Genomic DNA, 57,671 nt, shown 5'->3' on the forward strand with positions numbered 1-57,671 from the left:
GGCAAGCGTTGCGAGCAACTTTGTTGCCGGCCGCCGTGGGGGCCGCGTTTCTTGCACCGCTTCACGCCGCGCGGCCGGCGACATGGCCTAGCCTGCGCGCGTCCACCGGAGATTATCATGCGCCTGCCCCGCCTGCTGTTGTCGTTCGTCGCCCTGCTGCCGCTGACAGCGTTTGCGCAACAGCCGGTGCGCGCGGTGCCGCAGCTGGATATCTCGCGCTATGCCGGCCAGTGGCATGAGATTGCGCACCTGCCGGTGTCGTTCCAGAAAAAGTGCCGCAGCGACATTACCGCCAGCTACACCTTGCGCGACGACGGCTTGATCGGCGTGCGCAATGGCTGCCGCACCGCCGATGGCAGCCTGACCCAGGCCGACGGCGTGGCGCGCCCGGTCGCCGGCCAGCCCGGGCAGTTGCAGGTGCGCTTTGCTCCCGAGTGGCTGGGTTGGTTGCCGCTGGTGTGGGCCGACTATTGGGTGATCGCGCTCGACCCGGATTACCAATGGGCGGTGGTCGGCGAGCCGGATCGCAAGTACCTGTGGATCCTGTCGCGCTCGCCACAGATGCAGCGCGCGCAACTGGAACGGCTCAAGGCGCAGGCGACCGAGATGGGCTACGACCTGTCGACGTTGATTGTGGCCGCGCCGTTATTGTGAGGCTGCGTATCACCTGGCGTAATGATCCGGCACCCGCGCTTCGCGCACTCGGGAGCGGCGACCGTACTGCGTAGTATTCTTGGCGCCGCCTCATTCCGCCAAGGACCCGAGTCCATGCGTCGTGCCTATCGCCTTCTTCTTGTGTCGCTGGCCTGCGGGCTGCTGCTGAGCGCCTGCGGCGGCGCAGTCCGCCGCGTGTCCGAGCCGGCCGCCAGCATCCAGCAACTGACCGTGCGTGCCGACGGCTCCTGGTCGGTGGACCTGCGCCTGCAGAACTACAGCAGCATCCCGATGCAGTTCGAACGCGTGGCACTGGAAATCTCTGCCGGCGATCAACTGGCCGGCAAGCTCGACCAGGCCGTGGGCATGTCGATCGGCCCGGAAACCGCAGACGTGGTTACCGTCTCCGTGCAACCCACCTCGCTGGGCCGCATCACCGCGGCCGACGTGCTGGCCGGCGGCCGCTCGTTCCCCTACACGCTGAAGGGCACGGTCTGGGCGACCCCACAGGACAAGAAACAACGCGAGTTCAGTGTGGAATCGCGCAATACGCTCAGCCCGGCTCCCGGCCTCAACGGCGTGCTGCGCTAAGAGTCGCTAAGGCGCACGCGCACGCCTCCCGTACCCGCTTCCAAGGATCCCGCATGAGCAGCTATACCGCCCCGCTGACCGATTTCCGCTTTGCCCTGCACGACGTGCTCGGCGCGCACGCCCTGTTCGCCCGGCTCGGCTACACCGAGGCCAGCACCGACATCATCGACGCCGTACTCGAAGAGGCCGGCCGCTTCACCTCGCAGGTGCTGGCGCCGCTCAACAGCGTGGGCGACGAGATCGGTTGCGCGTTCGACAAGAGCACGCACGCGGTGACCACCCCGCCCGGCTTCCGCGCCGCCTACGATCAATTCGTGGAAGGCGGCTGGAACGGGCTCACCGCCGAACCGCAATTCGGCGGCCAGGGCATGCCGCACACGCTGGGCGTGCCGCTGAGCGAAATGATCAACGCCGCCAACCTGGCCTGGGGCAACTTTCCGCTGCTCTCGCATGGCGCGATGGAAGCCCTGCGCCAGCACGGCGAGACCTGGCAGCAGGACGTCTTCCTCAAACCCCTGATCGACGGCCGCTGGACCGGCACCATGTGCCTGACCGAACCGCATTGCGGCACCGACCTGGGCCTGCTCAAGACCCGCGCCGAACCCAATCCCGATGGCAGCTACGCCATCACCGGCACCAAGATCTTCATCACCGCCGGCGAGCACGACCTCACCGACAACATCGTGCATCTGGTACTGGCCAAGCTGCCGGACGCACCGGCCGGCGCCAAGGGCATCTCGCTGTTCGTCACCCCCAAGTTCAAGGTGGGCCGCGACGGCAACGTGGGCGAGCGCAATGCGCTGCATTGCGGCTCCATCGAGCACAAGATGGGCATCAAGGGCTCGGTCACCTGCGTGATGAACTTCGAGGGCGCGCAAGGCTACCTGGTCGGCCAGCCCCACAAGGGACTGCAGGCGATGTTTACGATGATGAATACCGCACGCCTGAGCGTGGGCCTGCAAGGCATCGGGTTGTCCGAGCGCGCCTACCAGAACGCCCTGCGCTACAGCCGCGAGCGGTTGCAATCGCGGGCGCTCAGCGGCGCCAAATTCCCGGACAAGCCGGCCGACCCGATCATCGTGCACCCGGACGTGCGCCGCATGTTGCTGACCATCAAGTCGCTGACCGAAGGCAGCCGCCTGCTCGCGTTGCATGCGGCCAGCCTGGTCGACGTTGCCCATCGCGGCGAGAGCGAACGCGAACGCGCCGACGCCGAGACCCTGGTGAGCTTCCTCACCCCGATCTCCAAGGCCTGCCAGACCGAATGGTCGATCGAGAACACCTACCACGCGCTGCAGTGCTTCGGCGGCCACGGCTACATCCGCGAATACGGCATGGAGCAGCTGGCCCGCGATGCGCGCATCACCACCATCTACGAAGGCACCACCGGCATCCAGGCGCTGGACCTGATCGGCCGCAAGACCGCCGCCAGCCAGGCCGCCGGGCTTAAGCTCTTCCTGGCCGATGTGGAAACCTTCGCCAACGCCCAGGACGGCAACGCTGCGCTGGCCGAGTTCATCAAGCCGCTGCGCGACAAGTGCAGCGAATGGGCGATGCTGACCCGCGATGTGCTCGACCGCGCCGCGCGCAACCCGGACGAACTGGGCGCGGCCAGCCACGACTACCTGTTTTATTCGGGCTACGTGGTGCTGGCGTACTGGTGGGCGCGCAGCGTGGCCGCTGCCGATGCCTCCGCGCACAGCGAGGACTTCAAGCGCGCCAAGCGGGAGACGGCGCGGTTCTACTTTGCCCGCATCCTGCCGCGCACCCTGACCCATGCCGCCGCCATCCGCAGCGGCGCCGCACCGCTGATGACCCTGGAAGCGGAGCTGTTCGGCGAAGGCTGAGCGCCTCGCGGCCAGGTGCGCTCCTACGGCTCACGCCGCGGAATCCTGCCGCTGTCGTAGGAGCGGACCTGGCCGCGACAGAGCGGTATCGCTCGACAAAGCCTCGCGCCCAGGGGCGCTCCTACGGCTCACCAACGCCATCACTGCGTTCGACGAGCGATTCCGCAGCGCGGCGGCACGCAATGGCGGGCAACGGGACTTGCCGAGCCAGTGCTTTGAAAACACGCGCCAACGCCGTTCGCTGCGATACACAAACTGTCAACGATCGGGTATAAGCTGTTTTCCCGATGGAGACAGACACGCACGTTCGTGATGTGATCGTCCCCGGAGGCAGCGCTGCCCCGGACGCGGGCAGCGCTGTCGCTGCAGTCCACCAACTCCCCACGCTTCGCCTGCTGTCGCTCGATGCGCACGGCCGCGTGCTGGACTGGATCAACTGGCAAGACGCTGCCTGCCTGTACGCCCGCGATGCGGTGTCGTGGACGCTTGGCGAGCCATGCATGCAGATCCACGGCGGCATCTCGCGGCTGACCGGCGAGCGCAGCACGCTGGAACTGCACCCCATCATCGCCGCGCGCGGGCATGCCCGGTCGCGCGCGCTGGACCCGACCCCGACCCTCAGCAACACCGCGTTGTTCGCGCGCGATTCGCAGCTGTGCATGTATTGCGGCCAGCATTTCAGTCGCCCGCACCTGACCCGCGACCACGTCATGCCGGTGTCCAAAGGCGGTCGCGACAGTTGGGAAAACGTGGTGACCGCCTGCTTCCAGTGCAATTCGCGCAAGGCCAACCGCACGCCGCAACAGGCGCATATGCCGCTGCTGGCAGTGCCCTATCGGCCGAGCTGGATCGAGCACCTGATCCTGTCCAACCGCAACATCCTGTCCGATCAGATGGCCTTTTTGCGCGCGCAACTGCCCAAACGCTCCAAGCTGTCGCTGTAAACCGGCTGGCAACGCGTTGCGCCTGCTGGCTGGTGAGTGGCCGCACCACCCTTCGGCCGAGTGCCAAGACAACCACGGGCGCTTGGGCCCGGATGCGCGTGCGGTTGCCCCACTCGCGCCGCGGCGCTGGCGGCTTCGCTGGCGCACGGGGTCCGACGTGACATCGAACCCGGCCACGGCGATCCAACGCATGAGGCACCCGGACACGGCCGAGCGTCCCATCCCACGCAGGCGAAGGGCCAAGTGGTCTAGAGGACTTAGCGCAATCGGTCCATCGAACGGTGCGGCAGATTGCCGCAGGTGTCGGTAAGCATCGCGCGCGCCAGGCGTGACGGTGCGTGTGCCCATCACTTCCCGCTGACAGCTGAACCGGTTTGCTTGCCGGGCCTTCGCATGGGGAGGACAATACGGCTTCAGAAGATTGACACGATGATGATCGACACCACCCGCTATCCGCGCCTGTCCCGCATCCAGACTCCCGACGATCTGCGCCGCTTCGACGAAGCCGAGCTGACCGCGATCGCCGAAGAACTGCGCTCCTATCTGATCGAATCGGTGGGCAAGAGCGGCGGGCACTTCGCGGCCGGCCTGGGCGTGATCGAGCTCACCGTCGCCCTGCACTACCTGTATCAGACGCCGGTGGATCAACTGGTGTGGGACGTCGGGCATCAGACCTACCCGCACAAGATCCTCACCGGCCGGCGCGACCAGATCCACACGGTCAAGCAGAAGGACGGCGTGGCGCCGTTTCCCAAGCGTGAAGAGAGCATCTACGACACCTTCGGCGTGGGCCATTCGTCGACCTCGATCTCGGCCGCGCTCGGCATGGCCATCGCTGCGCAGCGCAACGGCGACGACCGCAAGGTGGTGGCGGTGATCGGCGACGGCGCAATGACCGCCGGCATGGTCTACGAAGCGCTGAACCACGCTGGCGGCATGGACCCGGAACCGAATCTGCTGGTGATCCTCAACGACAACCGCATGTCGATCTCCGAAGCAGTGGGCGGGTTGACCAAGATGCTGGGGCGCGCCAGCGGCAGCCGCACGCTCAATGCGATCCGCGAAGGCGGCAAGAAGATCCTCGGCGACAAGAAGAACAACCCTACCGCGCGTTTCGTGCGGCGTTGGGAAGAACACTGGAAAGGCATGTTCGTGCCGTCCACGCTGTTCGAGGAGATGGGCTTCCATTACACCGGCCCGATCGATGGCCACGACCTGCCCAGCCTGGTCGGCGCACTGAAGACCCTGCAGACGCTCAAGGGCCCGCAACTGCTGCACGTCATCACCACCAAGGGCAAGGGCTACGAGCTGGCCGAAGGCGATCAGATCGGCTATCACGCCGTTGGCCCGTTCGATCCGAGCAAGGGCCTGGTGGCAAAGGCCGGCGCCAAGAAGCCGACCTATACCGACGTCTTCAGCGACTGGGTCTGCGACATGGCCGCCGCCGAACCCAAGCTGTTGGTGATCACACCGGCGATGCGCGAGGGCTCGGGCCTGGTGCGCTTCAGCAAGGAATATCCGCAGCGCTACTTCGATGTGGCCATTGCCGAGCAGCACGCGGTAACGCTGGCCGCTGGCATGGCGACCCAGGGCGCCAAGCCGGTCGTCGCGATCTATTCCACCTTCCTGCAGCGCGGCTACGACCAACTGGTGCACGACGTGGCGGTGCAGCAACTGGATGTGCTGTTTGCGATCGATCGCGGCGGCGTGGTCGGCCCGGATGGCGCCACCCATGCCGGCAATCTGGATCTGAGCTTCCTGCGCTGCGTGCCGCACATGGTGGTGATGGCGCCGGCCGATGAGGCCGAATGCCGTCAGATGCTGAGCACCGGCGTGCAGTACAAGGGCCCGGCAGCGGTGCGCTACCCGCGCGGCACCGGCCCGGGTGTTGCGCTCGATGCCTCGCTGGCCACCCTACCGATCGGCAAGGCGCAGCTGCGCCACAGCGGCACCCGCATTGCCCTGCTCGGCTTCGGCGCGACGGTGGATGCGGCAGAGGCGGTCGGCCGCGAACTGGGGCTGACGGTCGTGAACATGCGCTTCGTCAAGCCGCTGGACAAGGCGATGCTGCTGGAGCTCGCAAAAACCCACGACGGCTTCGTCACCATCGAAGACAACGTGGTTGCAGGCGGCGCAGGTGCTGGCGTGTCGGAACTGCTCAACGCCGAAGCCATTACCATGCCGATGCTGCACCTGGGCCTGCCGGACAGCTTCCAGCATCACGCCAGCCGCGAAGACCTGCTGGCCGAGGCCGGCATCGACCAGGCCGGCATTCGCGCCGCCGTGCTCAAGCGCTGGCCGCAACTGATGACCAGCAAGACGCCTGCGTTGAACGCTGCGGCAGGCTGAGCGCGCCGACAGATTCGTTGTGGCGCGTGCCGCATTACACTGGCGGCAACGCGCCAGTACGCGCGAAACCCTCCACCAGCTGCGCGATGCGCGCCTGCGATTGGATCAGTTGTAGCGCCGCCTGCAGGCGACGCACGCCGTGTGGCACCTCGCCGGCGCCGAGCGCCTGACGCAGCAACGCCGGCAAGCCATCCAGATCGCGCAACCACCAGGCAGCACCTGCCACCTGCAGGCGCGCGGCGTGATCGAACTGGTCGTAATCCAGCGGATAGACGATGGCCGGCAATCCCGCGGCGAGGCAGGCGTAGAGAATGCCGGCACCGCCGTGATGGATCACCAAGGCGTAGCGGTGCAGGTGCTGGGCGTAATCCACATAGGGCAGCCGCTGATAGTTGCCTTGCCCCGGCTGCGGCGAAGCGCCGGTGTCGCCATCGCTGAAATGGAAGACCACCTCCGGGAACTGCGGCGCCAGCGCACGCAACACGCCATCCATGCGCTGCTTGACCCATTGCAGATGCGTGCCCAGCGTCACCAGCACATGCCGTCGACCGTCGACGAAGGTGGGCGCCGGCACCGACGAAGGCGGCGTGCACAACTGCGGCCCGACAAAGCGCACTGCCGTCGGCCAGCGTTGCGCCAGCTCGAACGACGGGACTCCCAGGGCCAGGATGCACTGCGGCGAATACAGCGCCTCGCTGCGATCGCGGCGATAGATTGCCGGTAACCCGCACGCGCGCATCTGGCGCCGATAGCAAAGGTGCAGGGTCCGTTTGAAGCCACGTGTGAGCCGGCGCGCCGCTGCATGCCAGACACGCTGCAAGGGTGTGGTCGCAGGCAGCAACCCGCCAAAGTATGCGGGCGGTCCATCCATGGTTTCGATCACGCATGGCGACGGCATGCTGGTCCACCAGGCAATACCCATCGTCTGTGCGGCCAGTCCTGCGCTGGGCAGGGTGAAGTCGACGATCACCAGATCCGGCCGCCGCGCGCGCCAGCGCTGCTGCAGCGCTTCGCCGAGCTGCGCCATGAGCCCGAGTGCGCTGTGCAACTGCCGACGCAGGCGCACGGGGTTGTGGCCCACTGCATGCGGCGGGTTGGCGATGGAAAGCAGCAAGCGATCGGCATGCGCATCCAGCACGCTGGCAGTGGCGAGCCCACATGCCTCGATGCGCGCCCGCGCAGCAGGCGTGCTGATGACGCAGACATCGTGCTGCGCGGTGAGCTGTTGCGCGATCGCCAGGATGGGATGCAGATGGCCGCTGTAGGGCGGTGCGATCAGATCAATGCGCATGCGCGGTACCCTGTCGCATTCGTTCGATCTGCGCGACAAAGCGCTGGCACTCGGCAAGCACCTCGGCGTTGCGCAGGTACGCCATGTGTCCGCACGCAGGCCTGGCATCGACCTGCCCATCGAACAGTGTTCGAGAGATCCAGTCGCTGCGGCCCTGTACCACGCGCAGCTGGCCGAAAACTGCGGGCGCATCACACACCGGGCCGTACGCAAAAACCGCCAGGCGTGCACGCAGCGCATCCGGCAACTGCAATGCGGTCAACAGCTGCAGTCCGCAGCTGCCGGCAAGAAGCAGCGTCATCGGCGCCTGATCCAGCAGCGCATGGACACGCTTGCGATCGGCTTCGGCAAGGCGGGCATGTCGGGCCGCAAGATACTGCCGTGCATTGGACAGGCTGGCACGCCACAACGGCGTGCGCCGGTGCGGCGCGCCGTTGCGGCGATACGGGTAATTGCAATCCAGCAGCTGCCGGCCTGCGCCATGCAGCTGTTGCAGAAATGCGCCCTGCTCCGCACTCAAGGCGCAGCTTGCCGGATCGCTTTGCCCGGTGAGGAAGGCGATCTGCAGCGGCATCGACTCACTCCGCACGAAAGCACCCATTCGGTAGCACGCGGTAACGCCGCGTGCGCCAGCGGATCGTGCGCACCAGCGCTGCGTGCAGCAGATGCAGCGGCTGCAGGCATTCGGCGCATAGCGACACCAGCAGGCGGTGGCGAACGGCGCCGGTGACGCGCCATTGCACAGCGCACAGCAGCAGCGCGCGCACCAGCAAGACGATCAGCACGCAGAGTGCAGCCGGCCAGGTGTGCTGCATGCAAGCGCAGACCAGCATGGCCACCAGCAGCAACGGCGGCAGCCCCTGCAACACGCCGATGGCACTGCGTACGTGCAGGCGTTGACGGCCTAGCAGGATCGATGCGAACAGCATCCAGCGATGCATCTGGCGCATATAGCCACGCAGGTCGGGCATGGCGGTACGCATCGCCACCGGCGCAGTGGATTGCCAGAGCCGCCCGCCGCGGTCGCGCACCAGGGTGGCGAAGGCCAGATCGTCGGTCAGCTGCTCCAGCAATGCAGTAAAGCCACCCCAGCTGCGCAGCTGTTCGGTACGCGCGGCATAGCACATGCCATTGATGGTCAGCGGCGCTGCGAATGGCAGCCAGCCCAAGTACGTGAGCGCGGCATTGTTGTTGACGAACTGCGCCAACAGGCGCCCGGCCAGCGTGGCGCTGTCGCGGTAATACGGCAGTGCGGTGACCACATCGGCATGCGTGAGGTCCGACAACAGTTGCGACAGCGCATGGCCGCCGAGGTGCGCATCGTCGTCGAGAACCAGGCTGACAGCCGCATCGATGTGCGGCAGCGCGTAATCGAGTTTCCAGGCCTTGGGGTTGATGCCTGGTGGCGCCGCGGGCACGAGAATGCGCGCGATCCGCAGCTGCGGATATTGCGCAACGACAGCAGCGGCAGCGGCGTTTCCCGGGCCATCGTCGGCATCCAGCAACCAGACGAACTGCGCCTGCGGCAATGCCTGCGCGTTGGCAACAAGCACCTCCTGCAAATGCGCATCGCCACCAAGAATAGGCTGCAGGATCGCCACCTCGGCCGGCGTGGCAACGGCACGGCGCGCCGGCCTCGCGCGTTCGCCACGCATGACCCACAGCACGGCCGCCGTCTTGACCAGCAGCACGGCCAGATACAGCGCGGCCAGGATGGGAACGATCAGGTCCACTGCGCTGCCTGCCAGCGCACGAAGGCGTCCACACCCTCGTCCAGGCCGACACTGGGCCGGCCAAGATCGGCAAGCGTGCGGCGCGGATCGAAGGTCTTGGAATATGCGAACACGCCAACGCCGAAGCGCGTGATCGGCGGCTCGCCCCGCAGCCGCAGCCCGCGATACACCGCTTCCACCACGCTGGCCATGCGCAACGCGGTGCCGATGCGCACCTCGCGCCGTGGCAACGGCAGCTGCAGGCGCGCCAGCACCTCCAACAACAACTGCTGCAGGTCCACCGGGTGTGCGTTGGTGAGATTGTAAGCAGCCTGCAACTGCGGCGCGGTGGCCGCGCGGTACAGGTAATCGCACAGCGTATCGATATAGATCAGGTCGCCGATCACCGGCTGGGTCTGGCCGACGAAACGCGGCAATGCACCCTTGCGCGCGGCGGCGATCACGCGCGGAAACAGCACCGTGTCGCCGGGCCCGAATACCGCACGCGGGCGCAACACGCTCTTTTCCCCGGGATAGTCATCCAGCAACGTCTCGCCAAGATATTTGGTTTGTGCGTATGTATTGACGAACGCCGGGCCGATCGGGCTGTCTTCATCCAGGCCGTATTGATGCGCTTCGCGATAGAACACCGAACTGGAGGAGACATATAGCAGGCGCGGGCAGCCGTTGCGCTTGCAGAAGTCGATGAGGTTGGCGGTGGCCTGGACATTGTGCCGCTGAAACTGCGCACGCGTGCCCCACGGCGAGGCCAACGCAGCTGCATGAATCACCACATCCGGTTGCCAGTCCAGCGAGAAGGCCTGGCTCAGATCGATGCGATGGTAGTTGGGCAGGTCGCTGGCGCGGCGGCCGATACCGTGAATCTCGACGCCCGGCTGCCCCTGAAAGCGCCGCAAGAATGCACCACCGACAAAACCGGACGCGCCGGTCACGAGAATGCGCAGGCTCATCGCCACTCCGGTTGATATCGGTCAAGACTCGGCTGGCAATGCGAAGGCAGGATGACCAGTTCCGGATGGGCGTGCGACAAGGCGTGCAAGCGATGCACGGTGTGCTGGAATGCGTGCCAGTCGTGCATCAGCAGACGCGTGGGCCAGGCCGGCCATTGCAGCGTGGCCCAGGTGGCCGAGGACCATACCGCGTCCGCACACAGCAACACCTCGCGGTCGTGCTGGTCGCGTACCCACAGTCCCATCTGGCCGGGCACGTGCCCGGGTAGCGATACCGCGAGCACGCTGCCGTCCTCGAACAGATCGTAGGCCGGGCCGAGCTCCTGCCAGGCTCCAGTCAACGCGCGCTGCGGTGCCTGGTCGGCAAACTGCAGCCGCTGGTCGAAGTCGTCCGGCAGCAGCTGCGGCAGCAAGGCGCGGCGCAACCCACCCATGCGCGAACAGCTGCGCAGCTGCTGGTAATCCGCGCGCAGGCAGAGAAAGCGCGCATTGGGCAGATCGCGCAGGCCGCCGACATGGTCGGCGTGGAAGTGCGAAATCAGGCACCAGGCGATGTCATCCAGCGATACGCCACGTTTGTTCAACTGCGCGCCCAGGGTTTGGTCGGCGGGCAAGCTGACTGGCGTGGTCCAGCGGTACAGGCGCTCCGGCCAGGGATCGGTGGCACGAAAAAAATGCGCGGCATAGCCGGTGTCGTACAACAGCGCGCCACGCTGCGGATGCCGGATCAGCACGCTCAGTGCGGGGAATTCCACCGCATGCCAGTGACCATCTGCACGCACCATGCGTTCGCAATGGCGGCAGTGGCCCACGCGCAGCAGCTCGAGCGACACGCGCGCCGGCATCAGTAGCGCAACACCATGCCGCCGATGGCAAGCCCTGCCCCGGTGCCGAGCAGCGCGACCAGATCGCCACGCTGCAGGCCCAGGTCGACGCGTGCATGATGCAGCGCATGCGGCAACGACGCGGCGACCTGGTTACCCGTGTGTTGCAGGATGCGCACCACCTGTTCGGGGCGCAGTCCCAAGGTCTGCACCACATGATCCAGGCCGCCGCCGGAAGCCTGGTGCGGTACCAGGCAACGCAAGGCTGCGGTGGCGGTGCCGGCCTCGTGCAGCAGCTGTTCCCAGAACGCCGGCAGATGCCGCGCGGCGAAACGGTAGGCGCCGCGTCCGTCCATGCAGAACACGCGCGAGGCATCGGGCGCGCTGTCTTCGCCATGCGGGTAACGCGTGCCACCGCCGCGAATGCGGCACAGCTCGGCGCCACTGCCATAACTCGCTAGGCGGCTGGAAAGCAACGCCGAGCCCTGCTCCGCTTCGCTGCGTCCAACGACCACTGCGGCTGCGCCATCGCCGAACAAGCCGGCCGTGGCCGGCGTCGCCGCATCCAGCCCGGCCGATGCGACTTCGCTGGAGACGATCAGCACGCGCTCGTAGCGACCCAGCGCCAGTGCGTTGGCCGCCATGTCCAGGGCCACCAGAAAACTGAGGCAGGTTGCATTGACGTCGAATGCGGGGATGCCCGAATCGCCGAGGCCGAGCGCGCGCTGGATCAGCACCGCCTGGCAGGGAATCGGCTGCTCCATGACGCTGCAGGCGGAGATCAGGCAATCGATCCGACTGGCATCGAGCCCGGCGCTGGCCAAGGCCTGCTGTGCAGCGGCTGCCCCCATCGACGATGCGGTCTCGCCCTTGCCCACGTAATGGCGCGTCTCCACGCCCAGACGCGCGAACGTGGTTCCGGCCGGCAACTGCCAGCGCTCGTCCAACTGGCGCGATGTCACTTCCGTCGCCGGAACATGGCGCCCGGTGCCCAGGATGCGCAGCGGCAATGCGTTCAACGCGGAGCTCTCGAAACATGAAGGCGCGCAGCATACCGTGGCCGCATCGGCAGGCCCACCGCCGTGCATGCCGATACACCTTTAAGCGCATGCACCGCGAGGCACGCCGCGCAACAGCCGCCTGCCGCATCCATTGCATCTCTGCCAGCTGCTGTGCTCGTGCTCGGCATGACGCGCCAGGCGCACGCGGCGACATCGCCTCAAGGCGCTTCCACCTCATAGCCCAGCGCTTGCAGGCGTGCCAGATAGCCATCCGGCGCGGTCAACCGGCTGATCGGCAACACCGCGAACGTGCTGCGATTGCGTTGCAGCGCAGCGGTGGCGATACCCAGCCAATGCTCGCGCATGCGCCGTTCCAGATCGTCGATGCCGCGTTTCCTTGCAGCACCGGAGCTGGCCATTGCGTCAATGCAGGCGGCCTGCGGATCTTCGCGCGGCAGCCTGCGCAAGGCCTCGACATCGCCCACCGACCAGGCATTGGCGCGCTCCACCATCGTCGGCAGGTCGCGCTCCACCGCCACCAGAATGCTGCGGAAACATGCGGTATCGTCCATTCCGCCGGCGCGGAACTCCTTGAGCGCCTGGCGCGGGTCCTTGATCTTGTAGTCCAGCGCGGTCGGTGTGGGTTTGATGCCGGCACGCTTGGCAGCGCGTTCCACCACTGGCCAAACCACCGGCGAACGGGCCAGGCCGGAGCGCTTGATCGCCGCCTGATACAACTCGCCGGCAGCCAGCATCGGGCGTTTGCGCTCAACGCCGCGGTCGCTGCCGAGATAGCGCGCCTTGGACACGCTCCAGCGCGCATACAGGTCGGCCGGCAAGATGTCGCGCAGCTCGCGCCCGTCTTCGTTCTTCATCGCTTTCATGGCCGACGGGAGCAAGGTCAGCTTGCCGAAGAATCCCATGTCCGCATCCACCTGCACGGTTGGCGCTGCCAGCACCTGCTGGGACTGGCCGATGATGGTTTCCACTTCGGTCGACTGCCACTGCAGCCGCTTTGGCAAGGGCGATAAGGTACCCAGGATCCACAACACATGATCGCCCTTGCTGACCTTCCACAAGCCCGGCCCGGGCTGCACGCCGCGCACGACCATGGCCTCCAGATCCACCACTGCTGGTGCCGGCGTCGCCATCTTGGGCGGCACGGCTTCCCCGGCGGTCGCCAGCAGCGACACCAGCATCAAACCCATTCCCCATCCCGCGACCTTGCGTTGCATGGTGTCTCGCCCCCTGTTTGAGGCGGACAGTACGCCAAGCCGGCAGCAGCCGCGTTAGGGAAGCGTTCGGACGCGCAAACGCGGTCGATGATTAGCGTGGCAGCAGCGTCGCCAGGCGTGCAGCCAGCGGCGAGGCCTTGTCGAGCAACGCAAAGCCTTCCCAGACGAATCCCGGCGATACCGTGCAGCCCACCAGGGTGAAATCGCCGAGCGAGCGCGCCGCTTGCCAGCAGCCTGCCGGCACCACATGCATCGGCTCACCGCGTTCGGCGGCATCCACGATCACACGCTGCACTTGTTCGGTACAGGTGTCATAGATCAGCAGTTCCAAGGCATCGCCCAGCTGCCAATGCCAGGTTTCTTCCGCATCCACGCGGTGCCACGCACTGCATTCGCCGGCACTCAGCAAAAAACGGATGGCGGTCATTGCCGGGCGGGTCTGGCCGTTGTCGGTCACCTGACGCGCAGAGGCATGGATGCGGCGGTAGTGCCCGCCTTCTGGATGCGGGGCGAGGTCCAGCGAGCGGATCAGGGCGGCGGCGGTCGGATGCATGCAGGCATGCTAGGCCAGACACGCCTGCGCTGCATCAGGGCAGCTGCTTTCCCGCGCGCAAGCAGGTGCGGAAGAACACCAACAAATCCCAGCTATAGCGCTTGAGCAAACGGCGTGGCTCGTTGAGAAGCCGATACATCCACTCCATGTGCAGGCCTCGCACCCACTCGGGCGCACGCTTTGCGGTACCGGACAAGAAATCGAGCAATGCGCCCACCCCGAACACCAGCGGCACGCTCAGCGCATGGCTGTGGTCCAGGATCCAGCGCTCCTGCAGCGGATTGCCGAACGCCACCAGCAGCACATCGGCACCGGAGCGATTGATGCGCTCGGCCAGGCCCTCGCCCGCCGCCGCAAATTCGCCATAACCATCGCACATGCCGACCACCTGCTGCCCCAAGGTCCCGGTCAGCGTCGCCGCAGCGGTCTTGCCCACACCCGGACGGCCGCCCAGCAGAAAGAATTTCAGCGGTTGCGCACTCTCACGGCACAGATACGGAATCAGGTCGGTGCCATTGAGGTTGCCCGCAAAGCGGCGGCCGTGGATCAGCCGCGCAGCCAGATCCATGCCGATCCCGTCGTTGACGATGCGCACGCTGGGCTCGCGCATGCGCGTCCGCAGCGCCTGGCATTGCACGATGAAATTGGTATTGGCAAAGAACACCCGTCGCGGCTGACGGGCGGCCAGCGCGTGGAATAGATCCAACGCAAAGGCTTCCTGCGTGGTGGACAGGACCGGAAAGCCGCCCAACGGAATCACCACACCCGGCGGCGTGGTTCCGCTGGCAATCCCCGTTGTTTCCACATCCACGCGCTGGCCCTGCATCATCGAATCACCAAAGGTCGTAAGGGAAGGCAGCCAACAGCCCGGCCTGCAGCTTTTCCAGATCGAAATCGCCGTTGCCGCCCAGTTGCAGACACTCCTCCACGCTGTTGCCGGAATGCCATTGCATACGCCCGGTGCCGTTGTAGTAGTCGTCGTACTTGAAGCGATCTTCGCCATTGCCCCAATCCAGATACACCGCCGGGATGCCATAGGCTTCGGCAAGGATCAAGCCGTGCAGCGAGCTGCTGATCACCAACTCGGCGCCAAGCAACGCGCTCATGAAGGTTGCGGGCTTGACGTTGGGAAAGACCAAGTGATCCTTGTACGCGCTGTACTTTTCAACCGGCTCGTTGAAGTGCGGAACGATGGCGAACGGGCGCTTGTTGATCGTACCGAGCGCATCGGCCGGGAAGAACATGGGCGTCAGCAGCCCGGGATCGCCATACACTTCCGGCACTGCGATGCCGCGATCGAGCAGAAACTTGCGCGTCTTCGGCCCACGCACTGCACGGACATCGAGCGTACTGAAGGTGTTGCGCTCGGCAGGAATCTTGCCGTTGATGCCACTACCCCAGACGGTATCGCCGTCTTTGGCGAAGTGCAGTACCGAACCGATCGCGATCAGCTTCTTGCTCAGATCCTGCTTCTCGATCAGCGTCTTGTCCTGCAGGGACAGCACGCAGGAGACGATCACCTTGGACAGGTGATCTCCCATATTCACGCCAGCGTTCTTGGGCTGCCACCAGAACAGCGCACGACGTTCTGCATGTTCTATCCATTTCTGCAGCAAGGCGTTGGCCATAACGTGTGAGTCTCCTAAAGAAAAAATGTGCGCGCATCAATGCGAGAGCGCAGCCTCCGACGAGGCATGCACCGCTGCGCTTTGCTGTGGATACAAACGGGTTTCCGGATACGCACTGGGATCCAGCACGCGATCGGTGGTGTCGGACCAATTCAGGCACTGGCGATAGCGCACGCGCGGTGCTTCCAGCGCGCGGCCGATTGCTGCAACGACAGAATCGGCGTTCCCCGGAGTGTAGCCGAAACGCGACTGATACGGCCCCACCACGGCGTTCGGGCACACCGCAGGCAAGCCGAAAAAGTCGTATTGCAGCAACTTCATCGAACTGTCGGCCAGGTAGACCGGCACTTGCTCGGAGGCATACGGCGCAATCCCGAACCGCGCGTGCTTGATATAGCCAATGGTCTCGGCGTGTTTCATCTCGCCATAGACCACCACGTTATCGCCGTAGCCCGGATGCCGGCCCATGCCCGAACCGATCACATGAAACGTCACCTGCGGGAAGGCCTTGCTGGCAACGACGAAGAATTCCGGATCGAACAACATCGAACCGACCGCCACTGCGTGGATGCCCTCCCCGTACGGCGACGGGTCGCCGAGTTGATCCAGGTTGTGATCCACGCCATGGCCAACGTGATAGACGTTGTCGCGGCTGGCGATCTCCTCTGCCATTGCCGGCGATACCAGTGCAATCACATCGAGCTTGGGCGCCACGCGGTCGAACTCGCGTTCGATATACGACGCAACCTTGATCGTGCTTAATCCGTCCGACGCGCGATAGACCAGCTTGGCTGCGGGATTGACGCGCTTGGCCAGTTCGATGAAAGCGACCGCAATGCCGCTTTCGAACAGGATCACATCCGCCTCGCGCATCCAGTCGAGTAACTGGCGCGGCGGATGCGCAGCATACCAACGGAACATCGCATCCTCGACCGACCGCAACCATGGACGACGCGTATTGAACGGATGCACCGTCGTGCGCCACAGGTAGCAGTCGACGCCCTTGTGCGAGACGACCGTGTTCGCGGTTTCGTCGAGCGGCAGCCGCATATCGCCCTTCATGCGCGACAACCGGCTGTAACGCAGCGAGAAGAACCGCGTGGTCCCGCGCAACGCCAGTTGATCGGTGATGAAGTGGATATTGGCGCGCCGCGGCGTGCGGTAATCGTGGGCGGACAAGACCAGATAGCAAGGCCGGCGGATGCCGGAAGCGGCGGCGGGTGTGTCGCTCATGGGCCGTGTCCTATGAATGAGTGAGAGAAAGCATGACCGACTGCAGGCGAAGACAATGTCGACTCATCGACGTGCCTTGGCCTGCGTCAGCAGCTTGCGGATGTTGATGATGGCAATCACATCGCGACGGAATGCAGGCCAGATCGCCAAGGCAAGCAGGCAAACGGCAAGCATCGTCACTGCGCCGACAGCCAGTTGCTCCCACAGCGGGCCGCCAACCGTCATGGAGGCGTAATACGCACAGCCACCTGCCACGCCGTAGGCGACCATGGCGCGCAGCGCATTGGTGAACAGGGCTCCGACCGGCGCGTCTGAAATCTTGCCGATCCACAGCAGCGACAGCGGCCAGGTCAACAACAGACCGAACGAATAGCCGATCGCCACCCCCATTGCGCCCCAGCGCGAGCCGACGAAGATGCAGGCAATCAGCAGGACGCGACTGACCAGCGAATACACCAGCTGCGCGCGCATCAGTCCCCGCGCAAGGAACACCCAATACGTTGCATAAGCGGCCGTCTGGAAGATACCGCCCAGTGTCAGCACCTGGAACAGCGGCACCGCCTCACGCCACTGCTCGCCCAGCACCAGCACAATCAGCGGCATCGCCAGCGCGCAGGCGAACGCAAACAGCGCAAAGATCAGGTGCACCATCACGGTCTGCCCGCGCAACAGAAAGGCACTGAAGCGCTCGCGGTCGTCCTGCAGCTGCGACAACACCGGCAGCGCCACGCTGGTGGCAGGCGCATTGATCTGGTTCAACGGCATCATCAACAACTGGAATGCGCGGTTGTACAAGCCCAGCGCGTCCGGTCCCGTCCGCCAACCGATGATGACCTGGCCCACGTTGCGACTGGCATACCCCAGCAACTGCGCCGCCATCAGGTTCCAGCCGAAACTCATGAAATCGCGCATCGGTGCAGAACGCTGGTAGCCACCCGGCAACCAGCGCGCGCAGCTGGCGGCGATGATGAAATTGACGCCGGCCTGCACCACCTGCTGTACCACCAGCGCCCAGTAGCCCCAGCCCAGCAGCGCAGCAGCAACCGCTGCGCCCAGACCGAGCACCTGCGAGCCCACATCGCTCAGCGCCACCTGCCCGAAGCGCAGCCCGCGGCTCAGATGCGCGCGGTACTGCGTGGTCATGCCGTTGATCAGGAAGGTGACCGCCAGCGCCTGGGAAATCGTCACCAGGGCCGGCTCCTTGTAGAAGTTCGCAATCAGATGCGCCGAGGCGAACACCACCAGCGACAGCAGCAGGCCGATGCCGCTGTTGATCCAGAACAGGTTGTCGCGCTGCTCGCGGCTCACTTGCTTGGCTTGCACAGCCGCGGCCGACAGACCGAAATCGCGCAGGATCTCGGCGGCGCCGACGATGGCGGTCACCATCGCCATCAGACCGTAGTCGTAGGGCGTCAGCAAGCGCGCCAACAGGATGATGCCGCCGAACTGCACCACCATCTTGGCCGACTGCCCCAGCATGGTCACCGCTGCGCCGCCGGCAGCGCGCGACCCCAGGCTGCGCTGTGGCGGTGGCGGCGGTGTGGAAGATGTCATCGTAGGTGTCTCTGCGGTCACAGCGCGGCGTCTCCATCCTTGCCCAACGCTTCCAGATAGGTGCGGTAATGCAACTGCCCAATCCGCGGCCAGTCGCGCTGCGAGAGATCCGGTGCCGGGCCGCGTGGCGCAGCACGCACCTTGTCCAGCATGCCGGTCAGCAGCGCGGCATCGAACTCGCCTTCATACAGGAACACCCAACCGGGGCCGACTTCCTCGGCGATGGCCGCGTTGGATTCGCTCCACGGCGCCAGCACCGGGCGCGCCAGCGACAACGCCAGCAGCAAGGTGCCGGAGTTATGCATCTGCCGATACGGCAACACCACCAGTTCGGCCGCGCTGACTTCGCGCGCCAGCACTGGCTCTTCCACGTAGGCCAGCAATGCGCTGATCCGCGGATCCTGCGCGCAGGCGTCCTCCACCAAGCTGCGCATCTGCGGCGTGGCCGGGTTGCCGACGATACGCAGGTTGAGACGCGCATCGTCGACCTCGCGCATGACCTCGATCAAGGTTTCCACGCCTTTGTACGGGCGGATCAGGCCAAAGTGCAGCAGCCGTCCGGGCACCGTGCTGCCCTGCTCCATGGTCGCGAACCAGTCGCGATAATGGCCGTGCAGAATCGTATCGGTGAACGGCGGACGTGGCGGCGTGGTCGCATTGATGCGAATCCAGCGCCGCGTCAGCCGGTCGATCCAGCGCAGCAGGCTACGTTCGCGCCAGCCGCGGTCCTCATGAGGCGCAAGATTGTGCAAGGTGCGCACCACCGGCGTGCCGGTCAGCTGCAGCTTGAGCAACAACAACGCAGCGCAGGCCTGCTTGGCCAACGTGCCGGCAGCGGTCGGATGGCGCAGCAGGTATTCGGGCCAATGAAGATGCAACACGTCGTAACGCGACAGCAATGCATCGCGCATCGAAAAGAAGCGCGGATGCACTGCGGCAGGCAGCGCGTCGTAGAGCTGAGTCAGGTACGGATTGGTGTTGGCATTGGGCTTTTCAGTGGAAAACAGCACCGTCACCTGCGGCTGCGTTGCCGCATGCGTCATTGACGCAGGAGCAAGCGCGCTCATCGCACAGCCTCCTGCACGCGCGGAATGCCCAACGCATCGTGGTATTCGTCGACGTAGCGCCCGACCACATGCTTCCAGTCATAGCGGCTTACATAGGCCATGGACGCCGCGCGACGGGTGTCGAAATCGCTGTCGGACTGCAACGCAAGCGCCTGCACCTGATCTGCCGCCGCTTCGATTCTGTCGCGGCTGACGATCACGCCCTGCCCCGATTCGCTGGCGAGCCGCACGAATGGCGGGATATCGCTGAGGATCGGAATCAAGCCCGCACTCATTGCCTCCACTGCCGCGATACCAAAGCCTTCATGCCGCGACAGGCACACGAAGAACTGCGCCTGCTGCATCAATGCGCGCAACTGCTCCTGCGAGGGCGACATGCTCAGCTGCACCTTGTCCTGCAGCCCGCGTTCGGCAATTGCCTTGCGCAGATCCGCTTCGTTCAGATCGTACTCGCGGCCGGCAATGATCAGCCGCCAGTGCGGGTCGCGCTTGAGCGCTGCCTGCAACAGCTCCAGGGTTTCGGCCAGCCCCTTGTTGACCGACCACCGGCCGAAATACAGCATGGTCCGGCCGGGCGCGGTCGCTCCCTGCCCTGCATATTTCTCTACATCCACTCCGTTTTCGATCACCCGCAGCCGCGCCGGTGCCACCACCTTGGCGAACAGATCGCCATCGTTTTCGCTGGTGGCAATCACCCGTGCATAGGCCAGCGCCGAGGTGCGCGTGAGCGTCTGGAACCACAGCTGCTTCATGCGCGATGCGTAGGCGGTATGGAAAAAACCGCCGTGCGTGGACACCACCATCGGCTTGCCGTGCAGCGGCTTGGTCAATGCCAGATAGTCGTAAAAAAAATCGATGCCATGCAGATGCACAACGTCGGCCGAACGAATCGCACCGAGCACCGAGGGCGCCAGCGGGTAGCGCGACGAGCCGCGATAGCCAATCCGCCGGATCGGCAGCCCTTGGTGCGTGTCCTGCGCCGCAAGCGGCGCACCGGGATTAGTGAACACACGATCCAGCGTCACGATCTCGACCGTATCGGCGCTCGTGGCCTGATGTTGGCGGGCAACATTGAGAACGACCTCTTCCATGCCCCCGATCGAAGGATGGAATTGGCGGACGACATGCACCACTTTCATTACGCCACTCTCCTTTGCCAGCGGCGCGCACTCAGTTGCTGCGACGGCTGATTCTGAAAACTCGTCATTTGCGTTTCAACCCCAACATCCACGGTGCGATCGGCACCAGCACCGCGCGCATCGGCACGCTTACAGCAATCGCGAACGCGCTCAGCCCCAACGCCCAGGCAGGTGTACCGATTGCGCTACGTGCGATCAGGCCCGTACGCGCCACCACGCTGGTGGCCACCAAGAAAACCAGGGTATGCGTGCACAGAATCAGCAAGGTATTGCTACCGACCCATTGCACCCAGCGCAGACGCCGAATGAAATAGGCGACGCAAAACGTCATCGCCGTCCCGAGCAGACTGGCCAGCAGGAAGACGGCCGCCGACTGCCCGAACTGCAGGTTGTTCACGTCCACCTGCCCGTTCCATCCCGCCAGCCACCACCACAGTGCAGCCAACGGCAACAAGGCAAGCGCCCACACCTGCGCGCGCAATGATCGCAACGCATCGGCAAAGCGCGATAGCCAACCGCCGACTGCAATGAAAAACAGCGCCACTGGCAGCACATCCAGCGCGAGCGGCAAGCGCTGCTGCAGCGAAGGGAACCAGCCCGCCCACGCCAGCGCGATCGGCAGGCTGATCGCCGCCACTGCGGCCGCACTCAATCGCGCACGCAACGCAATGTAGGCTAGCGTCGTGACAAAGAGCGCTGGCAGAAACCACAGCGCCGGAAGCACATACAGGCGTGACCCGTTGGCCCACAGCAATCCCGTCAGCGGGTGCCACCACGGGCGTATCTGCGGATGACCTGCATGCCCATCGATCGCAGCAGTCAACAACCACAGCGCATAGGCCACCATGAAAAAAGCGAGATACGGCACCAGCAGCGTGCGCGCCAGCTTTGCGACGGATGCCCCCGTCAATGCCCGATGCCCGAATCGCTCGCCAACCCAACCCGACAACACAAAAAACAACGGCACATGGGAGCTGTAGGCGAACAGCTTGTACGCTGGCGGCATGCCGCTGGCATGGCCCAGCACCACTAGCGCGATGGCCAACGCTTTGGCGGCGTCGATCTGCCAGTCACGCGTCGGCGCAGGTGCCGTTCTGGCGTCCGCCGAGTGATGCGCACGCGCAGCGTGCGGTGACGAGGATGTGCCTGTCATGCCAAGGCGCCGCTCATGCCGCCACCCGGCGCGCACCCAGCGCCCACGGGGCGAAGCGCATCAGGATCCAACGTAGCGGCACGCTGGCGGCCAATGCGAACAGCGTGACAAAGACCGCCCAACCCAGCCCCGGACGCGCCCCACCGAATCCACCAGCCAAGGCAGCAACACCGGAGAGCACGAAGAACACCAACATATGCGTACAAAGAATCAGCAAGGTATTGCGGCCGATCCACTGCAGCCACGCCCAGCTCTGTACCAGCCGCGCCGCGCAGATCACCATCAACGAACCAAGCAACGCGCTAACCAGGAACAGCGCGTGGTTACGTCCGAATTCGAGCATGTTGACGTCGATTCGCCCATTCGCGACAGCCAGCCAGGCCACCGCCAATCCCAACACGACCGTCGCCAGGGCACTGCCGACCAAGGATGTCGGCAGGCGTGGCGAAACGTGGATCAGCAAGGCGCCCAATGCGTAAAAGCACAGCGACACCGGTAGCACATCCAAACCGAAAAAAATCCGCACGTGCTGTGTCGGGAACCAGTTCATCCAGAACCACGCCACGATCAATGCCAGCCCCGCGATCAGGATCGGGGCCAGCAGGCGGCGCAAGACCATGTAACTCACCACGGTCACCAACATGACGGGCAAGAACCACAGCGGAGGCTGCACATACAGGTCCGGGCCGATACCGGTGAACATCGCCACGATCGGCTCCCACCACGGGTGGCTTCCCCAGCGCGCAGCCTTTTCGCCGATATTGCGGGTCAACAGCCAATAGGCATAGCCAAGCAGATAGAACGTGACGTACGGCAGCAGCAAGCTGCGTACATGCCTGCCGACTGAGCGCCTGTCCAGCCCAGTCGTGGCCGACGCATAACCCGCTGCCAACCAGCCTGATACCAGGAAAAACAGCGGCACATGGAAGCTATAGGCGAACAAGGTCATGCCATGTGGGACGCCCTTGGCATGACAGAACACCACCAACAGGATCGCAATGGCCTTGGTGGCGTCGATGCGCGGGTCGCGGACGCGACCGCCTGTTGCAACCTGCGCGTCGGCGGCCGGCAAAGCCGACCGCGATGCCGGCATTGCCGACACGCTCATCGTGCTGCTCCCGCAGGCAATGGCAACTGCGCGCCATCTGCCGTTGGATCGTCCTTGATCAAGGCGGTTTGCGCGCCGGACGCAGACCAGGTCGGCAGCATGTGCCACATGCAACCGCAGACAAACCACCACAATGCCGATGTCTTGATCGAGAAGTAACCGTTGGAGACAAGCAGGCTCAAGGCGAACGCAAAGATCGCCAGGTTCTTGAACAGCTGCCCTTCCTTGCTCGGCATCAGCAGAAGGAACGAATAGGCCAGCAGGAAGGCCAGCACGCCCACGATCGATTGCGATGCGATGAAGTACGAAATGCCACTATCGAAGTAACGATACGCCTGCGCAAAATCCAGGCCCATCCAGGATTCGAACGACAGGTTATTCATCGAATAAACGGTGAAGAACACGCGCCCCATCGTGGTGTCCTGGTATGCGGTGATGCCCGTGACCCAGACCAGCAGCCATGCGCTCATGATCACCAGCAGGAACACCAGGAAGGCCAGCCGCTGATCCAACCGTTTCAATAGCGGCGTCAGCAGCACCATCAAGACACAGGTACCCGCCGCCAATCGTCCGTCTGAGGCCACGATCATGAAACCGATCAACCCCACCGACAGGATCAGCGCCGCCGGTCGCATCCAACGCCAGAACACCAGCACGATCGCGGTGAAGAAGCAGATGTAATTACCCATCGTCACCGGCTCGATGAACATCGAAGAGGCGCGCGGCAGATTGGAACCCGGCAGGAAGTTACGCTCGCCCGGCCGTGTTGCGCTGACGAACAGATTACTGTCTTCGTTCCAAAAGCCTTCGGCGCTCATGCCGCGCGCGTTGACGAAGAAGCTCTTCGGATTAATCAGATCGCCGTATTTGACTGGCATCGCCAGCTCGAATGCGGCAACCAGTGAGACGATGATGGTCATGCGGATGAACAGCTTGGGCACCGAGCCCGTGTAGGCAGAGCCAAGCACGACGAAGGCGAACACCACCAGCGCGTCGCGGAAGAACTTGGGGTCGATCTGCCAGTTCACCAAAAACCGCACGAACATCAGCGTGACGATCAACCCAAGCCCGCTGACGATCAGGGCAATGCGCTTGCGGCTCAACGAACCCATGCCAAGCAGGAAGCACGCCGCGTAGACCATGAATTCGACCGCGTAGGTGATCACCGGTCGCACGGTGAACACGTTCGCGTTGATGAACGCCAACACCAGGTTATAACCCACGCCGACCAGCAACGTGAGCTCAATCAGCAGGTTATGCCAGCGCACGCGAGTTTCCTCGCTCATTCGAATCAGCATGCAGATGCCCGCTTGAAAGGAGCGGCTGCAATGCAGCCGCCCGCGGCGCCGAACGCGCCAGCTCGCACGCTCCCCACCATCATCAGTACGCGGTCTTCTGTCCGAGCACGCGTACAGCGGTCAGCACGATGATGCGGATATCCAGCCACAACGACCAGCGGCGGATGTAATCGAGGTCGTACTGGATACGCTTCTTCATCGTCCGCAGTTCCGGGGTTTCACCACGGAAGCCGTTCACCTGCGCCCAACCGGTGATGCCAGGCTTGACGTAGTGACGCTGCATGTAATGGTTGATCAGCTTTTCGTAGTGCGTGTTGTGCTGCGCAGCGTGCGGGCGCGGCCCGACGATCGACATGCTGCCACCCAGCACGTTGAAGATCTGCGGCAACTCGTCCAGGCTGCTGCGGCGCAGGAACGCACCGAAACGGGTGATACGTGCGTCGTTCTTGGTCGCCTGCTGGATCGTCGTGCCATGGTCGTCGTGCACACGCATCGAGCGGAACTTGAACATGTAGAACTCGCGGCCACCCAGACCATGACGGCGCTGGCGGAAGAACACCGGGCCCGGCGAGCTCAACTTGACGCCCACGGCAATGGCGGCCATCAGCGGCCACAGGCCAAGCAGCGCGATAACGGCCAGGATCTTGTCCTGCAACGCCTTGGCCACCACGAAGTAATTGTCACGGTCCACCCCGCCCTGGCGCAGATTGATCACCGGCACGTTGCCGATCTGTTCGCCAGACTGATTGAGCAGACCGAAATCGAACAGATCAGGCACCAGCTTGACGTTGATCGGGTAACGGTCCAGGCGCTGCAACAGCTGCTTGATGTGGTCGCGTTCGCCCAGCGGTAGCGAGATCCACACCTGCTCGACCTGGTTTTCCTTCAGATAATCAATCAGCGCGTCCGGCTCGCCCAGGCACGGCAACGACTGACGCTGCTCGGTCACGGCAATGTCGTAAGGGGTGCGGAAATAACCGACCAGGTTCATGCCGACCCACGAGTTACGGCTCAGGTAGTGGTTGATTTTCATCACCGGGTGACGCAGTCCCACCACCACCACGCGTTGCACGTCCACGCCCTGGGTACGCAGATGGTTGAGGAAGCCGCGCAGCACCGTGCGTGCCGCCACCAGCGAGGCCAGGCCACCGACGAACCACAAGCCGATCCAACCGCGCGACACCTGCTCGCCCACCTGCACGATCAGCGCATGCACGGCAAACAGCGCGAACACACCGCCGAACGCGCCGCCCAGCACCATCAGTTCGCTCAACAGCCCACGGCCGCGCCAGCTGCGGTACAACGGGAACAACGCAAAGCAGATCACCGAGTACAGCAGCGTGGTGGCGATCGCCAGCCGATACGGCGCGGCTGGCACCCAGGAACCAAACACGATGCGATAAGCGACCAGACCGGACACCACAACCATGGTCAGGTCGAAGACGCGCAGAACCAGATCGGCCGCAGCCGAATATTTGGACAACAATCGCGGCGAGGAAGTCGTGTAAGTCGCGCTACTCAAGTCTGCCAAAAGCATGGGGATGTCCTCCAAACTCGATACGACGCATGCGGGGGAACATACGAATCGCACGCGAGCTTTCAATCATCTCCGCCAAGCGATCACCGCGGTAGAACCTACCGACCCCAGATCACTCGACAGCCCTTTGTTTCAACAGAGACAAACTTTCAAACGAAGGAGCCCGAAACATACGGGATCCCACCTTTTCCACGCTGAATCAGTTGTCACTTTAATTAACCATCGTTTTGCAACATCACGATGTCAGTTCGGCCGCGTTTCCTGCCCATTGACACGCAGGAAGTAACGCACCAGAGCCACAGCCAAACCTAGGAATACGCCAAAGATCAGGCCCAACGCGAGGTTCAATTTCAGTTTCAGCGAAGTCTTCGACGTAGGCACATCTGCGGTATCGACGATGGTCACGTTGTTGGCGCCGACATTGCCTGCCACACCGATTTCCTTGTAGCGCTGAAGCAGCGCATCGTAGAGCTGACGGTTGGTGTCGACGTCGCGCTTGAGCATGTTGTAACGAATGCTGCGGCTCTGCAGATCCAGCTCGTTGTTCCGCAAGCCGGCGATGCGCTCATTGAGCAACTGCTCCTGATGCACCGACGCATCGTAGGTCGCCTTCAGCGACTGGCGCACGTTGATGACCTCGCCATTGATTTGCCGGCGCGACTCTTCGATTTGCGCCTTCAGACGCTGCATTTCCGGGTAGTCCGGCTTGAAGGTCGACAGCTTCTGCTGGTATTCGGTGGTGAGACGCACCTGCTCGCTCCGCAGGCTCTGGATCAACGGACTGCTGAGCACCTGAGGCAACGACATGCCATCGCCACTGGATGCCTGACGCCAGGCGGCCTCGGCCTTGATACGGGCGTCCTGCGCAGAAGCCAGCAAGGCGTTGAGATCGGTCAGGTTCTGCGCTGGCAACGAGGGCTTGTCGTCGCCCACCGACACAATCTGCTCATCGGTGGAGTATGCGACCAGCGACTTCTCCGAATCTTCGACCTTGCTGCGCAACTGCTCCAGTCGCTCGGCAAGGAACTTGGTCGCGAACGAGGACGCCTTCATGCGGCGTTCCTGCGTACTGATGATGAACATCTTTGCGTACGTGTTGGCGATCTTGGCCGACAGCACGGGGTCCGGCGAATCGTAGTTGACGTAGACCAGGCGCGAATTGAGGATGGGTTCGACCACCAGGCCGGCCAGCAACGTATCGGTGAGGCTGCGCTCGATGATCGCCTGACGCGAATCAACCGATTTGCCTGCCTCGGGATTCTTGGCTGCGGCCTTCTCCAGTGCCTCGTCCACCTGGTCCTTGAACGCCGGCTCCTTGTCGAGCTTGGCTTCGCGGATCACTGCACGTGCCAGTGAACGGCTCTGCAGCAGCTGATACTGGGTCTGGTAGAAATCGCGATCCTGCGGCGACTCCACCGGCATCAGGTTGTCGACGTTCACCACGTTCAGCGAATCGCGTTCGATCTGCAGCGTGCTGGTCGCGCGGTACTTCTCCGGCATCAGCAGCGTGATGGCCAGCGCCAGCAGCAATGCGCCCAGTGCGATTGCGATAATCAACCAACGCTGCGACACCAGGGCGCGCCAGTAGTCGAGCAACCCCACATCGGCGAGTTCGAGATGCCCGTGACGCTGCGACGAAGAGGAACGATTGTCGGAATTCATGCTCATCGGTAAGCGCGCCACACCATCACAAGAGGAGTCAGTTCCAGCATGGTGCGCAACCACACGCGCGCATCCGAGCGGTACACCACCACGATGTCGCCGCCGTAAATCTCAGGATCGGGGTTGGTTCCCTTCTCGATTTCGGTCAGGTCGAACCGCGCGAGCATCTTTTGCCCATTGACCATGCGGAACACGATGACATTGCCGCGGCTGGCGACCGTGCTCACGCCCTTGGCCTGCGCGATGGCTTGCTGCAAGGTCAGGTTGGCCCCGATCACCGGATAAATGCCCGGCTCGTCGACCGCTCCGGTCACGGTGACGCGACGGCCGTTGGATTCCTGCACGAACACCGACACCTGCGGATTTTGCAGGTAGCCATTGCGGTACCGGTCGGCCACCATCTTTTCCAGCTCGCCGACGCCCATGCCGGCCGCATTTACGTCGCCAATGAGCGGCAACGAAATGTGGCCGTTCTGATCGATACGGACCTGCCGTTCCAGATCGTCGATCTGGAACACCTTGACCAGCAGCAGGTCGCCTGGCGAGAGCCGATACTCGGGCTGCACTGCGGACATTGCGAGCGGGTCAGGCAGTGGCAACGAGGTCGCCATGTCCTTACCGGTGCTGCAAGCGCCCAGTGTTATCGAGCAGATCAACGCCAGGCTGAGCGCTTGGCAAAATCGTCCGATCAGTTTCTTCATGCGTGTGGCTGGCTGCCTCGGTTGGGTGGGACAGGAGCTCGCGCAGCATTCAACCGGCCAAACACGCCAGCACGAACGTACGACAGAGGGTTCATCCCGGGACATCGGGATCACGACAGGTAAAGCGTGTTGCACTGCACTATGGCACAGAAAAATCGCACCGCAAGAGACCGCACGCCATTTTTTTGACAGCGTTGGCCTATTGATTCAAGTTCGTCGATATCGCGTTAACGAACCGTGATCCACGTTTGAATCTGGAGAAAATGTTTCGGAGTGTTTTCGGACACTTAGCACCATTGCGTGATCCAAGTCCATAGCGAACCGGACCGCAAAAAGCCGGCGCTAGTGCGCCGTTCATGCTGCATCGCGATATGCCGATATGCGTATTCGCCCAGGCCGTCGCGGACACAAAAATGCAATGTTGCGACGCAACAAAAAAGCCCATGACCTGACGTCATGGGCTCGTTGTTTGGTCGGGGTAGCCGGATTCGAACCGACGACCACTAGTCCCCCAGACTAGTGCGCTACCAGGCTGCGCTATACCCCGAAGATGCTGCGCTCCGCCGCGAGGGCGGCCTGCGATTATAGCGGCTTTGTGAAACGTTTTCCTAGCGGCGCAGCAGTTGCAGGACTTCTTCCAGCTCCATCCGCACCTGCTTGATGATCTGATTGCTCAGCGCCGACTCGCTCTTGGCGCCATCGCCCTCCAGACGCAAGCGCGCACCGCCGATGGTATAGCCCTGTTCGTACAGCAACCCGCGGATCTGACGCACCATCAGCACGTCATGTCGCTGGTAGTAGCGCCGGTTCCCGCGCCGCTTGACCGGCTCCAGGCTGGGAAACTCGGTTTCCCAATAGCGCAGCACATGCGGCTTGACGTCGCATAGCTCGCTGACCTCACCAATGGTGAAATAGCGCTTGGCCGGGATCGGCGGTAGCTCGCGATTACTGCCCGGATCCAGCATAAGCCTCCACCCGTTCCTTGAGTTTTTGGCCGGGGCGGAACGTCACCACCGTCCGTGCCGAGATCGGAATTTCTTCGCCGGTCTTGGGATTGCGACCGGGCCGTTGGTTCTTTCGCCGCAGATCGAAGTTGCCGAAACCCGACAGCTTCACCTGACGGCCCTGCTCCAGCGCATCACGCAGCACATCGAAGAACGCGTCGACAAATTCCTTTGCCTCACGCTTGTTCAGACCGACCTCGTCGAACAGACGTTCGGCCATCTCCGCTTTCGTCAATGCCATGCCAATCCCCTGGTTACCGCCTCAACTCCGGATCCGGGCGCGATGCTCGCGCTCGATCACGGCCACCACGTCGGTGACGACCGCATCGACGTCCCGGTCGGTGAGAGTGCGCGAGTTATCCTGCAAAATCAAGCCCATAGCCAGACTCTTGAAACCTGGCTCGACCCCCTGCCCGACATAGCGGTCGAACAATTGCACCTCACGCAACAATGGCCCGACCGTAGTGCGCACGCTGGCCGACACTGCCGCCCAGCTCACCTCGTCGGGCACCAGGAAGGCCAGATCGCGGCGCACCGAGGGGAACCGCGACAGCTCGCCGGCGCGCGGCAGGGTCCGCTGGACCAAGGGCATCAGCTGCAACTCGAACGCGATCACGTCCACGTCGATGTCCAGCGCCTTGGCCAGACGCGGATGTACCTGCCCGATCCAGCCGATACAGACGCCGTCGCGATAGATATCGGCCGAACGGCCCGGGTGTCCGAACGGCTGCGTCGACGGCTGGAAATCCAGCTGCGCGCCGCTGGCCGCAGCCAGCGCCATCAAGTCGCCCTTCAAGTCGTGGAAATCCACCTTGCGCGCTGGCTCGCCCCACTGCAGCGCCAGCGCATCGCCGCACACCGCCGCGGCAACGTGCTGCGACTCTCCGGGTGCCGCACCGGCATCGGCCGCAGCTGCGAACACCTTGCCCAGCTCGAACAAACGCACCCGCCCAGCCTGGCGTGCAGCATTGCGGCCCAACGTGGCGACCAGGCCCGGCAACAGGCGCGGACGCATGATCGCCAACTCCGCACTGAGCGGGTTGGCCAGCGGCACCAGGCCTTCGGTAAGCTGCCAACGCTCCAGCAAGGCCGCATCGACGAAGGCGTAATTGATGGTTTCCTGCAGCTCGCGCGCCACCAGCTGGCGCCGCACGCTGAGCTCGTCCAGCTGGGTTTCGCTCGGCATCGCGATGCGACTGGCGCCACCAGGCAGCGTGGTCGGCACCCGGTCGTACCCGTGGATACGCGCCAGCTCTTCAATGAGATCTTCTTCGATGGCGATGTCGAAGCGACGGCTCGGGGCCATCACTTCCCAGCCTTCGGCAACCGCCTCGACGTGCATGCCGAGCGCCCGCAGCATGCGCACGACGTCGGCATCGTCGATCTGGATACCGAGCACGCGTGCAATGCGCGCACGGCGCAAGCGGATGCGCGCCGGCTGCGGCAGATGCTCCGGCAGCTGCGCATGCACCACCGGGCCAGGCGTACCGCCGGCCAGTTCCAGCACCAGGCGTGTCGCCACTTCAATCGCCTGCGGCGGCAATGCCGGATCCACGCCACGCTCGAAACGGTGCCCGGCATCGGTATGCAGGCCGAGTTTGCGGCCACGGCCCATGATGGCCGCAGGGGCGAAGTACGCCGACTCCAGGAACACATTGCGGGTGGTGTCGGTGACGCGTGTGTCCAGCCCGCCCATCAAGCCGGCCAATGCAACCGGACGCCCGGCATCGGTGATGGTCAGAAAACTCTCGTCCAACGTGACCTGGCGACCGTCCAGCAGCACCAACTGTTCGCCAACGCGGGAATGGCGCACGCCGATCGGGCCTTGCAGCGTGTCTAGGTCGAACGCGTGCATCGGCTGTCCCAGCTCCAGCATCACGTACTGGGTGATGTCCACCAGCAACGACACCGGACGCACGCCGCTGCGGCGCAGCCGCTCGGCCAGCCACACCGGCGTCTTGGCGGACGGGTCGATTCCTTCGATCACACGACCGCAATAGCGCGGCGCATCCTTACCGGCGTCCAGTTCCACTGCCAGCGTGCGCGTGGACACCGGCGCCACCATGCCGGCGTCGAACGCCACCACTTCGCTGGCGCACGCGGCGGCCACGTCGAAGGCGATGCCGCGTACGCTGAAGCAATCGGCACGGTTGGGCGTGAGCTTGATCTCGATGCTGGCATCGGGCAGCCCCAGATACTCGGCCAGCGCCTGCCCCACCGGCGCATCGTCGGGCAACTCGAACAGACCCGACGCATCGCTGTCCAGACCAAGTTCCTTGGCCGAACACAACATGCCGCTGGACGCCACACCGCGCAGCTTGGCCGCAGTGATCGTCAGCTCGCCGATCTTCGCACCGACCAGCGCCAACGGCGCCACCAGACCCGCACGCGCATTCGGCGCGCCACACACGATCTGCAGCAACTCGCCCTGCCCGGCATCGACGCTGCAAACCTGCAGACGATCGGCTTCGGGATGACGCACCGCTTCGACGATACGCGCCACCACCACCTGACCAAGCGACTCGCCCAGCGGCGTGACTTCTTCGACTTCCAGACCGATCGCCGTCAGCGTCGCGGCCAGTTCATCGCGCGTGGCCTGGATCGGAACGTGGCTGCGCAGCCAATTTTCAGAGAATTTCATGAGAGGCCGGGAATCGAGAATTGGGAATGGGGAATCGCAAGAGCAGGGTTGCCGGGCCTTCGGAACCGAACCGATGGAGCCAATGGCTCTTGCGATTCCCGATTCCCAATTCCCGATTCCCCGCCGTCAGGCAAACTGCCGAAGAAAACGCACATCGTTCTCGAAGAACGCGCGCAGGTCGTTGACGCCATAGCGCAGCATCGCGAAGCGCTCCACGCCCAGGCCGAAGGCGAAGCCGGTGTAGCGCTCAGGGTCGATGCCGACGCTGCGCAGCACATTCGGGTGCACCATGCCGCAGCCCAGCACTTCCAGCCAGCGCGTGCTGCCGTCGGGCTGCTGCCAGGCGATATCCACTTCCGCGCCAGGCTCCACGAACGGGAAATAGCTGGGACGGAAGCGCATTTCGAAATCGCGCTCGAAGAACGCACGCACGAACTCGGACAAGGTGCCCTTGAGGTCGGCGAAATTGGAATGCTCGTCCACCAGCAGGCCTTCGACCTGATGAAACATCGGCGAGTGGGTCTGATCCGAATCGGAGCGATACACCTTGCCGGCCGCGATCATGCGCAGCGGCGGTTTGTGCGCGTCCATGTAACGCACCTGCACGCCAGAAGTGTGTGTGCGCAGCAGGCGTCCGTCGCCGAAATAGAACGTGTCGTGCATCGCGCGCGCCGGATGGTGCGGCGGAAAGTTCAGGGCTTCGAAGTTGTGCCAGTCGTCCTCGATCTCCGGGCCGTCCGACAGCTCGTAGCCGAGCCGCGCGAAGATTTCGACGATGCGCTCCAGCGTGCGTGTCACCGGGTGCAGACCGCCGCGCTCGCTGCGGCGGCCCGGCAAGGTGACGTCGATGCGTTCGCCGGCAAGACGGGCATCCAGCGCGGCGGTTTCCAGCGTGTGCTTGCGCTCGGCCAGCGCCGCGGTCAGCGCGTCGCGCGACAGGTTGATCGCCTCGCCAGCCGCCTTGCGTTGCTCTGCCGGCAACGTCCCGAGCTGCTTGAGCTGGGCAGTGATGCTGCCGCTCTTGCCCAGCAATGCGACACGCAAGGCTTCCAGTTGGTCCGGCGTCTGCGCCGCGGCAACATCGGCCAGCGCGCGCTCGGTCAGGGATTGAATCTCACTCATTGCACTTGCGCCTCAACTGCGTCTACCGAACGGTGTTTCCGGATGCACCGGAACGCATTGCCACTCAAATCTGGTCTAGCCCGGCATCCAGTCAGCAATGCCGGCCATCTAAAAACGCAAAAGGGGAAGGACTCGCGCCCTTCCCCCTGCATATCTGCTTGCCCTCGCCGGAAGCCTGTACACGAATGCGCAACCCCCTTCGAGACGCTATCCCTTCAAAAGTCCGCACATGGATGTGCGGGCTCTTGCGAGGGACTCGCACCTATGCCGCCAGCGCGCCCTTTGCCTTCTCGGCCAGCGCGGCAAAACCGGCGGCATCGTGCACGGCGATATCGGCCAGCACCTTACGGTCCAGGGTGATGCCAGCCTTGAGCAGGCCATTCATGAAACGGCTGTAGCTCAAACCGTTGATGCGGGCAGCCGCATTGATGCGGGTGATCCACAGCGAACGGAAATTACGCTTCTTCTGCTTACGGCCAATGTAGGCGTACTGCTGCGCCTTGATGACCGCCTGCTTGGCAACGCGGAAGACCTTGCGGCGAGCGTTGTAGTAGCCCTTCGCCAGGGTCAGAATTTTCTTGTGGCGGCGGCGCGCCTGCACACCACGCTTTACTCGTGCCATGGTTCAGTCCTCAGAGATAGGGAAGCATACGATCGAGACGGCCTGCGTCCTCGGCACGGACGTGGTTCGTCTGCCGCAGGTTGCGCTTCCGCTTGGTCGCTTTCTTCGTGAGGATGTGGCTACGGTTTGCGTGGCCGCACTTGTACTTGCCGGAGGCGGTCTTGCGGAAACGCTTGGCCGCCGCCCGGTTGGTCTTGATCTTGGGCATTGCAATGTCCTTGATGGTGTTTTGTCACTGACACGGGCGGCAGTCTTGCGACCACGCTTTCCATCCTTGCCCTTGCCTGCTTGTAAGTCCTTGATCGAACACGATCCGGACAGGTCCTGATGCCGCTTGCACGGCGCCCCGATAAAACCGGGCCGCGCAGTCTACCCGTTGCCGGGAATTGTTGCAAATCGTGGAGCTTGCACTGCAATAAACCTGTCGGGCCCGTTGCAGTGCCGAATCGGATCCTCAGACCTTCTTCTTGGGCGCGATCATCATGACCATCTGGCGCCCTTCCAGGCGCGGACGCGACTCGATGACGATGTCGTCGCCCAGATCGGCCTCGATCCGCGCCGCCATCTCGCGGCCCAGCTCCTGATGGCTCATTTCACGGCCACGGAAGCGGATGTTGACCTTGACCTTGTCGCCCTCTTCCAGGAAACGGCGCATGTTGCGCAGCTTGATCTGGTAGTCGCCCTCGTCGGTGACCGGGCGGAACTTGAGTTCCTTGATCTCGACCTGCTTGGTCTTCTTCTTGGCCTCGTTGGCCTTTTTCTGCTGCTCGAACTTGAACTTGCCGAAATCCATGATCTTGCAGACCGGCGGATCGGCCTGCGGCTGGATTTCGACCAGATCCAGGCCTTCTTCTTCGGCCTTGGCGAGCGCTTCGTCGCGCGACAACACGCCGACCATCTCTCCGTCACTGCCGATCACGCGAACGCGCGGCACACGGATTTCTTGGTTCTTGCGGTTCTGTTTGTTGTCAGGGGTACTGATATTGCAATCTCCCAGAGGAATCGAACCGGCGCATCCGGATCATCCAGACCGGCCGGGGTTGGCTCACGCTGCCTGCTCTGCCTGCAGACGTTCGATGAAGGCCGAGACCGTCATGGTCCCAAGATCCTCGCCTGAACGGGTCCGCACGGCGACAGCGCCATTTTCCTTCTCGCGGTCGCCGACCACGAGCAGATATGGCACGCGTTGCAGCGTATGCTCGCGAATCTTATAACCGATCTTCTCGTTACGCAAATCTGCGCTGACACGGAAGCCTTGATTTGCAAGGGTTTTCCGCACCGAGTCGACATATTCAGCCTGAGCATCGGTGATGTTGGCGACAACGACCTGCACCGGGGCCAGCCAGGACGGGAAGGCGCCGGCGTGGTGTTCGATCAAAATGCCGATGAAACGCTCCATCGAGCCGACGATGGCCCGGTGCAGCATCACCGGATGCTTCTTCTGGCTGTTCTCGTCCACGTACTCGGCGCCGAGGCGGCCCGGCATCATGAAGTCGACCTGCATGGTGCCCAGCTGCCAGGTGCGGCCGATGGCGTCTTTGAGGTGGTACTCGATCTTGGGGCCGTAGAAGGCACCCTCGCCCGGCAGCTCCTGCCATTCCACCCCGCACACGCCCAGCGCGCTGCGCAGCGCAGCTTCGGCCTTGTCCCAGGTGGCATCGTCGCCCAGGCGCTTTTCCGGACGCAGCGCGATCTTGATCTGGATGTCGTCGAAGCCGAACGCGGTATAGACCGCCAGCGCCTGCCGGTGGAAGGCGGTGACTTCGGATTCGATCTGCGATTCCAGGCAGAACACGTGCCCGTCGTCCTGGGTGAAGCCGCGCACGCGCAGGATGCCGTGCAGCGCGCCGGAAGGCTCGTTGCGGTGGCAGGCGCCGAACTCGCCGTAGCGGATCGGCAGGTCGCGGTAGCTGTGCAGGCCCTGGTTGAACACCTGCACGTGGCCGGGGCAGTTCATCGGCTTGACCGCGTAGGTGCGCTTCTCCGACTCGGTGAAGAACATCGCGTCCTGGTAGTTGTCCCAGTGGCCGGATTTCTGCCACAGCGACACGTCCAGGATCTGCGGGCAGCGCACTTCGCCGTAGCCGCTGTCGCGGTAGACCTTGCGCATGTACTGCTCGACCACCTGCCACAGCGACCAGCCCTTGGGGTGCCAGAACACCAGGCCGGGTGCTTCTTCCTGCAGGTGGAACAGGTCCTGCGCCTTGCCGATGCGGCGATGGTCGCGCTTGTCGGCTTCTTCCATGCGCAGGATGTAGGCATCCAGCTGTTTCTTGTCGGCCCAGGCGGTGCCGTAGATGCGCTGTAGTTGCTCGTTCTTGGCATCGCCGCGCCAGTAGGCGCCGGAGATGCGGGTCAGCTTGAAGGCCTTGAGGAAGCGCGTGTTGGGCACGTGCGGGCCGCGGCACATGTCCACGTATTCCTGGTGGTAGTACAGGCCCATCGCGGTGATGTCCTCGGACATGTCCTCGATCAGGCGCAGCTTGTACTCTTCGCCGCGCTGGGCGAAGACCTCGATCACCTCGGCGCGCGGGGTGACCTTCTTGATCACGTCGTAGTCCTGCGCGATCAATTCCTGCATGCGCTGCTCGATCGCGACCATGTCCTCGGGCGTAAACGGGCGTTCGCTGTAGATGTCGTAATAGAAGCCTTCGGCGATGACCGGGCCGATCACCATCTTGACCTCCGGGTACAGCTGCTTGACCGCATGCCCGACCAGGTGGGCGCAGGAGTGGCGGATGATCTCCACGCCTTCGGCGTCCTTGGCGGTGATGATGCGCAGGCTGGCATCGTGGTCGATGACGTCGCTGGCATCGACCAGCTGGCCGTCGACCTGGCCGGCGATGGTGGCCTTGGCCAGGCCGGCGCCGATCGACTGGGCGACCTGCATCACCGAGACGGGGGATTCGAATTCGCGGCGGCTGCCGTCGGGAAGCGTGATGTTGATCATGGGCAAGAATGAGGTCTGGTCTGGCTGCAGCGGTCGGCTGCCATGGGAGATCTGGCCATCGCTGGTCAGGCTCGGAGGGGAATGCGGGACGAGAGGCAAGACAGCGCCATGCAGGCGCTCTGCGCGCTGGCGCAGGCAAGGATCAGCGGTGGGCGGTGGTAGTGCTCATGTCGCACGCTGGGCCGGCGCGGGGCGCGGGCCACCTTCTCGCAGGGGGGTCTTGGACGTGAATGGTAAACCAATCAGCCGTCCGCTGCGTACGGCGGCGCGGCGCTGGCGGGCGCATGGCATGATGCCGGCCACCTGTCCTGCCGTTGCCGACCATGACCATCAAGGGTAAAGCCACCTCGCTGGATATCGCCTACCTGGCCGGCGTGTCGCAGCCGACCGTGTCGCGCGCACTGCGCGGCAGCCCGATGGTCAACGAGGAAACCCGCAAGCGCATCCTGCGCATCGCCCGCGAGCTGAACTACAAGGTCGACAAGAACGCCTCCTCGCTGCGGCTGCGCAATGCCGGCACGCTGGCACTGCTGTTCTTCGAAGACCCCACTGCCGACGACTCGCTGATCAACCCGTTCTTCCACTCGATGCTGGGCTCGATCACCCGCGCCTGCGCGCTGCAGGGCTACGACCTGCTGGTGTCGTTCCAGCAGTTGTCCAAGGATTGGCAGGCCGATTACGAAGACAGCAACAAGGCCGACGGCATCATCCTGCTGGGCTATGGCGACTATCAGGAATCGCGCCAGCGGCTGCAGCTGCTGGTCGAGCAAGGTACCCACTTCGTGCGCTGGGGCGCGGCCCTGCCCGGCCAGCCCGGCATTTCGATCGGCAGCGACAATTACCAGGGCGGGCTGGACATTACCGACCATCTGCTGGCGCAGGGCTGCCGGCGCATCGCGTTCGTCGGACACGCGTCCAACCACTATCCCGAATTCGAAGAACGCTACCGCGGCCATGCCGCTGCGCTGGCGCAGCACGGCCTGGTAGCCGACCCGGCACTGCAGTTCGATGCGATCACCACCGAGTTGTCCGGCTACACCGCATGCCTGGCACTGCTGGACAGCGGCAATGCGTTCGATGCGGTGTGCGCAGCCAGCGATCTGATTGCGATCGGTGCCATGCGCGCCCTGCGCGAGCGCGGCCTGCGGGTGCCGCAGGACGTGGCGGTCAGCGGCTTCGACGATATCGCGTTGGCGGCGTCGGTCGCGCCCGCGCTGTCGACCGTGCAGCAGGACACCAAGCAGGCCGGCACATTGCTGGTGGAAAGTCTGGTGGCCCTGATTCGTGGCGAGGCCGCGCAGAGCCGCACGATTCCGGTGCGTCTGGCGCTACGCGATTCCTCGCGCAGCAGCGGGCTGCAGCCGCCACTGGGATGGGCGCCGTCTGGCGCAGAGACCGGCGATGCGCTGACGGGTCGGGCGTCGGATGGGACGGTCAGGCGCTGATTCGGGATTCGGGATAGCGCGCCCGTTGGGTCGCGAGATCTCGCGACCCGCTGCGTGCGGCGCAAGAGCGCAACCGGGCGCGACGGGCGTCAGCGGCAATGCCTGATCGCGCCCAGGTGCGCGCCTACCTGTTGCGCGCGTCGCGTGCAGCCTGCTCGGCCATTTGCAGGTCGAGCTGCTTGCGCAGGGCCGGGTCGGTGATCGGCGCATCCGACAGCAACACGCGCACGCCGTGCGCCGGCACCGCTGTTGCGAAACCACGCTGCACCTGCAACTGCTCGCCACTGACCGCATCGCGCCACGCGCCAGGCTGCAGGAAGCGCGTCACTTGAATGGTGGCTGCGGTATCGGCCTTGTTGAGCAGCACCAATGCGGTCTGGGTTGTACCTGCATGCTGATAGACGCGCAGGAACGCGGCTTGATCGCCGTGTAACCGCACATCGACCTGCACGCCACGCTGCAATGCCGGGGTGTTGCGACGCACCTGGGCGATGCGTTGCAGCGGGCCGAAGATCGGGCTCTGCGGTGCAGTGCGGATGCGCTCGACGCCGAAGTAGTTGCGATTGCCGGCATGTTCGGCACGCCCACGCATGAAGCCGATTTCCGAGCCGTAATAGATCACCGGAATGCCGCGGGCGGTGAACAACCAGTTGTGCGCATCGATAAATCCGGCATCGCTGGCATCCAGGCGCGCCATGTCGTGGTTGTCGTAGAAGCTCATCAACTCGTAGGGGTTCGCGTAGGGCCCTTGACCCAGGAACAAGGGCGCGGCGAGTTTTTCGAAGCCGGCCTGTTCATGACCGAATACCGCGGCAAGCTGCTGCTTGAGCGGGAAATCCAGCACGCTGACGCCGGCATTGCGCGTCCAGGTATGCCCGGCGATCTTGTTGGCGTCGTAATCGAAGGCTTCGCCGAACATGAAAAAACCCGGACGTTTTTCACGAATGCGCGCCACGAAGGCATGCCAGAAGCGATCCGGCATCCAGCCGATGGTATCGATGCGAAACGCATCGGCGCCCTGCTCCATCCACTGCAGGTACGCGCCGGCCAGATAATCCAGCACCGCCGGATTGTTTTCGTTGAGGTCGGACAATTCCGCCAGGCCGCCGCCGGTGTTGTAGAAGGCATGCAATGGGTTGTGCTGCGGATCCAGCTGCGCAGGCGCGAGATTCTGGTGGTCGGCGACCAGGCGCCCCTGCGCATCGTAGAGTTTGCCGAAGCCGGGTTGCGCCTGCGGCATGGTGTAGGCCGGCGAACCGTGGTTGCCCACGATGTCCAATACGACCTTCAGCTTGCTAGCATGCATGGCGCGGGTAAAACCGGCGAAATCCAGGCCCGGGCTGGGCAGATGTTCGTCGAGCTTGTAGAAGTTGACGCCCCAATAGCCGTGATAGCCGGTCTTGCCATGGTCGCTGAGCGTGCTGCCGCAGGTGATCGGCTTGCCGCCGGTGAACGCTTCGTCGGGGTTATCGACGATCGGGGTGATCCACACCGCCCCGAAGCCCAGGTCGCGGATGTAATCGGCATGCTCGACGATGCCTTTGAAGTCGCCACCGAGATAGCCGATGTTGTCCTCGCTGCCATCGGCGCATGGTGTGGGCACATCGAAGGTGCGATGCGCACCACCCTGATCGCGATGGTCATTGCCGGTATCGCCGTTGACGAAGCGGTCGGTCACCACGAAGTACACCGCCTCGGCGGCGAACGGCTCCAGGGTGCCGTAGTAGTCCTTGGCTGCAGGCGCCGCCATTGCCGCGCCCGCGTACATCGTCAACGCCACATACATCGCACTGCGCATCACTGCCCTCCCGAGGCCACTGGAACCCGCACCACGCACACGCCTGCAATCAACAGGCTGAGCCCGCCAATGGCCAATGCATAGATCGGCTGCCCACCCAGCCACACGCGCAGTACAAAGCCCAGCGCGCTGGCGGCGACCAACTGCGGAATCACGATGAAGAAATTGAAGATGCCCATGTACACGCCCATCTTTGGAGCAGGCACGCTATCTGACAGCAAGGCATACGGCAGCGACAGGATCGAGGCCCAGGCGAAACCGACCCCCACCATCGACAGCAGCAACCACTGCGGGTCGCGGATGACCAGCATCGACAACAATCCGGCGGCACCCAGCCACAGGTTGCACAGATGGCTCCAGCGCAAGCCGATCGCACGCACCAGCAGCGGAATCACCACTGCAGCCAATGCAGCAAACCCGTTATAGGCGCCGAACAACACGCCGACCCAGTTTGCGCCATCGTTGTAGGCCGCCGAAGCGGTGTCGTTCGCACCGAAATGCACTTGCGTCACTGCGGCAGTGGTGTAGATCCACATCGCAAACAAGGCAAACCACGAGAAGAACTGCACCCAGGCCAGGCGACGCATCGTCATCGGCATGCTGCGCACGTCCTGCACGATCGCCACCAACATGCTGGTGGCGGGCAACATGCGAGCCAAGGCAAGCAAGACGCCGTAGGCAAGACACAACCCGGCCAGCACGTACAGCATGCGGTCGCCCTGCTGCCAGGCGATGGCCGTGGCGAGCAGCACGCCCAGACCGCACCACAGCACGCTTGCCATGGGTGTCGGCGCCATGCCGGTGCTTGCCACCTGTGCGAGAGCCGGATGCGCATCGTCAAAACCGGCCAACTGCTCTGGGCTGTACTCGCGCGTACGCAGCACCGTCCAGGTGATCGACAGGAACAATACCGCCGCGCCAAGGTAGAACGCGTAGCGCACGCTGTCGGGCAACTGGCCTGGCGGCGCGGTGTTGGCAATGCCCCAATGGGTCAGCAGCCAGGGCAGAAAACTCGCGACGATCGCGCCGATGCCAATGAAGAAACTCTGCATCGCGTAGCCGGTCGGCCGTTGCGACGGCGGTAATTGGTCACCCACCAGCGCACGGAAAGGCTCCATCGAGATGTTGATCGATGCATCCAGCACCCACAGCGTCCCGGCGGCCACCCAGAGCATCGGCGCGTTGGGCATCACCAGCAAGGCCAGCGTGGTGAAGACAGCGCCCACCATGAAGTACGGACGCCGGCGGCCCCACGGGGTCCAGGTGCGATCGGACAGGTAACCGATGACCGGCTGCACGATCAGGCCGGTGAGCGGTGCAGCGATCCACAGGCCTGGCACGTCGTCGACCTGCGCGCCCAGCGTCTGGAAGATACGGCTGGCATTGGCGTTCTGCAGTGCGAAGCCGAACTGGATGCCGAGAAAGCCGAAGCACATGTTCCAGATCTGCCAGAAATTCAAGCGTGGCTTGGCGTTCATGGCGCGGCCTCCACGCGTGCTGCAGGCCCGACCAACAACGCACTGACCTGCGCCGCATTGACTACACCATCACGGCCGCCGCGACCGCCGTTGTATTGGGCAAAGTGCGCCAATGCGCTCATATTGAAGCCGTTCTCGAGCCGGAACGTGCAGGCCTGCCCCGCCACCGCATCGAAAGTCACTTGTGTGGAGAGCTGCTCGCCTACGCTATGCGGCATCACGATGACCTGCGATTGTGCGGGTTTCCCCGGGCACTCCAGCACCAGGTGTTTCACCGCTGCCGTGATCCCGGTATTGATCGGGCCATTGTCATTGCGGTAACGCAGCGATACCCGATGCACGCCTGCATGTGCCGGACGCCAGCTCCAGCGCTGGCTGCCCGGCAACTGCTGCAGTGGGCCGAGCGTCAACGACGGGCTATGCAGCGACTCCAGACCATCGCGCCGCCGGGTCAGGCTGAGCACATGCAGCACGCCATCGTCGGGGAGATCCCAGTGCGCGCTGGCATCGAGTGCGCGGCCGTCCAGATACAGCGTTGTTCCTTCCGGAATATCGATGCGATACGTGTTGCCGATCTGTTGCGCGACCGGCGCCGGTGGCATCTGCGGTGCGAAGACCTGCTTCGGTCGCGGCGGCGGCGTCAGGTCGGCACTGTGCCCAACCAACTGCACCAGCGTGGTCTGCCCCTGCCGTTCGCTGCGTCCTGCCACCAGCAACTCGCCGGCATCGTTTGCCGGGCGCTGCAGCACGTACCGTCGTGCGCCCTGTTCCAGCACGATCTGCTTGGCGTCGCCAAACAACAGGGGCAGCAAGGACCGCGGCAACTTCGGTTGTAGCTTGCCATCGGCCGACAGCCCGAACACACCCTCCTGCACTGCAGACAGGTAGCCCGCCACCGACCACAGCTGGCGTGGCGAGTTCACCACCGGGCCACTGCGCGCGCCCTCTTCCACGTGCACCGCAAGGCGCTGCATCTCGTAGTTTTCCATGTTCGAGCCCGCCAGCGCGCTGCTGCGCATCAGCGATTGCAGCTCCAACGCGATGCGTGGCGCATCGTCCAGCGTGCGTGCAGCGCGTAGCGCATAGGCACTGACGAACGGCCAGACAGCGCGGTTGTGGTAGATCGGCTGCGCGGCCTCTTGCGGCCACACCACCGGGCTGCCGCCGGCGACCATCGGGTAATTGCGCAGCGCAAGGCGCGCCCGCTGCGGCGGAAACACATCGGCCAGTACGCCCAGCGAGAGGCCGAGCAGATCCACCTTGGCGTAGCGTACCGGATGCGCTGCGCTGCCGAGATAGCTGACGTATTGGCTGCTGCGCGCATCCCAGAAATGCCTATCGATGGCCTGGCGAAGTGCATCGGCCCACTGCGCATATTGCACAGCGCGTGCATCGCCATGCTGGCGCGCCAACTGTTCGGCCAGCCGCAACGCCTGGTAATGCAGCACGTTGGTGGAGAGCGCAAAGGATTCGGCAATGAATCGCACGTCCTCGCGCGTCCAGTCCGGGTAGGTCTGTTCTCGCCAATCCAAGAACGAGGTTTCGCCGCGGTAGAGACCGATCTGCGCATCGAACACGGCATCGCGGTCCTGCGCGATCGTTGCCTGTAGTGCCTGCCACACCTCTTCGGCAAACGGCTTGTCGTCCAGCAGGCCGCGTGCGGCAAGGAACCACACCACCCGATCGCTGCTGATCGGCCAACTGCCGCCGGAGCCGGTGTCCTGCGCCACGAACAGTCCCGGCGTGCGCCCATCGCGTGCGGCAGAGAGCTTGAAGCGCAGTGCATTGCGCGTGCGCTCCGGCTCCAGCTGCGCCAACGCAAGATCGGCCGCAAAGCTGACATCGCGCGTCCAGACGTAAGGCCAGCGTTCGCCGGTTTCGAAGCAGGCGCACGGCACCGGCTTGCCATCGTTGAAGGCGGGGTCGCGGATCGCCTCGACGCGGTCGTCGGCCATTTCCTGCTGTGCCAGCGCGAACAAGGCGTCGAACAGCGGGCTGGCGGTGTGCGTGCGCATCGGTTGTGCCGCAATGCGGCGTTCGCCCTGCGGCCAGCGCAACACGAAGCTGCCGTCGTCCAATGCCTGCGCTTGGGCCCGGCGTCCTTGAAATTCCAGTTCGTCGGCCAGTGCCGGCGAACTTGCCGCAACGCCCAGCGTTGCAGCCATGCAGATCATCTTCAACATCGAAGCGGCAAGACAGCTTGCGCCGTCGGCCTTCCTCCCTCGTTGCACGCGTTGTGGTGCGCGGCACGGACGTGCCACGGGCGCGGACCCTCCCAGGTGCCGTGGCGCCATGGTAGACGCGCACTCTGCTGTTCCGCACCACTGCATACGTATTCATGGGTTTCCAGCAGTGCGCAGCACGGCGCATCCACTGCAAGGCACTGCATAGTCACTGCTTGCGCAACGGTCACCTTGGGAGGGGATATGCCGCTGTCTTCACGTCGAGCGCACTCGACACTGGGCGCCGCATGGATCGCCCAGCTGCTGGTCCTCACGCTGTTCGGCGGTGCCGCGCCGCAGCTGCATGCCGAAGTCACCACCGTCAGCGTGGAGTCGCCGAACAAGGTGCTGCAAGTCAGCCTGGAGGTGGATGGCGGCACGCCTTATTACCGCGTGCAGCGCCTCGGCGAGGCGGTGGTGCAACGCTCGCGGCTGGGGTTCGAGCTACGCGACGGCCGGCTGGACCGCGGCATGGCGGTGCTTGCCCAGGCGCGCCAAAGTCACGATGACACCTGGGAGCAGCCCTGGGGCGAGACGCGGCTGGTGCGCAATCACTACAACGAGTTGCGCGTGAGCCTGGGCGAGCGCGACGGTGCGCAGCGCATCTTCGACGTGATCTTCCGCGTCTACGACGACGGGCTGGGCCTGCGCTATCACTTCCCCAAGCAAGCAGGCATGCGCGAGGCGCTCATCGACGAGGAAGTGACCGAATTCGCCATCGCGCAACCGGCCGATGCCTGGTGGATTCCCGCAGGCGAGCCGATCCACTACGAGTATCTGTATCGGCACACGCCGTTGAACCAGGTTGCGCTGGCGCATACGCCGCTCACGCTGCGCACCGACAGCGGGCTGCACATCGCACTGCATGAAGCGGCCTTGGTCGACTACGCCGGCATGTGGCTGCGCCGCACCGACAACCAGCGCCTGCGCGCGCAGCTGTCGCCGGCTGCCGAAGGCTGGAAGGTGCGCCGCAGCCTGCCCTTCGATACGCCATGGCGCACGCTGCAGATCGCCGATCAGGCCACCGGCCTGGTGGAATCCAACCTCATCCTCAACCTCAACGAACTCAATGTGCTGGGCGACGTGAGCTGGATCAAGCCATCCAAGTACGTGGGCGTGTGGTGGTCGATGCATCTCAATCAACAGACCTGGGCCACCGGGCCCAAACACGGCGCAACCACCGCGACGACAAAACGCTATATCGACTTCGCCGCTAACCACGGCTTTCGCGGCGTACTGGTCGAAGGCTGGAATCCCGGCTGGGACGGGGAATGGTTCGGCAATGGCGGCAGCTTCGATTTCACCCGGCCCACGCCGGATTTCGACCTGCCAGCACTCAGCAGATACGCCGCCGCCAAGGGCGTACATCTGATCGGCCATCATGAAACCGGGTGCGCAGTGGACCATTACGAAGATCAGATCGCCGAAGCGATGGACTTGTATGCGCGCTTCGGCGTGGACTCGGTCAAGACCGGCTATGTCTGCGACGACGGCCAGGTGGAACGGCGCAACCCCGCGGGCGGCACGCCGCTGCGCGAATGGCACGACGGGCAATGGATGGCACGTCACCACCTGCACGTGGTGCAGGAAGCGGCGCAGCGCCACATTGCGGTCAATGCGCACGAGCCCATCAAGGACACCGGGCTGCGCCGTACCTATCCCAACTGGATCTCGCGCGAAGGCGCGCGCGGCATGGAATACAACGCCTGGGGCCAGCCGCCCAATCCGCCCGAGCACGAAGTCAACCTGGTGTTTACCCGGCTGCTCGCCGGGCCGATGGATTACACGCCCGGCATCGTCAGCCTGAAGGGCCGCAACGGCCAGGCGATTCCCAGCACGTTGGCGCGGCAGCTGGCGCTGTATGTGACGCTCTACAGCCCGATCCAGATGGCCGCCGATCTGCCCGAGCATTATCTGCAACACCGCGATGCGTTCCGCTTCATCGAAGATGTGGCGGTGGACTGGGACCAGACCCGCGCGCTGAATGGCGAAGTGGGCGATTACGTCACCATCGCACGCAAGGACCGGCACAGCCGCGACTGGTTCCTGGGCAGCATCACCGACGAACACGGCCGCCTGCTGCAGGTGCCGCTGGGCTTTCTCGAACCCGGCGTGCGCTACATCGCGCAGATCTATCGCGATGGCGACGGCGCGGACTATGCCAGCAACCCGTTCGCCTTCGTGCGCGAAGAACGTCAGGTCAGCAGTGCCGATACGTTGGAGCTGCGTCTGGCACCGGGCGGTGGTCAGGCCATTCGCTTTGTTCCGATGGGTGGCAAACGCTGACCACGACATCGCTTGGGCGCCAACGCGCACAGCCAGCACGATCGATTGCACGGCGCAGCGGTCATACCGCCGCTGCGCATCGCGCAGCATGTCGTTGCTGAGCGCAATCACCTGGCCGTCGCCGGCATGGCCCTGGGTGGAATCGATTTCATCGCGCAACACCGCAGTGAATACGTATGCAGTGCACGTTTGCACCCAGGTGCCGTGTCTACCATACGTCGCAGTCGTGTGACGTCCATCGTGGCACGCGACGCATGACATCCAGGCAGCCCTGCCGGATCAAAAATCAAAAAACAACATGTACCTGGGAGGGGAAAATGTTGAAGCACAAGCGCTCCGCGCTGAGTATCGCCCTGGCCGTTGCCATGGCACCGACATGGGCCGCCGCGCAAACGGCAACGCCTGCACAAGCAAGCGACGCCCAACAAGGTGCGTCCGAACAGACTGCCGGCGCGGTCACCGACTTGGACAAGGTCCAGGTCACCGGCCTGCGCCACGCAATCGAAGGCGCCATCTCGGTCAAGCGCGATTCCACTTCGATCGTGGAAGCCATTTCGGCCGAAGACATCGGTCGCCTGCCGGACGTCAGCATCGCCGAATCGCTGGCGCGCCTGCCCGGTCTGGCTGCGCAACGCGTTGCCGGCCGTGCGCAGGTGATCAGCGTGCGCGGCCTGTCGCCGGACTTCTCCACCACGCTGCTCAACGGGCGCGAAGTGGTCAGCACCGGCGACAACCGCAGCGTGGAGTTCGACCAATATCCATCAGAACTGGTCAGCGGCGTCACCGTCTACAAGACACCGGATGCCGGCCTGGTCGGTCAAGGCCTGTCGGGCACGGTGGACATGCAGACCGCCCGCCCGCTGAGCTACAACGAGCGCGTGATCGCCATCGGTGGCCGCTACCAGCGCAACTCCTTGGGCAAGGCCGCCAACGTCGACCCTTACGGCAACCGCTTCAATGTCAGCTACATCGACCAATTCGCAGACCGCACCATCGGCCTGACCATCGGTTACGCGCATACCGACATGCCGATCCAGGAAAACCAGGTAGGCCTGTACGAACCGTGGCAGCAGGTCAACGCGCAGCGGCAGCGTCCTGGTGTCGCCGATGGCGTGTATTTCTCCGATGGCATCAAGGCGCTGCGCCGCACCGGCAACCAGAAGCGCGACGGCGTCATGGCCACGCTGCAGTATCGCCCGTCCAATGCCTGGACCAGCACGCTCGATGCCTTCCACACCGAAGCCGAGCAGATCGACACCGCCAACCAGTTCGAGCTCAATCTGAGCAACTACAACGGCGGCTACACGCCTGGCCTGAACATCAGCAACGTGCGCGTCAACGATCGCAATACCTTCATCGGCGGAGATGCCAGCGGCGTCTATCCGTTGGTGCGTGGCATGTACAACAAGCGCGAAGACAAGATCGACGCCTTCGGCTGGAATAACGAAATCACGGCCGGCTCCGTCAAGATCGTCGCCGACCTGAACTACTCCAAGGCCACACGCGACGAACTGAACCTGGAAAACAATCTCCAGCGCGCACCGATGCCGCAGCTGGATACCGTGGGCGTGTCGGTTGTCGGCAACGGCTTCTCGCAGCTGACGCCGGGCATGAATTATTCCAATCCGGACGAGCTGTTCCTCACCAACACCATCTATGGCTCCGGATACGGCAAGGTGCCAAGCGTGGAAGACGTGCTCAAGGGCGCGCGGCTGCAGGCCAGCTTCCCGATGCCCGAAGCGCTAAGCTGGTTCTCGGACCTGGATGTGGGCGTCAACTACGCCAATCGCGAAAAGCAGAAGACCCAGCCCGAAGGCAATATCACCCTGGGCGCACAGGGCGAGGCCACGGTGGCGGCAGACCTGCAATACGCGCCGGTCAATCTCGGCTTCGCCGGTCTCGGCTCCCTGCCTGCGTGGAATGTGCCGGCCACGGTGGCGCGCTATATGTTGTTCAACCCCAGCGACGACGCCTCGTTCCTGGTGTCCAAGGCCTGGACGGTGGAAGAAAAAATCACCACCGCCTGGCTGCGTGCCAATATCGATACCGAGTGGGGCGAAGTAGGCGTGCGCGGCAATATTGGCGTGCAGCTGCAAAGTGCAGACCAGTCCTCGCAGGCCAACTACTGGGACGCCTCGCAGCCGGCCGGTAGCGAAGTGCGGCCCATCGACGATGGCAAGACCTATCGCGACTGGCTGCCCAGCTTGAACCTGGCATTTCAGTTCCCGTACGAGCAAACGCTGCGCTTCGCTATGGCCAAGCAGGTCGCACGCCCGCGCGTGGATCAACTGCGGGCATCGCTGGAATTCGGTGTCGACACCTCCACCGGGCGCCCCGGCGCCAGCGGCGGCAACCCCATGCTCGATCCATGGCGCGCCAATGCCCTGGACATCTCCTACGAGAAGTATTTTGCCGACCGTGCTTACGTGGCCGCGGCGTTCTTCTACAAGGACCTCAAGAGCTACATCTACACCCAGAGCCGCGACAACTACGATTTCTCCGCACTGGTCGCCGGCTACGTGCCGCCGCCGGGCTCTGCACCGGTGCTGACCACCGGCACCTTCAGCGCCCCGTTCAACGGCAAGGGCGGCACCTTGCGCGGCGTCGAACTCACCGCCTCGCTGCCGCTGGATCTGATCTTCGCGCCGTTGGAAGGCTTTGGCATCCAGGCCAGCGTCACCTTCAACGACAGCGACGTCAAGATCCGCGACCCGGAAAGCGCCTCCAGCGTGGGCGACGGTGAAATCAGCCTGCCGGGCTTGTCCAAGCGCGTGTACAACCTGACCGCGTACTACGAGCACAAAGGCTTCGAAGCACGCGTCAGCCAGCGTCGCCGCTCGGACTTCATCGGCGAAATCGGCAACTTCAACGGCAACCGCACGTTGCGCTACGTGGTCGGCGAAAACATCACCGACGCGCAGATCAGCTACAACTTCAGCGAAGCCAGCAGCCTATCCGGCCTGACCCTGTTGCTGCAGGCAAGCAACCTCAGCAACTCGCCGTATCGCACGTACGCAGAAACCAAGGACCGCCCGCTGGAATACATCGAGTGGGGCCGCACCTTTGTGCTGGGTGTAAATTACAAGTTCTGAGCCATTGCAGGGATAAATGGCGCTGTTAGCCCCTCTCCCTCCGGGAGAGGGGTTGGGATGAGGGTACGGATTCCACGCGAACACCCTCGGCATCCAAAAAGCCCTGCTTTCACCTCCAAATCGATCTCCCGACAGGGGCGATGATCTATTACGCACAACGCAATCACGGCGTCTCGCTCCAGAACTTCGAAATCTCCACCAAGGAAAAGCCGCCGGCTATACACCGGCGGCTTTTCTTTGAACAGCATTTTCCCTTCGAGTCGGATCGTCTGGTACAGGCTGGGAGGAATCGAGCGCAAGGCCCACACGCGCGCACTTCACGTCCTGCAGTTTCCGAGCGCCAGACATCCTCTGAAACGTTAGCCGCTGCATCGCTTGGGAATATGCTTTCGCAATCGATTTTCATCAGGCAGCCGATTCTTCAAATTTGATCGACCAAGAGGAGATACCTAATCCTCTCCTACAGCGGCGCCACTACATAACTCATCTCGATTCGCCTACCAGGCACCGCGCATCGCATGCACGCCAACTCGGATCTAACAACCCACCACAAAAAAGCGAGGCATCCCAAGGGAACGCCTCGCCGGTATCAATCAAACACACCCATCAAGCTTTCTGTGAAGCGGTAGCGTCACTCCCCGCCCATTGCGCAAACGACGGCGTGCCCCGGCAAGCGCACGCGGCCATGCTCGATCACCCCGCGCTCCACCCCCGGCACATCGATCTGGCGCCATGCACCTGCAGGCAGTGCCAGCTCGGTGATGTCGGCAGACAAATTGAACGCCAACAGCATGACCTGGCCGGCATGCTCACGCCGGAACATCAGCACCGGCTCTGCGGTGTCGTAGAACGCGATCGCCCCTTCCCGTAAGGCCGGCATGCTTTTGCGCCAACTCAGGAATGCCCGCACGGCGCTCAGCACAGACTGGGCATCGTCCTGCTGCACACTCACTGCAGCCAGACGATGCGGCTCGGACAACGGCAGCCACGGCTTGCCGCTGGTGAAACCCGCCGACGGCGCATCGGTCCACGGCATCGGCGTACGGCATCCATCGCGCCCCTTGAAAGTTGGCCAGAACGTGATGCCATACGGATCCTGCAGATCCTCGAATGCCACATCCGCCTCGCCCAGCCCAAGCTCCTCGCCCTGGTACAGGCAAACCGAACCATGCAACGAACATAGCAGCGCCACCACCATGCGGGCGAACGCAGGCGACGCATCTTCGCCGCCCCAACGCGTTACCGCACGCACCACGTCGTGATTGGAAATCGCCCAGCACGGCCAGCCTTCCAGCATGGTCGCCTCGAGCCGGCTGACCGTTTCACGGATATAGGCAGCACTGTAATCCTGCACCAACAGCTCGAAGCTGTAGCCCATGTGCAGACGGCCCTTGGCGGTGTACTCGGCCGTGGTCGCCAACGAATCTTCCGAGGAAATCTCGCCCAGGCTTACCGCATTCGGATAGCGATCGAGCAGAGCACGCAGGCGCTCCAGGAACGCCAGGTTTTCCGGCTGCGTGTTGTTGAAGTAGTGGTATTGATAGGCATACGGATTGTCCGCACTGAAGCCACGCCCTACCCGCTTGTCGGCCGGCTTGGCGGGGTTATCGCGCAGCTGCGCGTCATGGAAGCAGAAGTTGATCGCGTCCAGGCGGAAGCCATCCACTCCACGGTCCAACCAGAACCGCACATTGTCCAGGGTTGCCTGCTGCACCTCGGCGTTATGGAAATTGAGGTCGGGCTGGTCGACCAGGAAGTTGTGCAGGTAGTACTGCTCGCGCCGCGGCTCCCACTGCCACGCCACACCACCGAATAGCGACAACCAGTTGTTCGGCGGCGTCCCGTCCTCGCGCGGATCGGCCCACACATACCAATCCGCCTTCGCGTTGGTCCGGTCCTGACGGCTTTCCTGGAACCACGCATGTTCGATCGAGGTGTGGCTCAACACCTGATCGATCATCACCTTCAGCCCGAGCGCATGCGCCTTGTCGAGCAGACGGTCGAAATCGTCCAGCGTCCCGAACAACGGATCCACCGCACGATAGTCTGCGATGTCATAGCCGAAATCGGCCATCGGCGACTTGAAGAACGGCGAGATCCAGATGGCATCCACGCCCAGCCCGGCGATGTAGTCGAGCTTGGCAATGATGCCCGGCAGATCGCCCACCCCATCGCCGTTGGAATCCAGAAAACTACGCGGATAGATCTGGTAGATGACCGCCCCGCGCCACCATGGTGTCTGTAACATGCACGCCCCTCCCGGGCCACTGCGGGCAGCCAACACGGCCGCCGACTAAGGGCGTTAGCCTAGCGGCGTGGCACTCCAACAGCGTGGGCGTGCATACGTATTCATCGCTATTGCTGAGAGATCGCCAGGCGTTAATCAGCCACCGCACACCTCTAATTTTAGCTGGAGCTGAATTATGGGGAGTCGACACAGAAGGTCAAAGACACCTTGGTGACCATGTCCAACGCGGCGCCGTAATCGCAGCAACGTTAGCGGACGGGGAATCGCCTTACGCCAACCCGTTAGACTCAAAGGCTGAGGACGCCGACAAGCAACCTTCGCTCCGAATTGAACGACCACCCATCCCGATCAGCAGGTGAAAAGATTTGGCGGCATATGCCGCCAAAATCCGTATCAATCATCAACAGATACTTTAAAAACCCAAACGCATGGTTCCAAATTTATCGTTGATGCGTTTACCCTCGCCTGTCGTTTCCGAGCTGCAGGAGTCCAAGTATGCCTGCCGCGCATTTCTGGTTTTGTTTTCGCTGTATCCGTGGCGATCAAATCGAACGATTTTGAAATAATCTGCCATTGGAGCTGCGCAGCTCTTGCCAGTACTGGCCCCTACTAATTTTCCTGACATGCACATTAGTGTTGCACAAGAATCGGCAGCATTGGCAGATCCGCTAATAATTTGAAGAAAAAAGATAAAAATAATGCCGGATTTCATAAGATCTCCAGGGAACTTAAAAAGTTTTTACATAATCAATATTTATGAAAAATCGGCGAACTACATGCTGAGTAAACACTTCTACACACACCTCCGAACTTATTACAATTAGAAACAGACCTTTCTATTGCGATGTTTTCATCATCGTTTAGACCAGTAGAAAATTTCTTATTCTCTACTGAGGGCCACGCCAGTGAAATACACTGGTTACTATACGCGGCAACCGTTTTGCAATCTTTAGAGCCGTCTGATTCGCAATCTCTCTTTGCTCGGGATACAGCTTCTGATTTACTCCCAAGATTATTAGAGGTACCAACACTCCCTGTGGAGCCATCAACAGATATTGAACCCCATCTGGACTCCCACTCACCATTCGGCACCGCACGCGGCGGAGGATTTTCTTCGACGCTGCCCCCCCCCGAGCCCGGTGACGGTCCGCATGAAGCGGACCCTGCTGCCGTCCCGATCGGACAAGCAGTCTGTGCCCAAGTATACGGGGCGTCTATGACGGCAATAAAAAATATTAGAATTAACAACTTGAGATTTTTCATAGTATCTCCCATACAACGAGTCCGCTATCACACACCGCGATTAAACAACCCCACGATCCTGATGCGCTCCCTTTGAACCCGCTAACATCTCGTCTGAAGATTTGGTATTCATTCTAGGCACATTGACCCGAGTGTTGTTAGATTCTTCTCTACCTACATCAGATGGTTGAGACGGAGAGTATCCATAAGACCCCGGCGGCTGGCCCTGCGGACCAGGCCGACTTGCAGCACCAGAAGCACCGGTGGCTGCTCCCATCGCTGCATACGGCGTAAACGCTCCAAGCGTTCCTTGGAAGAACATCGCAGCCATGGGAGGTGCGGTCAAGATCAAAGTGGTCAGGATCAGGCCCATACCGCCTTGCTGCAGGGCCTGACTGCTGATGCCCGAGTTGAAATCCTGGCCTAAAACGCTGCCTATCAGCGAGGAACCCCAGAAGGCCAAAGATACCTTGGTAACCATGTCCAACGCGATGGACGTCATGACCGCAAGGACTGACATTGAGAAAAATGTGCCGATCCCATAGAACAACCACCGTTGAAACAAGGACTTTGTCTGCTCGAATAACAGACATAAAATGAACAACGGCCCAAAGCCGACAAACAATGCCATCGCAATGCGATACAGCAACATCATGGAGCCGGCAACGACCGCCGGCCCCCCCGTTCCAACGCCGACCATCCACATTGCGCGGGACTTCTGCGAGTCCAACGTCGGGTCCTGTACAACGTCAAGCACGTCAATGCTAGACAGAGCGACCTGCATCCACCCCAAGCTTTCGTCGACCTGATCTTCCGGAGTCTTGTTTTCACCAGTGATCGCATACGCGATCTCTTTCTTGACATCGTCGTTCACGAACTTCTGGATAAAGGGACTCGACATGCCGATCGAAGCGGCTATCGTGACGATCAGTGCGCTTTTGCACATCGTCACAATGAAGGCAGCCATCGATTCCCGGCTACGACCCGTAATCATATTGAAGCCTTGGATCATCACCCAAATCGTCAACACGATCATCGCGACGCCTGAGACCCAGAGAGTAAATCGTCCCAGCAGATCAGCCTCAAACTCCGAGATTCTATTCGTCAGATAACTCATGATCTGACGATAGAACACGAAGTCTCCGACCGATGAAACCGCCGGATATGGACTAAATGCCTGAACACTCAGGTGATTCATCCATTGCCCAAAATTTGAAATTCCATTTGCCATTACAACACCTCAATCAACGATTCGGGCAACGACGAACATCTAACCACCGCGATCTAGTCTTCCAGCGCTTTAGCGAGCGCGGCAGTTTTCACCACGGTCCCTAAGATACTTTGTTTTCCGCGCAACATATCTTGCGTAAGCGCACGCTGATTGTCTTCCAATGCAGCAATGTACGTGTCATAACCCTTGACTTGGTTATTTACCTGCTCAAAGGTCTTGGTCATACGGGTGTTTGTATCGTTCAACGAATACATAGACGCACCCAAGTCACCAGGGTTTGTGCTGAAATTTCGCAAAGACATCAATTTATTTAAGCTTTGATCCATCGTCGGCATGGTTTCAGCTAGAAATCCAACGACGTAGTTGTAACGCTGATTCTTCATATACTGAATTGCCACGCAAAGCTGCTTTTGCTGCTCACGTGGATTACTATTCGCAAACCCGGTGGAACTACTTAGCATGCTTGTAATGGACGACATACTGAAGCTGATGCCGCCACCGCAGCGCTCGAACCCAAAGTTAGGCGCTACAGGCTCAAGTTTCACCCCAGTCGGCAGACCAAATGTGTTAATCATAGACTGCAACTGCACCAAGTTTTTCTGAAGAAGCTCAAACTGCGCAGTGTACTGGCTGTATTCAACGCCCCACTGTTTTACAGTGGCAAGCATATTCTTGATAGATTCTCCAATTGCAGCCACGTCAATAACCGGAACGCCAGTAGCTCCAGCATTAAGCGGCACCAAGGTGAAGCCAAGACCGGCATACAGAGACATTGCCAAGATCCGGGCTTTTAGTTTTGGAAATCCAACCTTCAACTGACGACTCATGGAATTTCTCCTATCATTCATGGTTGCAACAGCAGTGACAGCAAAGTTCAAAAAACGGTTACCAGCTAGGCAACCACCTTTCCTTTACCGGAACCCTTTCTATTCCGATAAAAGGCAGGAAGCCATTCTTCCGGCGGCACATCATTTACAGTAACGTGTAGACGTTCAGCTGCATCGTTGACCGCCGTATGCATGATTTCGATATTGTCGGTCGAAGCTGAAATTACTGCCAACGCGTCGTCCATGCCACGTAGATTGAGCTGGCAAACACTCGAGGCATGTCCCTGTTTAACCAGGAAACAACGCGAACGCTCATCCAGCCCGATCACAACTTGATACTCCGCCTCGCTAAGCTTAAGCCCATTAATATAATCTTCGCGATCTGCATTCGGATTAGGAAGTAAGATCAAGGTGGCTGTCTGCTCAATTAGCGCCGCAGAAATATCGCTCTTCAACGCGTCTTCGGGACTTTGAGTCGCGAAAATTCCCAAGCCATTCTGCTTACGAATCGTTTTTTGCTTGTTTTTGGCGAACTCTTTTAAGCCACCGCCACCGTCTAGGATTTTCCAAAACTCATCCATGACGTAGATAAGCGGACGGCCATCAATCAGAGTTTCCAGTTTGTGCAACAGATAATTGATCACCGGCACACGCACCTCCGGATTATCAATGACATCTGTATAGTCAAAACCAATAATATTGGCACGTGACAAATCAATGGTGTCGACAGGATTGTCGAACACCCACCCCAAGGAGTTGCCGGACGTCCAGCGGCGCATACGTGCAAACAAGCCGTCATCGCCCATGTTGGGCAAACTCTTTTGGAAGTTAGTCATGCTACGCAAGTGCATTGGAGTATCGAGCATATTCTCGACGGCCCTGAAAATATCCTCCTCTTCCCGCGAGCTATATTCGCGCTTGCCAGCTAACACCTTGATCAGATCTGCCAAAAACTGAACGTTGCTTTCGTTTCTTTCGCACTGAAACGGATTGAAACCAGTTGGCATGCCGTTGTCGAGCGCCAAGTAGTTGCCACCACAGGCGCGCACGAAAATTTCCGCACCGCGATCTTTGTCAAAAAAGAAAATCGTTGGGGAAGGCTCGTATTTCTGTACCTGACTCAATAGGAAATTAATAAGTGCAGTCTTACCGGTACCGGACTTACCAATTACCATCGTGTTGGCAATCGCTTTTTCTCCAAGCGAGTTTTCACTTGGATGGGTTGCGTGAAAATTGAAAAAATAGGGTTGACCATTAGTGGTCTGCAATGTGGTGACGCAGTCGCCCCACGGATTATTGCTTCGCTTACCGGTTGCGAAATTATGCAGCGGCGATAGCCCGAGGAAGTTCAATGAACTCACATTGGCGATACGTGTGCGATACCGCCAATTTCCAGGCAGCTGTGAATAAAACGAGGATGCGACCGCAAGATCTTCTTTTGCGGACACAAAACCTCCGTTCGACAGCTCGGCACGCGTCGCTGCAATATTTTGAGCGAGATTTTCCTGGCTATCAGCATAAACAGCCATTGTGAAATGGTATTCGCCCAGCACAAAGTTACCAGAGGCAATCTGATCCATTGCCATATCCAACTCTATGATCTGACTGACTGCTTTGTCCCCGGACGAGATCATCATTCCTTTGGTGCGATCTAGTACACGCAACGCATCTTGTCGCCCAATGGGACTGAAAGAATGCGTGATCACATACTCAAAATCCAGATACTTAAGCCCGTTCAAGATGCCTGGATAGGTGCCTTCCGCATACTCTTTGACATTTAAAAGAGCACCAAAATGATTTACTCCATTAGGAGTATTAATCACGTAGTCACCACTTTTAGCCGAAAACATATGCCGACTGACTGGCAAATAGTCGTTGACCGGCGCGGTTAAAACCGGAACTGGCTCATCAATTCTGTTAATGAGGTACGCAAAAAATTCTAGGGTCTCAGAAAAGACGACTCCATTCTTTGCCTCGTAGATACCGAGTCGATAAGGGGAATAGTCACGAATAACAGCTTCAACATTACCTGCAAGCTCCATCAACTTCGCCACCGCCTGCTCCTGAGCAGCCTGCAACCTCTTGATATCAGTGGACTTTTCTGCAAATCGCTTGCCTGCAACCATCGGACGGTACAACATCGTCAAGTAGAGCTCGTTTTGCATCAGCCTCTGTGACGACAACATGTCGAAGTACGTTTCAGATAACTGCTGATTGAATAAATTCCGGTAATTCCCTTTTTGAGTCAGTTTTCTTCTACGACGTACATCGTGCACCCAAAAAGCAACATTGACGAAATCAGGGGCACGCAGGGTCTGCAATAATCTATTGAACGTGTTGTGCCGATGCTCTAGCTCCCATTCGTCACGACCAACGAATGGCAAACCTTCCAAGTGCCAGGTCAGCAAATAGTCACCCCCGGTTGTCTTGACCACGTTGGTCGAGACATGGGAAGAGAAAGGAATGAATTCGCTTATGGAAGTGTCCGGGTTAAACATCAGCTTGGCCTAGTCCTTTGGGTAATACTGAAAACGCAAGGAAGTCGGCGTCTGCCGACGCCGACTTCGTACCATGGGAAGCTCACCCCCATCACGGCGGTGGGTTCTTCCGATAGCTATTAGGTGTAAACACCCATTTTCCTGAGTTGGCACGAACATTCCTGACTCGTAATTTAAACTGCCAACGCAGCCCTAATAAGCGAAAAATCATTTCATCACGTCGCGCCATTTGACGCATTATGAAAATAATAACCGGTATCAGGAAAAGATATAGAAGATTCGTGTACATCGAGAGAACCAACGTCCCACCCGCGCCTATGAAGAACGGAACATATGGCACGCCTAAAAACATGGCAGGCCTCGTGCAACCGCGGAAGACGACGTTCTTCTTCATGTTAGGCAGTCAAGAATGGAAGGCTATGCGTGACAAAGGCGTTCACCGCACCGCAAGAGCCGCCTGCCCCAGTGCCCAGCAACATGCGCGCAATCTGACCTGCTGCACCGATCAGCACACCACCAATCAAGATAGGCGCCACATCCCCGATTCGCTTGTGTGCGAATGCGATCTGATAGCCCGCAAAGATGACCGCGATGGTTACAACTGCGATCGAAGCGATATTGAGGAGCCCGGTGATGCTGGTAAAGAACTCGCAGGTTTTGGTGTCGGTCCCGCCAAAATTTTGCGCAAAAGCTGATGACGCAGACAATGCTGCTACGAATATCGCAGACTTGATAACAGTCTTTGCCGAGCTCTGAATTTCGGGGGATGTAAACTTGGCATGCTTCATTGTAATCTCCTTGTTAAGGCCCAACATGATGATGCACCTACCGGATCGGCCATGCCGGAGGCTAAAAAACAAATGCCGCATCTCCCTGCTTCACAAGTTGTTGCTGTGAAGACGGAGAGGAAGGA

Annotated in this window: 49 protein-coding genes, 1 tRNA gene and 1 pseudogene (1 of these 51 cut by a window edge); 9 read left to right on the top strand and 42 right to left on the bottom strand. The window is 62.1% G+C overall.

The window, feature by feature from the left end:
* The first annotated feature begins 117 nt into the window (after nucleotides 1-117).
* From ACCQ16_RS12705 to dxs, 5 genes are all read left to right on the top strand, one after another.
* Nucleotides 118-654 carry a lipocalin family protein gene (locus ACCQ16_RS12705; RefSeq protein ID WP_011347882.1) on the top strand — a complete coding sequence of 179 codons (537 nt, stop codon included), beginning with the start codon at nucleotides 118-120 and terminating at the stop codon, nucleotides 652-654.
* A 114-nt stretch (nucleotides 655-768) separates the two neighbouring features.
* Nucleotides 769-1,245 carry an LEA/WHy family protein gene (locus tag ACCQ16_RS12710; protein WP_057682167.1) on the top strand — a complete coding sequence of 159 codons (477 nt, stop codon included), beginning with the start codon at nucleotides 769-771 and terminating at the stop codon, nucleotides 1,243-1,245.
* A 53-nt stretch (nucleotides 1,246-1,298) separates the two neighbouring features.
* A complete protein-coding gene (locus tag ACCQ16_RS12715) occupies nucleotides 1,299-3,092 on the top strand; it encodes an acyl-CoA dehydrogenase C-terminal domain-containing protein (protein WP_136732705.1) in 1,794 nt (597 codons plus the stop codon).
* 287 nt (nucleotides 3,093-3,379) lie between these two features.
* The gene (locus ACCQ16_RS12720; RefSeq protein ID WP_071117747.1) at nucleotides 3,380-4,036 is read left to right on the top strand and encodes an HNH endonuclease; all 657 of its coding nucleotides are present in this window, start codon (nucleotides 3,380-3,382) and stop codon (nucleotides 4,034-4,036) included.
* Nucleotides 4,037-4,468: 432 nt separating this feature from the next.
* A complete protein-coding gene (gene dxs, locus ACCQ16_RS12725) occupies nucleotides 4,469-6,385 on the top strand; it encodes a 1-deoxy-D-xylulose-5-phosphate synthase (RefSeq protein ID WP_033837438.1) in 1,917 nt (638 codons plus the stop codon).
* 34 nt (nucleotides 6,386-6,419) lie between these two features.
* On the opposite strand, the gene ACCQ16_RS12730 is transcribed toward dxs, so the two are convergent.
* From ACCQ16_RS12730 to thrS, 29 genes are all read right to left on the bottom strand, one after another.
* Entirely contained in the window at nucleotides 6,420-7,676 is a 1,257-nt protein-coding gene (locus tag ACCQ16_RS12730; protein WP_277572674.1) for a glycosyltransferase, read from the bottom strand.
* Entirely contained in the window at nucleotides 7,666-8,277 is a 612-nt protein-coding gene (locus ACCQ16_RS12735) for a hypothetical protein (protein WP_277572673.1), read from the bottom strand. Before ACCQ16_RS12735 ends, ACCQ16_RS12730 begins: the two co-directional genes overlap by 11 nt.
* The gene (locus ACCQ16_RS12740; RefSeq protein ID WP_031423213.1) at nucleotides 8,255-9,409 is read right to left on the bottom strand and encodes a glycosyltransferase family 2 protein; all 1,155 of its coding nucleotides are present in this window, start codon (nucleotides 9,407-9,409) and stop codon (nucleotides 8,255-8,257) included. The genes ACCQ16_RS12735 and ACCQ16_RS12740 overlap by 23 nt, the downstream gene beginning before the upstream one ends.
* Nucleotides 9,400-10,359 (bottom strand): NAD-dependent epimerase/dehydratase family protein, encoded by a 960-nt coding sequence (locus ACCQ16_RS12745; protein WP_031423215.1) that lies wholly within the window; start codon nucleotides 10,357-10,359, stop codon nucleotides 9,400-9,402. Before ACCQ16_RS12745 ends, ACCQ16_RS12740 begins: the two co-directional genes overlap by 10 nt.
* Nucleotides 10,356-11,204 carry an MBL fold metallo-hydrolase gene (locus ACCQ16_RS12750; protein ID WP_031423217.1) on the bottom strand — a complete coding sequence of 283 codons (849 nt, stop codon included), beginning with the start codon at nucleotides 11,202-11,204 and terminating at the stop codon, nucleotides 10,356-10,358. Before ACCQ16_RS12750 ends, ACCQ16_RS12745 begins: the two co-directional genes overlap by 4 nt.
* Nucleotides 11,204-12,202: a 3-oxoacyl-[acyl-carrier-protein] synthase III C-terminal domain-containing protein gene (locus tag ACCQ16_RS12755; RefSeq protein ID WP_029819702.1), complete on the bottom strand. Its 999-nt coding sequence runs from the start codon at nucleotides 12,200-12,202 to the stop codon at nucleotides 11,204-11,206. Before ACCQ16_RS12755 ends, ACCQ16_RS12750 begins: the two co-directional genes overlap by 1 nt.
* Before the next feature lie 200 nt (nucleotides 12,203-12,402).
* A complete protein-coding gene (locus tag ACCQ16_RS12760; RefSeq protein ID WP_277572672.1) occupies nucleotides 12,403-13,419 on the bottom strand; it encodes a TraB/GumN family protein in 1,017 nt (338 codons plus the stop codon).
* Nucleotides 13,420-13,510: 91 nt separating this feature from the next.
* Complete coding sequence (locus tag ACCQ16_RS12765; RefSeq protein WP_008574552.1) at nucleotides 13,511-13,972, bottom strand: cupin domain-containing protein; 462 nt, start codon at nucleotides 13,970-13,972, stop codon at nucleotides 13,511-13,513.
* 34 nt (nucleotides 13,973-14,006) lie between these two features.
* Nucleotides 14,007-14,801: a WecB/TagA/CpsF family glycosyltransferase gene (locus tag ACCQ16_RS12770; protein ID WP_008574554.1), complete on the bottom strand. Its 795-nt coding sequence runs from the start codon at nucleotides 14,799-14,801 to the stop codon at nucleotides 14,007-14,009.
* 4 nt (nucleotides 14,802-14,805) lie between these two features.
* The gene (locus ACCQ16_RS12775) at nucleotides 14,806-15,600 is read right to left on the bottom strand and encodes a polysaccharide pyruvyl transferase family protein (RefSeq protein ID WP_014090472.1); all 795 of its coding nucleotides are present in this window, start codon (nucleotides 15,598-15,600) and stop codon (nucleotides 14,806-14,808) included.
* A 36-nt stretch (nucleotides 15,601-15,636) separates the two neighbouring features.
* A complete protein-coding gene (locus ACCQ16_RS12780) occupies nucleotides 15,637-16,833 on the bottom strand; it encodes a GumK N-terminal domain-containing glycosyltransferase (RefSeq protein WP_031423224.1) in 1,197 nt (398 codons plus the stop codon).
* Between the two features lie 63 nt (nucleotides 16,834-16,896).
* A complete protein-coding gene (locus tag ACCQ16_RS12785) occupies nucleotides 16,897-18,387 on the bottom strand; it encodes a lipopolysaccharide biosynthesis protein (RefSeq protein WP_014090474.1) in 1,491 nt (496 codons plus the stop codon).
* 17 nt (nucleotides 18,388-18,404) lie between these two features.
* A complete protein-coding gene (locus ACCQ16_RS12790; protein ID WP_029819705.1) occupies nucleotides 18,405-19,454 on the bottom strand; it encodes a glycosyltransferase in 1,050 nt (349 codons plus the stop codon).
* The gene (locus ACCQ16_RS12795) at nucleotides 19,451-20,593 is read right to left on the bottom strand and encodes a glycosyltransferase family 4 protein (RefSeq protein ID WP_277572670.1); all 1,143 of its coding nucleotides are present in this window, start codon (nucleotides 20,591-20,593) and stop codon (nucleotides 19,451-19,453) included. The genes ACCQ16_RS12790 and ACCQ16_RS12795 overlap by 4 nt, the downstream gene beginning before the upstream one ends.
* Before the next feature lie 64 nt (nucleotides 20,594-20,657).
* Nucleotides 20,658-21,746, bottom strand: a complete 1,089-nt coding sequence (locus ACCQ16_RS12800) for an acyltransferase family protein (RefSeq protein WP_277572669.1) — start codon at nucleotides 21,744-21,746, stop codon at nucleotides 20,658-20,660.
* A 13-nt stretch (nucleotides 21,747-21,759) separates the two neighbouring features.
* Nucleotides 21,760-22,854, bottom strand: coding sequence for an acyltransferase family protein (locus tag ACCQ16_RS12805; protein WP_031423230.1), 1,095 nt, complete (start codon nucleotides 22,852-22,854; stop codon nucleotides 21,760-21,762).
* Nucleotides 22,851-24,140 carry a hypothetical protein gene (locus tag ACCQ16_RS12810; RefSeq protein WP_029819710.1) on the bottom strand — a complete coding sequence of 430 codons (1,290 nt, stop codon included), beginning with the start codon at nucleotides 24,138-24,140 and terminating at the stop codon, nucleotides 22,851-22,853. The genes ACCQ16_RS12805 and ACCQ16_RS12810 overlap by 4 nt, the downstream gene beginning before the upstream one ends.
* Before the next feature lie 94 nt (nucleotides 24,141-24,234).
* A complete protein-coding gene (locus ACCQ16_RS12815; RefSeq protein WP_005920304.1) occupies nucleotides 24,235-25,689 on the bottom strand; it encodes an undecaprenyl-phosphate glucose phosphotransferase in 1,455 nt (484 codons plus the stop codon).
* Nucleotides 25,690-25,932: 243 nt separating this feature from the next.
* Nucleotides 25,933-27,372: a GumC family protein gene (locus ACCQ16_RS12820; RefSeq protein WP_372379972.1), complete on the bottom strand. Its 1,440-nt coding sequence runs from the start codon at nucleotides 27,370-27,372 to the stop codon at nucleotides 25,933-25,935.
* Nucleotides 27,354-28,052, bottom strand: coding sequence for a polysaccharide biosynthesis/export family protein (locus ACCQ16_RS12825; RefSeq protein ID WP_005914015.1), 699 nt, complete (start codon nucleotides 28,050-28,052; stop codon nucleotides 27,354-27,356). The genes ACCQ16_RS12820 and ACCQ16_RS12825 overlap by 19 nt, the downstream gene beginning before the upstream one ends.
* A 470-nt stretch (nucleotides 28,053-28,522) precedes the next feature.
* Nucleotides 28,523-28,599, bottom strand: a tRNA-Pro gene (locus tag ACCQ16_RS12830).
* A gap of 61 nt (nucleotides 28,600-28,660) precedes the next feature.
* Nucleotides 28,661-29,017 carry a MerR family transcriptional regulator gene (locus tag ACCQ16_RS12835; protein ID WP_005995911.1) on the bottom strand — a complete coding sequence of 119 codons (357 nt, stop codon included), beginning with the start codon at nucleotides 29,015-29,017 and terminating at the stop codon, nucleotides 28,661-28,663.
* Nucleotides 28,998-29,297: an integration host factor subunit alpha gene (locus tag ACCQ16_RS12840; protein WP_002811076.1), complete on the bottom strand. Its 300-nt coding sequence runs from the start codon at nucleotides 29,295-29,297 to the stop codon at nucleotides 28,998-29,000. Before ACCQ16_RS12840 ends, ACCQ16_RS12835 begins: the two co-directional genes overlap by 20 nt.
* Nucleotides 29,298-29,318: 21 nt before the next feature.
* Nucleotides 29,319-31,697, bottom strand: coding sequence for a phenylalanine--tRNA ligase subunit beta (pheT, locus tag ACCQ16_RS12845; RefSeq protein WP_277572668.1), 2,379 nt, complete (start codon nucleotides 31,695-31,697; stop codon nucleotides 29,319-29,321).
* A gap of 126 nt (nucleotides 31,698-31,823) precedes the next feature.
* Nucleotides 31,824-32,819 (bottom strand): phenylalanine--tRNA ligase subunit alpha, encoded by a 996-nt coding sequence (gene pheS, locus ACCQ16_RS12850; protein WP_008574581.1) that lies wholly within the window; start codon nucleotides 32,817-32,819, stop codon nucleotides 31,824-31,826.
* A 262-nt stretch (nucleotides 32,820-33,081) separates the two neighbouring features.
* Nucleotides 33,082-33,441, bottom strand: a complete 360-nt coding sequence (gene rplT, locus ACCQ16_RS12855; protein ID WP_003484828.1) for a 50S ribosomal protein L20 — start codon at nucleotides 33,439-33,441, stop codon at nucleotides 33,082-33,084.
* A 10-nt stretch (nucleotides 33,442-33,451) separates the two neighbouring features.
* Entirely contained in the window at nucleotides 33,452-33,649 is a 198-nt protein-coding gene (rpmI, locus tag ACCQ16_RS12860) for a 50S ribosomal protein L35 (RefSeq protein ID WP_002811096.1), read from the bottom strand.
* Between the two features lie 246 nt (nucleotides 33,650-33,895).
* Nucleotides 33,896-34,438 (bottom strand): translation initiation factor IF-3, encoded by a 543-nt coding sequence (gene infC / locus ACCQ16_RS12865; protein WP_077708941.1) that lies wholly within the window; start codon nucleotides 34,436-34,438, stop codon nucleotides 33,896-33,898.
* A 48-nt stretch (nucleotides 34,439-34,486) separates the two neighbouring features.
* Nucleotides 34,487-36,391, bottom strand: a complete 1,905-nt coding sequence (gene thrS, locus ACCQ16_RS12870) for a threonine--tRNA ligase (RefSeq protein ID WP_277572667.1) — start codon at nucleotides 36,389-36,391, stop codon at nucleotides 34,487-34,489.
* A 323-nt stretch (nucleotides 36,392-36,714) separates the two neighbouring features.
* On the opposite strand from thrS, the gene ACCQ16_RS12875 reads away from it, so the two are divergent.
* Nucleotides 36,715-37,836, top strand: a complete 1,122-nt coding sequence (locus ACCQ16_RS12875; RefSeq protein ID WP_008574584.1) for a LacI family DNA-binding transcriptional regulator — start codon at nucleotides 36,715-36,717, stop codon at nucleotides 37,834-37,836.
* A gap of 124 nt (nucleotides 37,837-37,960) precedes the next feature.
* On the opposite strand, the gene ACCQ16_RS12880 is transcribed toward ACCQ16_RS12875, so the two are convergent.
* The 3 genes from ACCQ16_RS12880 to ACCQ16_RS12890 are packed head-to-tail and all read right to left on the bottom strand — an operon-like array spanning nucleotide 37,961 to nucleotide 43,295.
* The gene (locus ACCQ16_RS12880) at nucleotides 37,961-39,586 is read right to left on the bottom strand and encodes an alpha-amylase family glycosyl hydrolase (RefSeq protein WP_277572789.1); all 1,626 of its coding nucleotides are present in this window, start codon (nucleotides 39,584-39,586) and stop codon (nucleotides 37,961-37,963) included.
* A 47-nt stretch (nucleotides 39,587-39,633) separates the two neighbouring features.
* Entirely contained in the window at nucleotides 39,634-41,112 is a 1,479-nt protein-coding gene (locus ACCQ16_RS12885; protein ID WP_218496280.1) for an MFS transporter, read from the bottom strand.
* Nucleotides 41,109-43,295, bottom strand: coding sequence for a glucosidase family protein (locus ACCQ16_RS12890; protein WP_372379973.1), 2,187 nt, complete (start codon nucleotides 43,293-43,295; stop codon nucleotides 41,109-41,111). Before ACCQ16_RS12890 ends, ACCQ16_RS12885 begins: the two co-directional genes overlap by 4 nt.
* A gap of 243 nt (nucleotides 43,296-43,538) precedes the next feature.
* Between ACCQ16_RS12890 and ACCQ16_RS12895 the strand changes: the two genes are divergently transcribed.
* Nucleotides 43,539-45,620: a glycoside hydrolase family 97 protein gene (locus tag ACCQ16_RS12895; RefSeq protein WP_277572665.1), complete on the top strand. Its 2,082-nt coding sequence runs from the start codon at nucleotides 43,539-43,541 to the stop codon at nucleotides 45,618-45,620.
* A 3-nt stretch (nucleotides 45,621-45,623) separates the two neighbouring features.
* On the opposite strand, the pseudogene ACCQ16_RS12900 reads toward ACCQ16_RS12895, so the two are convergent.
* Nucleotides 45,624-45,949 (bottom strand): annotated as a pseudogene (locus ACCQ16_RS12900) (hypothetical protein); the annotation flags it as partial.
* Between ACCQ16_RS12900 and ACCQ16_RS12905 the strand changes: the two are divergent.
* Complete coding sequence (locus ACCQ16_RS12905) at nucleotides 45,938-48,712, top strand: TonB-dependent receptor (RefSeq protein WP_277572664.1); 2,775 nt, start codon at nucleotides 45,938-45,940, stop codon at nucleotides 48,710-48,712. The pseudogene ACCQ16_RS12900 and the gene ACCQ16_RS12905 overlap by 12 nt on opposite strands.
* 140 nt (nucleotides 48,713-48,852) lie before the next feature.
* Nucleotides 48,853-49,143, top strand: a complete 291-nt coding sequence (locus ACCQ16_RS12910; RefSeq protein ID WP_218503445.1) for a hypothetical protein — start codon at nucleotides 48,853-48,855, stop codon at nucleotides 49,141-49,143.
* Nucleotides 49,144-49,343: 200 nt separating this feature from the next.
* On the opposite strand, the gene ACCQ16_RS12915 is transcribed toward ACCQ16_RS12910, so the two are convergent.
* The 9 genes from ACCQ16_RS12915 to ACCQ16_RS12955 form a co-directional block, all read right to left on the bottom strand.
* Nucleotides 49,344-50,960 (bottom strand): alpha-amylase family glycosyl hydrolase, encoded by a 1,617-nt coding sequence (locus tag ACCQ16_RS12915; RefSeq protein WP_218503444.1) that lies wholly within the window; start codon nucleotides 50,958-50,960, stop codon nucleotides 49,344-49,346.
* A gap of 412 nt (nucleotides 50,961-51,372) precedes the next feature.
* A complete protein-coding gene (locus ACCQ16_RS12920; protein WP_133161694.1) occupies nucleotides 51,373-51,672 on the bottom strand; it encodes a killer protein in 300 nt (99 codons plus the stop codon).
* Nucleotides 51,673-51,707: 35 nt separating this feature from the next.
* Nucleotides 51,708-52,235, bottom strand: coding sequence for a DUF4189 domain-containing protein (locus ACCQ16_RS12925; RefSeq protein WP_014090490.1), 528 nt, complete (start codon nucleotides 52,233-52,235; stop codon nucleotides 51,708-51,710).
* A 28-nt stretch (nucleotides 52,236-52,263) separates the two neighbouring features.
* Nucleotides 52,264-53,433, bottom strand: a complete 1,170-nt coding sequence (locus tag ACCQ16_RS12930; RefSeq protein ID WP_228729792.1) for a TrbL/VirB6 family protein — start codon at nucleotides 53,431-53,433, stop codon at nucleotides 52,264-52,266.
* A 53-nt stretch (nucleotides 53,434-53,486) separates the two neighbouring features.
* Nucleotides 53,487-54,260, bottom strand: a complete 774-nt coding sequence (locus ACCQ16_RS12935; RefSeq protein ID WP_133161693.1) for a TrbJ/VirB5 family protein — start codon at nucleotides 54,258-54,260, stop codon at nucleotides 53,487-53,489.
* A gap of 65 nt (nucleotides 54,261-54,325) precedes the next feature.
* On the bottom strand, nucleotides 54,326-56,758 hold the full coding sequence (locus ACCQ16_RS12940) for a VirB4 family type IV secretion/conjugal transfer ATPase (protein ID WP_014090493.1): 2,433 nt from the start codon (nucleotides 56,756-56,758) through the stop codon (nucleotides 54,326-54,328).
* A 91-nt stretch (nucleotides 56,759-56,849) separates the two neighbouring features.
* The gene (locus tag ACCQ16_RS12945; RefSeq protein ID WP_033837316.1) at nucleotides 56,850-57,152 is read right to left on the bottom strand and encodes a VirB3 family type IV secretion system protein; all 303 of its coding nucleotides are present in this window, start codon (nucleotides 57,150-57,152) and stop codon (nucleotides 56,850-56,852) included.
* 1 nt (nucleotide 57,153) lies between these two features.
* Nucleotides 57,154-57,546: a TrbC/VirB2 family protein gene (locus tag ACCQ16_RS12950; RefSeq protein ID WP_014090494.1), complete on the bottom strand. Its 393-nt coding sequence runs from the start codon at nucleotides 57,544-57,546 to the stop codon at nucleotides 57,154-57,156.
* A gap of 61 nt (nucleotides 57,547-57,607) precedes the next feature.
* A protein-coding gene (locus ACCQ16_RS12955) for a lytic transglycosylase domain-containing protein (RefSeq protein ID WP_081711268.1) crosses the window boundary here: on the bottom strand, nucleotides 57,608-57,671 show its final stretch. 881 nt of this gene lie beyond the right edge of the window; 64 of the gene's 945 nt are visible here — the last part of the coding sequence; its start codon lies off the right edge, out of view; its stop codon occupies nucleotides 57,608-57,610.

The organism is Xanthomonas sp. NCPPB 1062, from assembly GCF_041481705.2.
In the GTDB taxonomy this organism is placed as follows: domain Bacteria; phylum Pseudomonadota; class Gammaproteobacteria; order Xanthomonadales; family Xanthomonadaceae; genus Xanthomonas; species Xanthomonas euvesicatoria.

Excerpts from the sequence above, each read along its gene's own strand:
- ACCQ16_RS12705 (WP_011347882.1), top strand. The coding sequence starts at position 118 with ATGCGCCTGCCCCGCCTGCTGTTGTCGTTCGTCGCCCTGCTGCCGCTG.
- ACCQ16_RS12710 (WP_057682167.1), top strand. The coding sequence starts at position 769 with ATGCGTCGTGCCTATCGCCTTCTTCTTGTGTCGCTGGCCTGCGGGCTG.
- ACCQ16_RS12715 (WP_136732705.1), top strand. The coding sequence starts at position 1,299 with ATGAGCAGCTATACCGCCCCGCTGACCGATTTCCGCTTTGCCCTGCAC.
- ACCQ16_RS12720 (WP_071117747.1), top strand. The coding sequence starts at position 3,380 with ATGGAGACAGACACGCACGTTCGTGATGTGATCGTCCCCGGAGGCAGC.
- dxs (WP_033837438.1), top strand. The coding sequence starts at position 4,469 with ATGATCGACACCACCCGCTATCCGCGCCTGTCCCGCATCCAGACTCCC.
- ACCQ16_RS12730 (WP_277572674.1), bottom strand. The coding sequence starts at position 7,676 with ATGCGCATTGATCTGATCGCACCGCCCTACAGCGGCCATCTGCATCCC.
- ACCQ16_RS12735 (WP_277572673.1), bottom strand. The coding sequence starts at position 8,277 with ATGGGTGCTTTCGTGCGGAGTGAGTCGATGCCGCTGCAGATCGCCTTC.
- ACCQ16_RS12745 (WP_031423215.1), bottom strand. The coding sequence starts at position 10,359 with ATGAGCCTGCGCATTCTCGTGACCGGCGCGTCCGGTTTTGTCGGTGGT.
- ACCQ16_RS12750 (WP_031423217.1), bottom strand. The coding sequence starts at position 11,204 with ATGCCGGCGCGCGTGTCGCTCGAGCTGCTGCGCGTGGGCCACTGCCGC.
- ACCQ16_RS12760 (WP_277572672.1), bottom strand. The coding sequence starts at position 13,419 with ATGCAACGCAAGGTCGCGGGATGGGGAATGGGTTTGATGCTGGTGTCG.
- ACCQ16_RS12765 (WP_008574552.1), bottom strand. The coding sequence starts at position 13,972 with ATGCATCCGACCGCCGCCGCCCTGATCCGCTCGCTGGACCTCGCCCCG.
- ACCQ16_RS12770 (WP_008574554.1), bottom strand. The coding sequence starts at position 14,801 with ATGATGCAGGGCCAGCGCGTGGATGTGGAAACAACGGGGATTGCCAGC.
- ACCQ16_RS12775 (WP_014090472.1), bottom strand. The coding sequence starts at position 15,600 with ATGGCCAACGCCTTGCTGCAGAAATGGATAGAACATGCAGAACGTCGT.
- ACCQ16_RS12780 (WP_031423224.1), bottom strand. The coding sequence starts at position 16,833 with ATGAGCGACACACCCGCCGCCGCTTCCGGCATCCGCCGGCCTTGCTAT.
- ACCQ16_RS12785 (WP_014090474.1), bottom strand. The coding sequence starts at position 18,387 with ATGACATCTTCCACACCGCCGCCACCGCCACAGCGCAGCCTGGGGTCG.
- ACCQ16_RS12790 (WP_029819705.1), bottom strand. The coding sequence starts at position 19,454 with ATGAGCGCGCTTGCTCCTGCGTCAATGACGCATGCGGCAACGCAGCCG.
- ACCQ16_RS12795 (WP_277572670.1), bottom strand. The coding sequence starts at position 20,593 with ATGAAAGTGGTGCATGTCGTCCGCCAATTCCATCCTTCGATCGGGGGC.
- ACCQ16_RS12800 (WP_277572669.1), bottom strand. The coding sequence starts at position 21,746 with ATGACAGGCACATCCTCGTCACCGCACGCTGCGCGTGCGCATCACTCG.
- ACCQ16_RS12805 (WP_031423230.1), bottom strand. The coding sequence starts at position 22,854 with ATGAGCGTGTCGGCAATGCCGGCATCGCGGTCGGCTTTGCCGGCCGCC.
- ACCQ16_RS12810 (WP_029819710.1), bottom strand. The coding sequence starts at position 24,140 with ATGAGCGAGGAAACTCGCGTGCGCTGGCATAACCTGCTGATTGAGCTC.
- ACCQ16_RS12815 (WP_005920304.1), bottom strand. The coding sequence starts at position 25,689 with ATGCTTTTGGCAGACTTGAGTAGCGCGACTTACACGACTTCCTCGCCG.
- ACCQ16_RS12825 (WP_005914015.1), bottom strand. The coding sequence starts at position 28,052 with ATGAAGAAACTGATCGGACGATTTTGCCAAGCGCTCAGCCTGGCGTTG.
- ACCQ16_RS12835 (WP_005995911.1), bottom strand. The coding sequence starts at position 29,017 with ATGCTGGATCCGGGCAGTAATCGCGAGCTACCGCCGATCCCGGCCAAG.
- ACCQ16_RS12840 (WP_002811076.1), bottom strand. The coding sequence starts at position 29,297 with ATGGCATTGACGAAAGCGGAGATGGCCGAACGTCTGTTCGACGAGGTC.
- pheT (WP_277572668.1), bottom strand. The coding sequence starts at position 31,697 with ATGAAATTCTCTGAAAATTGGCTGCGCAGCCACGTTCCGATCCAGGCC.
- pheS (WP_008574581.1), bottom strand. The coding sequence starts at position 32,819 with ATGAGTGAGATTCAATCCCTGACCGAGCGCGCGCTGGCCGATGTTGCC.
- rplT (WP_003484828.1), bottom strand. The coding sequence starts at position 33,441 with ATGGCACGAGTAAAGCGTGGTGTGCAGGCGCGCCGCCGCCACAAGAAA.
- rpmI (WP_002811096.1), bottom strand. The coding sequence starts at position 33,649 with ATGCCCAAGATCAAGACCAACCGGGCGGCGGCCAAGCGTTTCCGCAAG.
- thrS (WP_277572667.1), bottom strand. The coding sequence starts at position 36,391 with ATGATCAACATCACGCTTCCCGACGGCAGCCGCCGCGAATTCGAATCC.
- ACCQ16_RS12875 (WP_008574584.1), top strand. The coding sequence starts at position 36,715 with ATGACCATCAAGGGTAAAGCCACCTCGCTGGATATCGCCTACCTGGCC.
- ACCQ16_RS12880 (WP_277572789.1), bottom strand. The coding sequence starts at position 39,586 with ATGGCGGCGCCTGCAGCCAAGGACTACTACGGCACCCTGGAGCCGTTC.
- ACCQ16_RS12885 (WP_218496280.1), bottom strand. The coding sequence starts at position 41,112 with ATGAACGCCAAGCCACGCTTGAATTTCTGGCAGATCTGGAACATGTGC.
- ACCQ16_RS12890 (WP_372379973.1), bottom strand. The coding sequence starts at position 43,295 with ATGTTGAAGATGATCTGCATGGCTGCAACGCTGGGCGTTGCGGCAAGT.
- ACCQ16_RS12895 (WP_277572665.1), top strand. The coding sequence starts at position 43,539 with ATGCCGCTGTCTTCACGTCGAGCGCACTCGACACTGGGCGCCGCATGG.
- ACCQ16_RS12905 (WP_277572664.1), top strand. The coding sequence starts at position 45,938 with ATGTTGAAGCACAAGCGCTCCGCGCTGAGTATCGCCCTGGCCGTTGCC.
- ACCQ16_RS12910 (WP_218503445.1), top strand. The coding sequence starts at position 48,853 with ATGATCTATTACGCACAACGCAATCACGGCGTCTCGCTCCAGAACTTC.
- ACCQ16_RS12915 (WP_218503444.1), bottom strand. The coding sequence starts at position 50,960 with ATGTTACAGACACCATGGTGGCGCGGGGCGGTCATCTACCAGATCTAT.
- ACCQ16_RS12920 (WP_133161694.1), bottom strand. The coding sequence starts at position 51,672 with ATGAAATCCGGCATTATTTTTATCTTTTTTCTTCAAATTATTAGCGGA.
- ACCQ16_RS12925 (WP_014090490.1), bottom strand. The coding sequence starts at position 52,235 with ATGGGAGATACTATGAAAAATCTCAAGTTGTTAATTCTAATATTTTTT.
- ACCQ16_RS12930 (WP_228729792.1), bottom strand. The coding sequence starts at position 53,433 with ATGGCAAATGGAATTTCAAATTTTGGGCAATGGATGAATCACCTGAGT.
- ACCQ16_RS12935 (WP_133161693.1), bottom strand. The coding sequence starts at position 54,260 with ATGAGTCGTCAGTTGAAGGTTGGATTTCCAAAACTAAAAGCCCGGATC.
- ACCQ16_RS12940 (WP_014090493.1), bottom strand. The coding sequence starts at position 56,758 with ATGTTTAACCCGGACACTTCCATAAGCGAATTCATTCCTTTCTCTTCC.
- ACCQ16_RS12945 (WP_033837316.1), bottom strand. The coding sequence starts at position 57,152 with ATGAAGAAGAACGTCGTCTTCCGCGGTTGCACGAGGCCTGCCATGTTT.
- ACCQ16_RS12950 (WP_014090494.1), bottom strand. The coding sequence starts at position 57,546 with ATGAAGCATGCCAAGTTTACATCCCCCGAAATTCAGAGCTCGGCAAAG.